This window comes from Pseudoalteromonas sp. SG43-7 (assembly GCF_014164295.1).
GTDB classification, from domain to species: Bacteria; Pseudomonadota; Gammaproteobacteria; order Enterobacterales; family Alteromonadaceae; genus Pseudoalteromonas; species Pseudoalteromonas rhizosphaerae.
Genome location: NZ_JACJEY010000027.1, coordinates 1 through 57,671, shown reverse-complemented (window position 1 = coordinate 57,671; position 57,671 = coordinate 1). Strand labels below are relative to the sequence as shown.

Annotated in this window: 56 protein-coding genes and 2 tRNA genes (1 of these 58 running past the window's edge); 32 read left to right on the top strand and 26 right to left on the bottom strand. The window is 40.1% G+C overall.

What is annotated here, in order from left to right:
* Positions 1-69, top strand: partial view of a GGDEF domain-containing protein gene (locus H5200_RS24065; protein ID WP_259398212.1) — the 3' portion only. The gene continues 825 nt to the left of window position 1, outside the view; 69 of the gene's 894 nt are visible here — the last part of the coding sequence; its start codon lies off the left edge, out of view; it ends in the stop codon at positions 67-69.
* Positions 70-268: 199 nt separating this feature from the next.
* Positions 269-853 (top strand): YqaA family protein, encoded by a 585-nt coding sequence (locus H5200_RS13540; protein ID WP_145237660.1) that lies wholly within the window; start codon positions 269-271, stop codon positions 851-853.
* Between the two features lie 29 nt (positions 854-882).
* Here the strand turns inward: H5200_RS13540 and H5200_RS13535 are convergent, their stop codons facing one another.
* Together H5200_RS13535 and H5200_RS13530 are read right to left on the bottom strand one after the other, a co-directional pair.
* Positions 883-2,859, bottom strand: a complete 1,977-nt coding sequence (locus H5200_RS13535; protein WP_182761662.1) for a phytase — start codon at positions 2,857-2,859, stop codon at positions 883-885.
* Positions 2,860-3,099: 240 nt separating this feature from the next.
* Positions 3,100-4,266, bottom strand: a complete 1,167-nt coding sequence (locus H5200_RS13530; protein WP_182761661.1) for a hypothetical protein — start codon at positions 4,264-4,266, stop codon at positions 3,100-3,102.
* 131 nt (positions 4,267-4,397) lie between these two features.
* On the opposite strand from H5200_RS13530, the gene H5200_RS13525 reads away from it, so the two are divergent.
* Positions 4,398-4,862 (top strand): MarR family winged helix-turn-helix transcriptional regulator, encoded by a 465-nt coding sequence (locus tag H5200_RS13525; protein ID WP_149980919.1) that lies wholly within the window; start codon positions 4,398-4,400, stop codon positions 4,860-4,862.
* 87 nt (positions 4,863-4,949) lie between these two features.
* Positions 4,950-5,687 carry an RIO1 family regulatory kinase/ATPase gene (locus H5200_RS13520; RefSeq protein ID WP_182761660.1) on the top strand — a complete coding sequence of 246 codons (738 nt, stop codon included), beginning with the start codon at positions 4,950-4,952 and terminating at the stop codon, positions 5,685-5,687.
* A 44-nt stretch (positions 5,688-5,731) separates the two neighbouring features.
* Here the strand turns inward: H5200_RS13520 and H5200_RS13515 are convergent, their stop codons facing one another.
* The 3 genes from H5200_RS13515 to H5200_RS13505 all read right to left on the bottom strand — a co-directional run bounded on the left by H5200_RS13515 (position 5,732) and on the right by H5200_RS13505 (position 8,955).
* Positions 5,732-7,144 carry a family 43 glycosylhydrolase gene (locus H5200_RS13515; protein ID WP_182761659.1) on the bottom strand — a complete coding sequence of 471 codons (1,413 nt, stop codon included), beginning with the start codon at positions 7,142-7,144 and terminating at the stop codon, positions 5,732-5,734.
* Positions 7,145-7,345: 201 nt separating this feature from the next.
* Positions 7,346-7,813 (bottom strand): hypothetical protein, encoded by a 468-nt coding sequence (locus H5200_RS13510; RefSeq protein ID WP_149980916.1) that lies wholly within the window; start codon positions 7,811-7,813, stop codon positions 7,346-7,348.
* Positions 7,813-8,955, bottom strand: coding sequence for a PepSY domain-containing protein (locus H5200_RS13505; protein WP_182731867.1), 1,143 nt, complete (start codon positions 8,953-8,955; stop codon positions 7,813-7,815). Before H5200_RS13505 ends, H5200_RS13510 begins: the two co-directional genes overlap by 1 nt.
* Before the next feature lie 101 nt (positions 8,956-9,056).
* Between H5200_RS13505 and H5200_RS13500 the strand changes: the two genes are divergently transcribed.
* Positions 9,057-11,219 carry a TonB-dependent siderophore receptor gene (locus H5200_RS13500; protein WP_182761658.1) on the top strand — a complete coding sequence of 721 codons (2,163 nt, stop codon included), beginning with the start codon at positions 9,057-9,059 and terminating at the stop codon, positions 11,217-11,219.
* Between the two features lie 63 nt (positions 11,220-11,282).
* Here H5200_RS13500 and H5200_RS13495 read toward each other — a convergent pair whose 3' ends face one another.
* The 4 genes from H5200_RS13495 to H5200_RS13480 all read right to left on the bottom strand — a co-directional run bounded on the left by H5200_RS13495 (position 11,283) and on the right by H5200_RS13480 (position 14,127).
* A complete protein-coding gene (locus H5200_RS13495) occupies positions 11,283-12,119 on the bottom strand; it encodes a mechanosensitive ion channel family protein (protein ID WP_149980913.1) in 837 nt (278 codons plus the stop codon).
* A gap of 35 nt (positions 12,120-12,154) precedes the next feature.
* On the bottom strand, positions 12,155-12,862 hold the full coding sequence (locus tag H5200_RS13490; RefSeq protein WP_149980912.1) for an LrgB family protein: 708 nt from the start codon (positions 12,860-12,862) through the stop codon (positions 12,155-12,157).
* Positions 12,855-13,238 carry a CidA/LrgA family protein gene (locus tag H5200_RS13485; protein ID WP_182761657.1) on the bottom strand — a complete coding sequence of 128 codons (384 nt, stop codon included), beginning with the start codon at positions 13,236-13,238 and terminating at the stop codon, positions 12,855-12,857. Before H5200_RS13485 ends, H5200_RS13490 begins: the two co-directional genes overlap by 8 nt.
* A gap of 97 nt (positions 13,239-13,335) precedes the next feature.
* Complete coding sequence (locus tag H5200_RS13480) at positions 13,336-14,127, bottom strand: crotonase/enoyl-CoA hydratase family protein (protein WP_182716997.1); 792 nt, start codon at positions 14,125-14,127, stop codon at positions 13,336-13,338.
* 303 nt (positions 14,128-14,430) lie between these two features.
* On the opposite strand from H5200_RS13480, the gene H5200_RS13475 reads away from it, so the two are divergent.
* The 5 genes from H5200_RS13475 to H5200_RS13455 all read left to right on the top strand — a co-directional run bounded on the left by H5200_RS13475 (position 14,431) and on the right by H5200_RS13455 (position 20,499).
* Positions 14,431-15,597 (top strand): efflux RND transporter periplasmic adaptor subunit, encoded by a 1,167-nt coding sequence (locus H5200_RS13475; RefSeq protein WP_182761656.1) that lies wholly within the window; start codon positions 14,431-14,433, stop codon positions 15,595-15,597.
* An 11-nt stretch (positions 15,598-15,608) separates the two neighbouring features.
* The gene (locus tag H5200_RS13470) at positions 15,609-18,725 is read left to right on the top strand and encodes an efflux RND transporter permease subunit (RefSeq protein ID WP_182761655.1); all 3,117 of its coding nucleotides are present in this window, start codon (positions 15,609-15,611) and stop codon (positions 18,723-18,725) included.
* A gap of 107 nt (positions 18,726-18,832) precedes the next feature.
* Positions 18,833-19,153, top strand: a complete 321-nt coding sequence (locus H5200_RS13465) for an HI1450 family dsDNA-mimic protein (protein WP_145237630.1) — start codon at positions 18,833-18,835, stop codon at positions 19,151-19,153.
* A 61-nt stretch (positions 19,154-19,214) separates the two neighbouring features.
* Complete coding sequence (locus H5200_RS13460) at positions 19,215-20,030, top strand: DUF481 domain-containing protein (protein ID WP_149980906.1); 816 nt, start codon at positions 19,215-19,217, stop codon at positions 20,028-20,030.
* Between the two features lie 16 nt (positions 20,031-20,046).
* The gene (locus H5200_RS13455) at positions 20,047-20,499 is read left to right on the top strand and encodes a hypothetical protein (RefSeq protein ID WP_182717000.1); all 453 of its coding nucleotides are present in this window, start codon (positions 20,047-20,049) and stop codon (positions 20,497-20,499) included.
* Positions 20,500-20,568: 69 nt separating this feature from the next.
* Here H5200_RS13455 and H5200_RS13450 read toward each other — a convergent pair whose 3' ends face one another.
* Together H5200_RS13450 and ygfZ are read right to left on the bottom strand one after the other, a co-directional pair.
* Positions 20,569-21,054, bottom strand: a complete 486-nt coding sequence (locus H5200_RS13450) for a peptidylprolyl isomerase (RefSeq protein ID WP_182717001.1) — start codon at positions 21,052-21,054, stop codon at positions 20,569-20,571.
* Positions 21,055-21,066: 12 nt separating this feature from the next.
* Complete coding sequence (gene ygfZ / locus H5200_RS13445; protein WP_182717002.1) at positions 21,067-21,978, bottom strand: tRNA-modifying protein YgfZ; 912 nt, start codon at positions 21,976-21,978, stop codon at positions 21,067-21,069.
* A gap of 130 nt (positions 21,979-22,108) precedes the next feature.
* Between ygfZ and H5200_RS13440 the strand changes: the two genes are divergently transcribed.
* Together H5200_RS13440 and H5200_RS13435 are read left to right on the top strand one after the other, a co-directional pair.
* Positions 22,109-22,360 (top strand): succinate dehydrogenase assembly factor 2, encoded by a 252-nt coding sequence (locus H5200_RS13440; protein ID WP_054205400.1) that lies wholly within the window; start codon positions 22,109-22,111, stop codon positions 22,358-22,360.
* 40 nt (positions 22,361-22,400) lie between these two features.
* Positions 22,401-22,772, top strand: coding sequence for a hypothetical protein (locus H5200_RS13435; protein ID WP_310736225.1), 372 nt, complete (start codon positions 22,401-22,403; stop codon positions 22,770-22,772).
* Here the strand turns inward: H5200_RS13435 and nadB are convergent.
* Positions 22,732-24,357: an L-aspartate oxidase gene (gene nadB, locus H5200_RS13430; protein WP_182717003.1), complete on the bottom strand. Its 1,626-nt coding sequence runs from the start codon at positions 24,355-24,357 to the stop codon at positions 22,732-22,734. The two genes, H5200_RS13435 and nadB, sit on opposite strands and share 41 nt — an antisense overlap.
* Before the next feature lie 263 nt (positions 24,358-24,620).
* Here nadB and rpoE point away from each other — a divergent pair, with 263 nt between their 5' ends.
* The 10 genes from rpoE to pdxJ all read left to right on the top strand — a co-directional run bounded on the left by rpoE (position 24,621) and on the right by pdxJ (position 33,173).
* On the top strand, positions 24,621-25,202 hold the full coding sequence (rpoE, locus tag H5200_RS13425) for an RNA polymerase sigma factor RpoE (protein WP_064666393.1): 582 nt from the start codon (positions 24,621-24,623) through the stop codon (positions 25,200-25,202).
* Position 25,203: 1 nt separating this feature from the next.
* The gene (locus H5200_RS13420) at positions 25,204-25,815 is read left to right on the top strand and encodes a sigma-E factor negative regulatory protein (protein WP_182761654.1); all 612 of its coding nucleotides are present in this window, start codon (positions 25,204-25,206) and stop codon (positions 25,813-25,815) included.
* Between the two features lie 4 nt (positions 25,816-25,819).
* On the top strand, positions 25,820-26,776 hold the full coding sequence (locus tag H5200_RS13415) for a MucB/RseB C-terminal domain-containing protein (RefSeq protein ID WP_149980900.1): 957 nt from the start codon (positions 25,820-25,822) through the stop codon (positions 26,774-26,776).
* Positions 26,777-26,788: 12 nt separating this feature from the next.
* Positions 26,789-27,238, top strand: a complete 450-nt coding sequence (locus H5200_RS13410; protein ID WP_149980899.1) for a SoxR reducing system RseC family protein — start codon at positions 26,789-26,791, stop codon at positions 27,236-27,238.
* Positions 27,239-27,307: 69 nt separating this feature from the next.
* Positions 27,308-29,095 carry a translation elongation factor 4 gene (lepA, locus tag H5200_RS13405; RefSeq protein ID WP_182717004.1) on the top strand — a complete coding sequence of 596 codons (1,788 nt, stop codon included), beginning with the start codon at positions 27,308-27,310 and terminating at the stop codon, positions 29,093-29,095.
* 39 nt (positions 29,096-29,134) lie between these two features.
* A complete protein-coding gene (gene lepB / locus H5200_RS13400) occupies positions 29,135-30,070 on the top strand; it encodes a signal peptidase I (RefSeq protein ID WP_182761653.1) in 936 nt (311 codons plus the stop codon).
* Between the two features lie 2 nt (positions 30,071-30,072).
* Entirely contained in the window at positions 30,073-30,750 is a 678-nt protein-coding gene (rnc, locus tag H5200_RS13395; RefSeq protein WP_145237595.1) for a ribonuclease III, read from the top strand.
* Complete coding sequence (gene era / locus H5200_RS13390; RefSeq protein ID WP_145237593.1) at positions 30,740-31,672, top strand: GTPase Era; 933 nt, start codon at positions 30,740-30,742, stop codon at positions 31,670-31,672. The genes rnc and era overlap by 11 nt, the downstream gene beginning before the upstream one ends.
* Before the next feature lie 17 nt (positions 31,673-31,689).
* The gene (gene recO, locus H5200_RS13385) at positions 31,690-32,379 is read left to right on the top strand and encodes a DNA repair protein RecO (RefSeq protein WP_145237591.1); all 690 of its coding nucleotides are present in this window, start codon (positions 31,690-31,692) and stop codon (positions 32,377-32,379) included.
* Between the two features lie 62 nt (positions 32,380-32,441).
* On the top strand, positions 32,442-33,173 hold the full coding sequence (gene pdxJ / locus H5200_RS13380) for a pyridoxine 5'-phosphate synthase (protein WP_182761652.1): 732 nt from the start codon (positions 32,442-32,444) through the stop codon (positions 33,171-33,173).
* Between the two features lie 69 nt (positions 33,174-33,242).
* On the opposite strand, the gene H5200_RS13375 is transcribed toward pdxJ, so the two are convergent.
* Entirely contained in the window at positions 33,243-33,434 is a 192-nt protein-coding gene (locus H5200_RS13375; RefSeq protein ID WP_149980895.1) for a hypothetical protein, read from the bottom strand.
* A 54-nt stretch (positions 33,435-33,488) separates the two neighbouring features.
* On the bottom strand, positions 33,489-33,662 hold the full coding sequence (locus tag H5200_RS13370) for a DUF1328 family protein (RefSeq protein WP_145237585.1): 174 nt from the start codon (positions 33,660-33,662) through the stop codon (positions 33,489-33,491).
* 517 nt (positions 33,663-34,179) lie between these two features.
* Here H5200_RS13370 and H5200_RS13365 point away from each other — a divergent pair.
* From H5200_RS13365 to H5200_RS13350, 4 genes are all read left to right on the top strand, one after another.
* Positions 34,180-34,425, top strand: coding sequence for an OadG family protein (locus H5200_RS13365; RefSeq protein ID WP_182761651.1), 246 nt, complete (start codon positions 34,180-34,182; stop codon positions 34,423-34,425).
* A gap of 10 nt (positions 34,426-34,435) precedes the next feature.
* Positions 34,436-36,220 (top strand): sodium-extruding oxaloacetate decarboxylase subunit alpha, encoded by a 1,785-nt coding sequence (gene oadA / locus H5200_RS13360; RefSeq protein ID WP_182761650.1) that lies wholly within the window; start codon positions 34,436-34,438, stop codon positions 36,218-36,220.
* A gap of 11 nt (positions 36,221-36,231) precedes the next feature.
* Complete coding sequence (locus H5200_RS13355) at positions 36,232-37,362, top strand: sodium ion-translocating decarboxylase subunit beta (RefSeq protein ID WP_145237582.1); 1,131 nt, start codon at positions 36,232-36,234, stop codon at positions 37,360-37,362.
* Between the two features lie 401 nt (positions 37,363-37,763).
* Positions 37,764-37,940, top strand: a complete 177-nt coding sequence (locus H5200_RS13350) for a hypothetical protein (protein WP_167542971.1) — start codon at positions 37,764-37,766, stop codon at positions 37,938-37,940.
* A 271-nt stretch (positions 37,941-38,211) separates the two neighbouring features.
* On the opposite strand, the gene H5200_RS13345 is transcribed toward H5200_RS13350, so the two are convergent.
* A complete protein-coding gene (locus H5200_RS13345; RefSeq protein ID WP_182717009.1) occupies positions 38,212-38,706 on the bottom strand; it encodes a tetratricopeptide repeat protein in 495 nt (164 codons plus the stop codon).
* Positions 38,707-38,914: 208 nt separating this feature from the next.
* Entirely contained in the window at positions 38,915-40,228 is a 1,314-nt protein-coding gene (locus H5200_RS13340) for a peptidoglycan DD-metalloendopeptidase family protein (protein ID WP_182761649.1), read from the bottom strand.
* 150 nt (positions 40,229-40,378) lie between these two features.
* Between H5200_RS13340 and tyrS the strand changes: the two genes are divergently transcribed.
* Entirely contained in the window at positions 40,379-41,578 is a 1,200-nt protein-coding gene (gene tyrS, locus H5200_RS13335; protein ID WP_145237578.1) for a tyrosine--tRNA ligase, read from the top strand.
* 63 nt (positions 41,579-41,641) lie between these two features.
* Here tyrS and H5200_RS13330 read toward each other — a convergent pair whose 3' ends face one another.
* From H5200_RS13330 to folE2, 4 genes are all read right to left on the bottom strand, one after another.
* The gene (locus H5200_RS13330; RefSeq protein ID WP_182761648.1) at positions 41,642-42,589 is read right to left on the bottom strand and encodes a cobalamin biosynthesis protein; all 948 of its coding nucleotides are present in this window, start codon (positions 42,587-42,589) and stop codon (positions 41,642-41,644) included.
* A 1-nt stretch (position 42,590) separates the two neighbouring features.
* The gene (mtnN, locus tag H5200_RS13325) at positions 42,591-43,298 is read right to left on the bottom strand and encodes a 5'-methylthioadenosine/S-adenosylhomocysteine nucleosidase (RefSeq protein ID WP_182761647.1); all 708 of its coding nucleotides are present in this window, start codon (positions 43,296-43,298) and stop codon (positions 42,591-42,593) included.
* Positions 43,299-43,400: 102 nt separating this feature from the next.
* Positions 43,401-43,994, bottom strand: a complete 594-nt coding sequence (locus H5200_RS13320) for a DUF2726 domain-containing protein (protein ID WP_145237569.1) — start codon at positions 43,992-43,994, stop codon at positions 43,401-43,403.
* 91 nt (positions 43,995-44,085) lie between these two features.
* Complete coding sequence (folE2, locus tag H5200_RS13315; protein ID WP_182761646.1) at positions 44,086-45,006, bottom strand: GTP cyclohydrolase FolE2; 921 nt, start codon at positions 45,004-45,006, stop codon at positions 44,086-44,088.
* A gap of 213 nt (positions 45,007-45,219) precedes the next feature.
* Here folE2 and arcB point away from each other — a divergent pair, with 213 nt between their 5' ends.
* Entirely contained in the window at positions 45,220-47,544 is a 2,325-nt protein-coding gene (gene arcB, locus H5200_RS13310; RefSeq protein WP_182717014.1) for an aerobic respiration two-component sensor histidine kinase ArcB, read from the top strand.
* Between the two features lie 27 nt (positions 47,545-47,571).
* On the opposite strand, the gene arcA is transcribed toward arcB, so the two are convergent.
* The 5 genes from arcA to trmB all read right to left on the bottom strand — a co-directional run bounded on the left by arcA (position 47,572) and on the right by trmB (position 52,476).
* Positions 47,572-48,288, bottom strand: a complete 717-nt coding sequence (gene arcA / locus H5200_RS13305) for a two-component system response regulator ArcA (RefSeq protein WP_016709833.1) — start codon at positions 48,286-48,288, stop codon at positions 47,572-47,574.
* 108 nt (positions 48,289-48,396) lie between these two features.
* Entirely contained in the window at positions 48,397-48,921 is a 525-nt protein-coding gene (locus H5200_RS13300; protein ID WP_149980884.1) for a YfiR family protein, read from the bottom strand.
* Positions 48,918-50,543, bottom strand: coding sequence for a sensor histidine kinase (locus H5200_RS13295; protein ID WP_182739405.1), 1,626 nt, complete (start codon positions 50,541-50,543; stop codon positions 48,918-48,920). Before H5200_RS13295 ends, H5200_RS13300 begins: the two co-directional genes overlap by 4 nt.
* 147 nt (positions 50,544-50,690) lie before the next feature.
* Positions 50,691-51,716, bottom strand: a complete 1,026-nt coding sequence (gene rsmC / locus H5200_RS13290; RefSeq protein ID WP_182761645.1) for a 16S rRNA (guanine(1207)-N(2))-methyltransferase RsmC — start codon at positions 51,714-51,716, stop codon at positions 50,691-50,693.
* A gap of 34 nt (positions 51,717-51,750) precedes the next feature.
* Positions 51,751-52,476 carry a tRNA (guanosine(46)-N7)-methyltransferase TrmB gene (gene trmB / locus H5200_RS13285; RefSeq protein WP_145237549.1) on the bottom strand — a complete coding sequence of 242 codons (726 nt, stop codon included), beginning with the start codon at positions 52,474-52,476 and terminating at the stop codon, positions 51,751-51,753.
* A 166-nt stretch (positions 52,477-52,642) separates the two neighbouring features.
* Between trmB and mutY the strand changes: the two genes are divergently transcribed.
* The gene (gene mutY / locus H5200_RS13280) at positions 52,643-53,710 is read left to right on the top strand and encodes an A/G-specific adenine glycosylase (RefSeq protein ID WP_220491211.1); all 1,068 of its coding nucleotides are present in this window, start codon (positions 52,643-52,645) and stop codon (positions 53,708-53,710) included.
* A 30-nt stretch (positions 53,711-53,740) separates the two neighbouring features.
* Complete coding sequence (locus tag H5200_RS13275; RefSeq protein WP_145237543.1) at positions 53,741-54,013, top strand: oxidative damage protection protein; 273 nt, start codon at positions 53,741-53,743, stop codon at positions 54,011-54,013.
* Positions 54,014-54,062: 49 nt separating this feature from the next.
* Here H5200_RS13275 and H5200_RS13270 read toward each other — a convergent pair whose 3' ends face one another.
* Positions 54,063-56,834: a hybrid sensor histidine kinase/response regulator gene (locus H5200_RS13270; protein WP_182761644.1), complete on the bottom strand. Its 2,772-nt coding sequence runs from the start codon at positions 56,832-56,834 to the stop codon at positions 54,063-54,065.
* Positions 56,835-57,423: 589 nt separating this feature from the next.
* Here H5200_RS13270 and H5200_RS13265 point away from each other — a divergent pair.
* A tRNA-Phe gene (locus tag H5200_RS13265) sits at positions 57,424-57,499 on the top strand.
* Positions 57,500-57,571: 72 nt separating this feature from the next.
* A tRNA-Thr gene (locus H5200_RS13260) sits at positions 57,572-57,647 on the top strand.
* Positions 57,648-57,671 lie beyond the last annotated feature (24 nt).

Genomic DNA, 57,671 nt, shown 5'->3' with positions numbered 1-57,671 from the left:
GTTAAACGTGCTGATCAAGCCTTGTACAAAGCGAAAAATAGTGGCCGTAGCCAATATTACATTGCTTAATCCCTAAGCGATTGATTACAGTAAAATTTACAATTTTAATTGGGGGTTTTTACACTATCAGTTAAATTTATTTGCCTGTTCCTGTTAATATTTATTAAAAAATGCTTATAAAACAATGCACTTATTTATTATGCAAGGCTGGTATTGAGCTTGCAATATGCTTATAAATATAACTTATAAGCACTACCAAGGTGATACTATGGCTGTTATGCAGCGCTTAAAGCAAAAAACACGACAATTTATTGATTCAAAGCATATGTTAACCAGCATAACGGCGGCTTCATTTTTAGAGTCAACAATAGTTCCTATTCCTCTTGAAGCAGTATTGGTGCCGTTGATGCAAGCGCGGCGTGAAAAGCTTTGGCTGATAGCCTTAATGGCGACTTTAGGCTGTATTATTGGGGCTTTGTTTGGTTACGCGCTTGGCTATTACTTGTTTGATGCGGTTGGCGATTGGGTGATCAATACCTTTTCAAATCCAGAGCAGTTTGAACACGTAGAACAACAAATGCAGCAGCAAGGTTTTTGGTTTGTAATAATGTTGGGGATAGTGCCAATCCCTTTTCAAATAGCTATGCTCGCAGCGGGTGCGACCAAATATTCATTAATAATGTTTTTAATTGCGACGACTATTGCCCGTTCAATTCGGTATTTTGGTCTGGCGCTGGTGGTGTATTATGCTGGCAATCAAGCGGAGCGAATTATTACAAAACATAAAACCAAAGCAATGCTTGGTTTGACTGTGTTGGTGTTAGTTATTTGGTGGTTAACAACGGTAATATAGCCGCCAAGTGACGGCTATATTTGTTTAGTTTACTTAACATCGCCATGGATAAGTGAATGTACTTGGCGCCAATCCACCAGTTTAAAATTTTGTGGTTGCTGTGGCATACGATTGTAGCCATCTTGCACTATTAATACGCCAAGAGGGTAGCCAGGCAGCGGTTTGGCTGTAACGGTTAAGCCATCGGTTTCTGACACGCCATCAATACCGTTATTTAAGTTTGCAAGAATATTAAACTTACTGACAAACTCAAGGGTAGGGTGTTTTTCACCTTTATTTATGCGATACACGACATAACTATTGTCACCTTGGCTAGATACCACTAATAAGCGCTCGTCTTTACCATGATAAATCTCCATACCTTCTACATCATCAACTAGCATTTCATTCACGGATTGCAATAAAATAGGCGCTTGCTGTGAATCAGGCTCTGCTTGGATAAACCAAATACCAGCGTCTTCCTCACCGGCAAAAAGTTCCCCATTTTTATCGTCACTACTACAGCCTTCTGGTTGGCTAGGTAGATTAAATTCGCGCACCAGTTTGCCCGAGACTTGTTGCTGTTGGCTGGTTATTTTATATTGCTGATATAACCCTGATTTATCATTCACAAATACATAGTCACCTGATTTCGATGAATACATGCATAAGCCATAAATCTCACTCAAATTGGTAGCCACGCTACCTAAGTGGTGTACGCTGTTTTGTATGTCGACAGTGAACAAACTAATGCTATTTTCACTACGGTTACTGGCTGCAATTAGAGTGTGAGTTGGGTTGTTGATATTACTACTTTGACGAACGTCAACATTGTTAACTCTACCTACGTCAAGGCTTTGAATTTGCTCTCCAGCTAAGTTATAGATCATCAGTCCGCGACGTTTATCGGTGCCAATGATCAAGCTTTTAGCGGCGTCGGTTGGATGCACCCAGATGGCTGGATCGTCTGCGGCATCACCAAATGCTGCAACTGGTGTCGTTTGCACGTTTGCATACACATGTGCTGTTTTTGCAGTGGTGGTGTTGGTTTTTGTCGTACTGGTGATTGGGTCTAAAATTAACTGGCTGCTGCGGTACGCGCCACTTTCATCGTCATACATAATGGCTTGAGCAGTAGTGGCGTTATTATCAATTACCACAGAACCAATACTGAGATCTCCAGAGACACGCCACTTTTGTTGTATACCTTGCTCTGGATTATATCGGTATAGGGTGTTATTGCTGCTGCTAGTAAACCAGAGGCTGCCATCAGTGCTGGTGGTTAATGCGCCAATACCGCTGGCCAGTTCACCAAAGGGAGCAACCATGGTAAGGGGTTGTTTACTCGCTGAAGATTCTGCATTGGCGTTCATTTGCCAAATGCCAAGTTCTTCTTCACTGATAAATAATTGCTGGCTTACATCATTAACCGCACAACCCGCAGCTTCATTTACACCGGCAAATTCTCGGACCGCCATGTTAGTGGTTTGCTCTGTGGCAAAGTTATAAATTAAGGTTTCGCGCATTAAGCCGCGAACATCAGCAACAAAAGCAGAAATACTCCCCGTATTGTGATTGTTAAATAGGCAGACCGCTTCAGGTTTTGCTTGCGGTGCAACAATCGGTGTGTGCTCCGTTAGTTGCCAGTTGCCGTTACTTTGAGTTAGGGTGAAAACGGCAACCAGATCACGTTCGTTATCAATACTGGTTACTAAAAAGCGATTATCGCCAATAGTACGCACTGACAGAGTTTCAAAGTTACCCGCTTTAAGTACTTCGCTATGTTGTTTATTTTGCTCTACAACAATTAAGCCTTGGCTTTCACTGGCTAGTAACCATACATCATCAAAAAGCCAAGCAGCTTGCGATCCTTGAATATTATTTTGTTGCCAAAATGGTGTGCTGTTAAGCTTTAGTGTAGTTTGGTTTGGTTGAGTGGAATTAACATCTTGGCTGCTGCAAGCGCCTAATGTTGCTGTGAGTGTTAATATGCTCAGTGCATAAGCAAGTGGTTTAAGTGTTGGCACAAGTAAAGTCCTAAGTTAGCTATGTATGCGATGCAAGCTAAATAACTTTTATGACAAAACCGTGACAAAAGAAAGACTTCTGCAGTGAGAGTAAAGCTATTTAGGTTTCCTTTTATTCAATGCTTTTTATTTTATCTATATGTTTTTATTTGTTTTTATTTTTAATTTTTAGTTTTTAAATGGCGCATTAGGGCATCGCTTTCATGCTGAGCTGATGTGACCCTAAGCATGATATAGCGGTTATTTTTCTGTGATGGCGGTGTGTATTTCTGTTTTCATTTGCGCTAATGCTTGTAGCACGGAACGTTGCCAAATAGCTTTAAATGCTTTACTAAATAAATATAAGAATAGCAAAGGCATAATAAATAATTTGATGATTAGTAACGACACTAAGTTTAAAAATTCAATAAATAAGCCCTCTAAAGAATTAGCCATATCGGTAATGCCAGTGGTAACGGTATCAACGACTTTGCTGATTAAATTGCCAGAATTACCTGCTAGTTGGTCGTTATAATCATGCAGCTGTTGTTGCAGCTGAGCTTTCTGTTGATATAACGCGGCGAACTGATTGTTGATAGATGCTTGTTGTTGCTTTAACTCGCGCTGTTTTTGCAGTAATGGTTTAGCCTCGGGAAGCTCTGTTAAGGTGAGTTTTTCGGCTAAACTGCGGGTCGTTTGAATGGCATCAATTTGCTTATTTAATTGCTCAAGCTGCTGTTGGTTATCTGTAATAATTGCTTTTAATTGCTGTTGCTGAACGGCAATAAGTTCGAGTTCATCGAGGGTTGTTTGCTTGTCACTATTAATTTTTGCGCTCAGTTGTGCTGATAATGTGGAGGTCGCATTAGCCTGTACGCTAAGTGTGTCAACGGTCTTTTCAACATATTGATTTTGATAATTAATTTCTTCATCTAGAAAGGCTTGGCTGGCAAGCCCAGTTGCAAGTACTACAAATGGAATTAAAAACCGCACTAAAATCAGGCTGGCTAGTAACTTTCCTTTAAGCTGTTTTAAATACCCAAAATAATCACAGACTAAATAACTAATGACGCCGGCGGTAAACAAGGCGCTAAAAAATACCCCTGATGAAATAGTAAATAAAATCCGCTGGATAAACAGTGAGCCTAATGATATGCGCATCGCATCGGCAATGTATTCGGCTAAATCGTTCACCGGATCAAGCAATTGCGCAGGCGCTATGCTTGCTATACCAATACCGACTTCAGCCGACTGTAATAAAGAAATAATGCCGTTAACACTGCGTGCAGAAGCATAAACTAATGATGACTGCACTAAGGTTTGGTCAAGAAAATCCATGATGTAGCTGTTAAATTGCTCTGACCAGCAAAGTAGTAGCAGTATAAGTATGGCAATATACTTGATAACATCTCGTTGTTTACTTTGCATGTATTCCTCAATAACATTAGTTAGCTTGTTCGACGCTACACTAATTAGGTGTCACTACGCAATTATGTTTGATTGAATTATTATAGCTATTAACGGTCAATGAGTGACCTTCACGCAGTTTTTGAGAATTTATGAAAGAATCCGCTTCACTTGTACAATGTTGTATTGATGATCTTGATCCCGTTCAAGATCTGGGTCGGTTAGTTGCTTATTTACGGTCAAATTTAGTAACTCATCTAGATGCTGGCCTTACGCCAATGGATTTAACTTCGGCGCAATATATTGTTGTGGTGCTATTAGCTCGAGGCAAAGTGCATACTTTGGCAGAGCTATGTGAGCATATGGTTTATGATCGTGGCGCGATGAGCCGTTTGTTGTCTCGTTTAGAAGAAAAAGGCTTAGTTGCAAAACAACAATCCGCAGAAGATCGCCGCTCTACGCTATTATGCCTTACTGAAAAAGGCCAACAGCTTTACCCTGAAATACTCCCTATTGTGAATAATATTTACCGCACAGCACTAATCGACTTTTCTGATGATGAAAAAAAACTGTTGGCAAAGCTGTTATTTAGAGCAATTCATAATTTGAAATCGTAAATCTAGCTAAGGGTTATATTGCTGTGAGTGCAGAGATTTGATAATATAGTTGCCTAGGCATTTATATTTAACAAATCGCAGGGTGTTATGATCGAAGCTACTTTATTAATGCAGTTACAGCAGCAATTTCCAGAACATCAGTTTGCAGCCGAAAATTTAAATGTTGTTCATACTGGACGTTTTGCAAATGCTATTGTCTATCGTTATACCGATCAGCAACTCGATTTAGTAATTAAAGATTTTCAACATAGCCCTTGGTGGGTGAGAAAAACCTTTGCGCCTTTGTCGGTGAATCAAGAGTATAAAGGGTTGGCTCGTTTAGCAGGCATAACTGGAGTGAGTGGGCGATTTTTACGATTATCGCCGATTGCTGTTGCCTATGACTATATTACAGGCACACCACTTAAACAGTTAGTACAACAAAAACAAGTGCTACCCGTTAGTTTTTTTAAAGATTTTGAACGACTGGTTGCATTAATGCATCGCCGAGGGGTTGTACATTTAGATTTGCGCAATTTGGGTAATGTGCTTTGTAGTGATGATGGTAAACCGTATATCATCGATTTTCAGTCGACGATACGATACGCTCGATTTCCTCGTTGGTTACAGCAATTTATGCGTGGTGCAGATATGTCGGGTGTTTATAAAGCATGGGCAAAGCTTGCTGATCAACCTCTGCCAGATGCCAAAGCTGATTATTTAAGTAATTTTAATCATGTTAGAAAGCGTTGGATTTTTAGAGGTTACCCGATCCAACGTGCATATATGTGGGGATGTGGAATAGCTACGCAAATTGCCGCTGCCATCATGGAGCGTTTTTTATAAAGCGCGTTATTACACGCTTTATAAATGTTACTAAGTTGGCTGATTTAAAATTTAGGCCAACCATTTGAGTCCCAATTTAGTGTGCTGATCAATAGTTTTGGCACACCGTTGTCACCTTTATCATAAGCATGGCGAACCATTACATCGGTATTAAGAATATCTTGGCCGCCAGGTCCGGCCCACTGGCTGTTACCAGCATCTAAAATACTGCCACCACCAGAGAGCATATTGTTGCCATTCTTGTCTAAGTAAGGACCACGAATATCCGTTGCACGCCCATATGCGATACGATAGGTGCTATCGGTTCCTGCGCAACATTTACCAACAGATACAAATAGGTAGTAGTATCCTTGGCGATAGATGATCGTTGGTGCTTCAATGCCACCTGAGCGGCTAGCAAGGGAATAGAGCTCACCAAATGGTTTCATCGTTATTGGGTTGATCCGCATTAACTTGATACCTGAATTCCACGAACCGAATGTTAACCATGGCGCACCATCTTTGGCGACGACTAAATCTGGGTCAATCGCATTGTAGTTATTGCTGTTGGTGGTGTTTATCACTAAACCATCATCACGCCAATTACCGGCAGAGACACTACTTGCTGAGGCTAAACCAATTGCCGAAACACGCGAGCCAAAGGTTGATATTGCATAATAAAGCGAGCTACGCCCATTGTAGCTTTTAAGTTCAGGCGCCCAAACATCAATGCCATCGTGTTCAGGCACATAGTTAGACCACCAATTTAAGCCATTAGGAAAAATCGCTGCCGCATCATTCCATGCTACGCCATCATTTGACCACTTTCCAGCGATGCCAGGCCCAGTTTGAAATATCCACCACGTACCATTTTCGTAACTGATGGTTGGATCGTGAGTGACTAAACTACCGGTTAATGGCCAATGATCCGTTGCGCCATTGGTAGTTGAAGGATCAAAGGGAGCGGATTCTACGTTGGCGAGTTTATTGAGCTGCCAAAGCTGTGCATCACTGCCATTGTATGCCCATTGGCTGATATTAGCCCCGTCATTGCCGTCAAAGTCATACAGGTCGAGTGCTTTTTGGCTATTGGCATTGATAAAGCTCACATAGCCGTTGCCTTCGTTATTAATTTGCCAATGCTGGGTTGCGCCAGCGCTATAGTCATATTGCACTACGTTTGCGCCATCATTAGTTGACCACTCAAAGACCTCCATTGCTTTACCGCTGTTAAGGTTTATTACAGAGTAGTTATTATTTTCAACCTGAGTAATGAGCCAGCGTTGGGTATCGTGATTGGTATTAGCCCATTGGCTAATATTCGCGCCATCAGCTGTTGATGCATTGGCAACTTCGACAAATTTGGCGCTATATTTTGATTTTATGGTATAGACGCCATTATCGATAGCGAATGCATTATTAAAAAATGGGCTGGCGGCTAAACTAAGCCAGCAAAGTAATTGTGTGGAAAATTTCATTTTATCTCCAAAGTACTGTGTGTGTATGATCCGATAGCTCAAGCAAATTTAGCATTCGATGAGCAGCTCAACGATTAAACTTTAAAAGGTTAATTATAATACTTTATTATATTATTACTTTTGTAAAGATAAATGGTGATTTAAGTTAAATAAAAGTTGGGTTTGGGTGGGCGTGGGAGCATGTTTTGCTCCCCATTGTTGTTAGTTAATAAACTGGCTTGGAATTTCCCAGCTTTGAACTAGCAATTCACCTTGCCACGTTTGGAGTGTGATCCATGCCTTATCTTTGCTGGTTATTAATTTTGGTGCAATAGCGTGCACATGTTGACCATGACGCGTGCCATGTAAAATACCTTCATCGGCTTTTGATAACTGACTAAGTGGTAAAGGAGTGGGGCCAATATTCATGTAACCTTGGCGTACATCTGCTATTTTTCCTTTATTAAACATTACCATAAAATCTTTAACGTATTCACCATGGTGGCTATAGGGGGGCGCCATATTAAGTGGCATGGGTGCAAGGGTAAACTCTCCCATTGTTTGCTCGCCCCATGAGTCAGGAAATATGAGAATCATTGATTGATATAAAAACCAAAATGGTAAAATTAAAATACTAGCATGTAGTAGATACTTATAGCGTTGCCACCAAGTACTTTTAAGTCGCGCCATTATTGTGCCTCCTGAATATAGTCAGTCGTTAGCAGCTGCGCCTTTGTTGTCTTAGCTAACTTACTACGCCACATCATAAAGCCTGTAATAGACATACCGCTTAAGATCACGCCAAAAATAAACCAAACTAGCTTGGTCCAGATCCCGCCAATTGTGCCGTAATGCAAAGGGTCTGCAATATGAGAAATAGTTTGTAGAGCGTTCATTGATCCGGGACTTTTAGTCTGTGCTAATTCGCCTGTCCAAGGATTTATCGTCGTTGAGAACGCATAGTCATCATAGAAAATAGTGTTGTTCGAGCCGCTGATACTGTACATGCCTCGGCTATGTTCTGGGAACATGATGTAATGAGGTTCAAAGTCAGTAAACTGCTGCTTAGTGAGCTGTAGAGCCTGACTTAGACTGATGGCCGGTACCGTTTTAGAGGTGGGCAAATCAGCTATGCTTACCAGCGGCGGATGCTCTTCAATATCAATTTCGTTATGCCACATAATTGCTTGAGTTAAATACCAAAACCCCGTTAAGCTCATAATGAGTAAAAACCACATAGACCAGACGCCAGCCAAGCTATGTAAATCTTTTAGTAAGGTTTTTTTACCTTGATTGAAGCGCAATTTAGGCTGAGTAAAAGCACGCCAGAAATTTTTATAAATAATCAGCCCGGTGGCTAATGCGCCAAACATGACTATTGCCATTGCAGATACAAGATAATAACCGACGCTATAACCAGCTTGCCATGGAAACAACAGCCAACCATGTAACGCGCGCATAAAACCAATAAAGGTGATGCCTTGATTAACTGCTTGTATTTGCCCTGTGTATTGATTTACGTAGGCAATTGCTTGGGGTTTATTGTGATCTGTAAATATAATAGCGTTTACTAAATACGGTTCATACACCAATACTGATGTGATATCAGCAGTTGGATGTTGTTGTTCTACTGCTGCTATTAATTCATCGATTGGTTTTGCAGGCAAATTGTTAGGATTACTTGCTCGAGCAGCAGGGTTGGTTAACCAGGTAAGCTCATGACTCACTACAGAGAGAGTGCCTGTAATACAAATAAAACAGAATAAAACCCATACAGGCAATGAGAACCAGCCATGTAATTGAAACCAAAATCGCTTGCTTACTTTAGCCATAGTGAAACCTATTGTTAATGATATTTGTTATCATTCATATTGCATTTCAATAATTGTACTATTAAACTACCTTCAATTTCAATTTGTCCTAAGGAATATTAATGCAGTTAAGTGGAATAAATACACCGTTAAGTATTTTATCTTTGACTCTTCTTTCACTGTTAAATCCTTCTAATGCTGTTGCCGAACAGCAAGCTGTGAGTGAAGGTCACGATTTAGAAGTTATTACGGTAAAAAGTCAACGAGGTTTGATTTCATACATGAGTGCATCTGGTGCAAAATCAGACGTGCCAATCATTGAAACTCCGTTATCTGTTTCTGTTTTAACGCAAGAGCGAATTGAAGACCTAGGCGCATTAACTATTCAAGATGCAATTGGTTATGTGTCTGGTTTATATAACGGTCCATACGGTGTTGATACCCGTGGCGATTGGTCGGTTATTCGTGGTGTGTCGCCCGTACAATACTTAGATGGCTTAAAATCGTTGTATGGTAGTTATAATAATGTTCGTACTAACCCTTATGGATTGTCGCAAATTGAAATACTAAAAGGGCCGAGCTCAGTGCTATATGGGCAAGGTTCAATTGGTGGAATTGTTAACTTAGTCAGTAAAAAACCAGAAGCTGAAACATCAGGGCAGCTTTGGGGGCAAGTTGGTAACTATTCGCGTAAACAAGTTGCGGGAGATATTACTGGTGCTTTAAATGATGATGCGTCATTACAAGGGCGAGTAATTGGTTTATGGCGAGAGAGTGATACGCAAACCGATTATGTGCCAGATAACAGTATTGTGTTTTCTCCATCATTAACCTGGTATGCCACTGATGATACAAAAATAACGCTATTAACTAATTGGCAAAAGAATGAATCAGGCACGAGTACCTCGTTCTTACCTCACTCAGGCACTATTTTAGAAAACGAAAACGGCAAAATTCCATCAAACCGTTTTGTTTCTGAGCCGGGTTTTGATCGTTATGATACTGAGCAAGCGTCAATCACTGCGATTTTAGAGCAAAATATTAATGCTGATTGGCAGTTTAAACTTGCTGCGCGTTACACCGATAGTCATGCTGATTATCATACGATTTATGGTTGGCCACCTAAATTTTTAGAAGATGGGCGCAGCGTCAAGCGAGTGTCTTATCTTAGCTCCGCTGATTCGCGGGCTATTGCCAGTGATGCCCAGTTTCATGGCAATATAATAACCGGTAATATTGAGCACACAATAGTGATGGGGCTTGATTATCAAAATGCTTATACCGATAACGACTCTGTTTCTGGACTCGCTGGCACGCTAGACTTATTTAACCCGAAATATGGCCAAGTCGCTAATTTACCAACGGTAGATGATATCGTTGATTATGACTCGTCAAAGGTTTATCAAACTGGCTTATATATTCAAGACAGTATGAAAATTGCTGATAAGTGGATAGTCTCAACAGCATTACGTCGCGATAAAGCAACAACAAACCCTGAAAACGGCAAAAGTGAGTCACAGTATGCGACCACCGGTCGTTTAGGCTTGATGTATTTATTTGACTCAGGGGTTTCACCGTATGCAAGTTATAGTGAATCATTTGAACCATTAATAGGTCAAGATGCTTACGGTAAAGCATTCGAACCAAAAACGGGTGAGCAAGTTGAAGCGGGTTTAAAATATCAACCAGCAGGTACAGAGCATCTACTTACGGCCGCCGTATATCATATTGTAGAGCAAAATCGCACCACCAGCTTACCAGCTGAACAGGTGGGTAATACAAATCTTATTGACCCTAATGGACAAGTTCAGCAAGGTGAGGTAACTGTTAAAGGTATTGAATTAGAAGCACAGCTAGCGTGGGATACAGTCGATGTTTACGCATCTTATGCATACACTGACGGCTATGTTAGTCAAAGTAATACTCTTGGTGAAGATGGTGCAAAGTTAAGTGCCTTGCCAGATCAGCAAGCATCTATTTGGAGTACTTGGCGACCTGAGTCATTGAACGGCTTTAAAATGGGTTTTGGAGCACGATACGTTGGTGAAACATCAGATGGAAGTGCCTATGTTGAAATGAATAATATAGTTTTAAATGATCCTATTAAAACGGATAACTATACTTTATTTGACGCTATGATTGGTTATGATTTTGATGACTATAGTTTTAGTTTACAAGCGCAAAATTTAACGGATAAAACAGTGATTACATCATGTTTAGCGCGTGGAGATTGCTTCTATGGTCAACGCAGAACTGTAACTGCGAATGTGCGCTATAAGTTTTAATGAAGTTAAGATGTAGTATAAATAAAGGGAGCAATTAGCTCCCTTGTTTGCAGTATTGCTAGCTTAGCTATCAATACTTTGTTGGTTAATTGTGACAATTCGTTGTGGGAATGGAATTTCAATATCCGCACCTTGAATCGCACTATATACGCCACCGTTTACGGCCAGCTTGGTTTCAATTATTTTCGTTGTCGGCACCCAGTAGCGGTAACTAATTGTTACTCCACTTTCAGCAAACCGTTCAATGCCAACTTGTGATAGCGGTTCACTTGCGACTAACTCATGGTCTTTCAATACGTCTTCTATAAGCTCTATAGCATGCTCAGCACTGGCGTTATAGGCAATATCAATTTCACCTTTGACCAATGAATAATTAAATGAGTTATGTAGTATTTCGCCAACGATATGTTTGTTAGGAATAGTAATCTCGACTTTTTCTTCGTTGATCAAAATGGTGTAGCCTAACTCAATGGTTTTTACTTGACCGCTGACATTTTTAACTTCAATCGTGTCACCAACAATAAAGGGGCGGGTGGCTATAATAGCCAAGCCTGCGCCATAATTTGATAACATCCCTTGCAATGCTAAACCAGCGCCAAGAGAAGCGGCACCAATTGCAGCAACAAAAGGTGTGACACTTATGCCAATTTTACCTAGCGCAATAATAATGAACATAACGATAAACAATACTTTCACTACATTACTGACAAAATTAGTGAGAGTAATATCAATATTGTTACGCGCCATTAAAGCGGCAATCATCTTAGATATTTTTTGTGCCACCCACAAACCAAAAATCAAGATCAACAATGCGCCAACTAATTGCATGCTGTACTTAACGAGGTACTCAGTGATCATGGTGTAGTATTTTTCAACTTGTTGGATTTCTGTACTGATCATCTATTATCCATAAATAAAGTGGTTAAACTATTTCATCATAGCAGAGCTTGACTCAAAAAAGGATAAAGTAATGGTACGATTAAAGCGGTAAGTAATGCGCTCAATGCCATTGCCACTGAAGCAAATGCACCAATACGCGGATGCTCAACAAGTGCGGCGGCGGTGCCTATTGCATGAAATGCAGTACCAATCGCAACGCCTTGTGCCTGATGGTTATAAATGCCCACCTGACGAAGAATAAGTAGCGCGAACAAAGCACCTAATAAGCCGATAAAAATCACCATCGCAGCTGCCAGCGAAGCGATGCCTCCGAGTGAATCAGTGACTAGCAGAGTAATGGGAGTAGTGACCGATAAAGCGGCAACAGATGCTGCTAATTGTGTAGGCACATTAAATGCAGCACTGAGTAAGGTTGCAACCACAGTGGCATTGATTATGCCCAGACTACAGCAGCCAACAATCAGCAAGAGATTTCTTCGTATATGCACAAATTGTTGATATAGCGGTAATGCAAGCGCAACAATGGCAGGCTCCAGTAAATAGCTTAATAGCTGGCTATGGCTAGCAAATTGCGAATAAGGCAGTGAAAAACTCACTAGTAATATGGCTATAAGCGTAATAGTGATAAAAACGGGATTAGTCAGCGCTTTTAATAAAGGATTGTTAATGGTTGTATTGAGCTTCCTTAACCCTAAAAACAGCGTGATAATTACAGGAATACTTAACCACCATAGATCAATCATGTTCAATCCTGCCTTTAAATATACTGATCACTGCTGCGATAAGCAGTAAGCTGGTCAATGGCACCAAAATGAAAACTGCACTGAGAAATTGCCATTGCAGGGCGATGATTTCAAGGTGTTCGATAAAACCAACCCCAGCAGGGATGAAAAAAAGCGGCATGACATTTAATAATGGCTTAGCACAGGGAGCTAAGTGATGCTCTTTCACTACGTTTGTTAAAAGTAACGTAAGCAGCATTAGCATCGCTAATAGGGGGGCTGGAAAGCTGCCTTGCAGCCAGTGCATGATTATTTTTGCTATAGCCAAACAACCCAAAATCAAACAGCTGCTGAGTAAATAAGGGAAGATTTTTTTTAGCACAGTTCGGGGATCCATTGATTATTTACTCACTACAGGTCGTATTATACTTCAGCATATTTGCTTGTTGAAAACTATGCGACTTATTGCTTAGCGTTGATATTAAGTGAATTTGTTACCAACGTTTACTATTTTGATACTCGATGTTGTCGGCGCCTTTGGCTTTTGCAATGGCCTTTTTTGTATTACTGTTAATAAGCAGACGAATTTGGCTAATGGTTTCTTTTGCTAAAATTTGTCTTCTTGGAGTGTTAAAACTTTGTTGGGTAACGCGTTTGATTGCCGCTAAAGTATCCGGTGAGCGAGCTAATAAGGTATTGATCATTGCTAAACAGCGTTGCTTTGGATCCGCATTTACTTCGGTTATTAACCCTAATTGCAGCGCTTTATCAGCACTAATAGGATCTGCATGACTGGCAAGCCACATGGCATCGTCACGTTTTAGTAAGCTAGGTAGTACAACATTTGCACCCATATCAGGGCATAGTCCCCAGCGCGCTTCCATAATGGCTAATTTAGCATCTGGGTGCACAATCCGATAATCAGCCCCAAGAGCTATTTGCAGGCCACCACCAAAGCAATTACCTTGGACAACTGCGAATACCGGCACACTTAGTGATTGCCAACCCAGCACAACTTGCTGCGCTAAATTACAGTTACCCGGTAACCATTTAAATAGCAACTTGGCAATATTTATGGGACTTTTCATAACGGCAGCAACATCCAGTCCAGCACAAAAATGCTCACCATCACCTTGAATAACGACAGCGCGGATAGTCGGGTCTTTTTTAATTTTTTTAATGATACTTGTCAGCTGTTTGAACATGACAAAATTCAACGCATTTTGTTTATCTTTTCGGGATAATGTAACGAAGGCGATAGCCTGCTGTGTTTCAAAATTAATCATGTCAACTCCTCTGACCTGTTTCAGTTTAGCTTACGAGCTAATTGAATTGATGTAAAGCGTGGCTTTCTTGTTTGAAAAGCAAGCTATTTTATAGCCTGTTATTGTGAACCTCTGATACAAATGATTACAAAGTGGTCTATATTTTTAATCGGGTGGCTTGTTATATGATCGACCCATAATAGCCTCTGAACGTAACTTGGCGTTTAAACACAATTTAAAATAAACATATAAAGGTAGTGCGCGCAGCTACTAAGGAGATAAACCATGCTAAAAAGGTTCACGCCTAGCATTTTAGGAACTTACATGTCATTAGCGATCAAAGGGGTTGTTGGTATAACATTAATCGCTTTTTTAGCTGGTTGCTCAGATGATAATGCTACCAAACAAGTCGCTCCGCCTCCTGCGGTTTCAGTATTTAATGTTGTTACCCAAGAGGTGGGGAATTATCGAGAGTTTGTTGCTCGCACGGAAGCTCATCAGGAAGTGAAAATTCGCGCTCGTGTTGAGGGTGAATTAATAGAACGTCATTTTGATGAAGGCTCATTTGTTGAAAAAGGACAGCTACTACTGAGAATCGATCCAAGTGAATATCAATCTTCTGTTGCTGAAATTGAAGCGGACTTAAAAAGTAAGCTTGCTGGCGAAGATGGCGCATCTCGCGATTTAAAACGCGGTAAAGAAGTTGCTGCACAAGGGTTTATCTCACAATCTGATTTAGATAAATTAACCACTAAGTATGAGCAAGCTGCTGCGGCTGTTATCTCAGCAAGGGCAAGCCTTGAAAAAGCAAAATTAAATTTAAGTTACACCGAAATTAAAGCGCCGTTTGCAGGGCGTATTGGTAAGGTTAATTACGATGTAGGCAATATTGTGAGTCCTTCCTCAAATGAACTAGCGGAATTGACCGATGTGGATCCAATTTATGTTAACTTCCAGGTCGAAGAAGGTGATTACATTAGTTATCGTCAAAAACATCAAGACAGTGCTAATAACCCTCAAAATGTACCAATCGATTTATCCCTGCGTTTGCCAAATAACTCGGACTTGGGGGCTAAAGGGCAGTTAGATTTTGCCGATACGAAAATTGATCGCAGTACTGGCACAGTTGAATTAAGAGCGACATTTGCCAATCCACAAAACATTATAATGCCAGGCTTGTTTGTCACCTTAATTGTTGAAAGTAAAGATAAGCAATTACAAGCACTTATTCCTCAAGCAGCAGTACAAGAAAATCAACAAGGTAAATTTGTACTCGTGGTGGGTGAAGATAACAAAGTTGCTACGCGCATTGTGCAACTAGGACGGCGCATTAATGCGATGTGGGTCGTTCAATCGGGCCTTGAAGAAGGTGAGCAAGTGATTGTTGAAGGTTTACAAAAAGTACGTCAAGGGGTCGAAGTTAAACCAGTTGAAAAAAAGGTCGATCACACCACTGGTACAATTTCTAGTCAATCAGACGCTGCAAACTAAAGGAAACGCACATGATAAGTAAAACGTTTATCGCGCGGCCTAAATTTGCCCTCGTTATTTCGATAGTGATTACGCTAGCGGGTTTGATTTCCATGGGTTTGCTGCCAGTTAATATGTATCCCGAGATTACTCCACCGCAAATACAGATCACCGCAGTTTACCCTGGCGCCAGTGCGCAAATAGTGGAAGAGTCTGTGGTCAGACCCATTGAAGAGCAAGTTAATGGTGTAAAAGATATGATGTATATCGAGTCCAGCTCCAGCAATAACGGCACTGCTACGATAACTGCATACTTTAAGGTGGGCACGGATACTGATATTGCTCAAGTCAATGTACAAAACCGTGTCGCGTTAGCTGAACCAGGATTACCCAGCGAAGTAACACGCCAAGGTGTATCGGTTAAGAAAAAATCCAGTTCAATGTTATTGGGTATTAACTTGTATTCTAGCCAAGCAAACATTGATGCTATTTTTTTAAGTAACTATGCAACAAATTACTTAACGGAACCGCTGGGACGAATTAAAGGCGTGGCATCGGCTGAGGTTATGGGTGAGAAAACCTATTCAATGCGATTGTGGTTACGTCCAGATAAAATGGCGGCGTTAGGGCTGACAGTAGGCGAAGTTAGAGCAGCATTACAAGAGCAGAATACCATAGTGGCAGCTGGTAAATTAGGTGCTGCACCGAGTTTACCAAGTCAGCAGTTTGAATATTCAATTCAAGCTAAAGGGCGTTTAAAAACTCCAGAAGAGTTTGGCCAAACAATTATTCGTGCTAATCAAGATGGTAACTTTGTACGTTTAACTGATATTGCCCGCATCGAACTTGGCTCAGCTGATTACAGTATTAACGCTAAGTTAAATCAGCAAGATACCGCTTTTATAGTTATTTACCAATTAACCGATGCCAATGCAACGCAAGTGGCAAGTGATGTTAAAGCCACCATGGCAGAGCTTGCTAAGCAATTACCAGATGGTGTTGAATACTCAATACCATACGATACGACAGAGTTTATCAATCGCTCAATCGAAGAAGTGATTGTTACATTATTTCAAGCTGTTGGCCTGGTTGTTTTAGTGGTGTTTTTGTTTTTACAAAATTGGCGCGCGACACTTATTCCAACTATTGCCATTCCAGTATCGTTGGTGGGCACGTTTGCTTTTATGATGGCTATGGGTTACTCAATTAACTTAATTACCTTATTTGGTTTAGTGCTGGCGATCGGTATTGTGGTAGATGATGCAATTATTGTAATTGAGAATGTTGAGCGGATCCTCAAAGAAGAAAAGTTGCCGATTAAGGAGGCGGTCACTAAAGCGATGGAGCAAGTAACCGGGCCTATTATTGCGACCTCGTTGGTGTTATTAGCCGTATTTGTGCCTGTAGGCTTTATGCCTGGTATTACCGGGGAGCTTTATAAGCAGTTTTCTGTAACGATTTCGTTTGCGGTATTAATTTCATCGGTTAACGCATTAACCCTAAGTCCAGCTTTATGTGCGCTATTGTTAACAGAAAAGTCAATGAAACCGATAAAATGGCTGGCGCCAGTCGAGCAAGGCATTGTTAAATCAACTTCCATCTATTCTAAAATCATCCACTTTGTTTTAAAACGCTCGGCACGAGTGGGTATTTTTGCCTTAGTTATTTTTGTGGTGGCAGGCTGGCTGGCTAAAAGCGTTCCAACAGGATTTGTGCCAGCCGAAGATCAAGGTTTTGTGTTTGTAGATGTGCAATTACCAGATGCGGCGGCTTCTGGTCGCACTGCTGATGTGATGCATAAAATAGGTGACATTATTAAACAAGAACCTGCAGCAACTGATTTTATTGCGGTATCCGGTTTTTCTTTGATTGGCGGGGCGGGCTCAAATAATGCTTTAGGTATTGTTATTTTAAAAGACTGGGAAGAACGCACTAGTGCTGAACTAGGCTTAAAGTCAGTGATTGGTCGTTTGATGGGAAAAATGTGGGCCATGCCAGATGCGCAGATAATGGTATTTAACCCGCCGCCAATTCCTGGTTTAGGTAATAGCGCTGGTTTTGAGTTTCGCCTACAAGACAGTGAAGGTCGGGATCCGACTGAATTGGCGCAAGTACTTAATGGTCTGGTATATGAAGCGAACCAACATCCAAGCTTGAGTAATGTGTACAGTACTTTTAGAGCAAATGTACCGCAGTACTTTTTAGAGATAGATCGCAATAAAGCAAAGGCTCAAGGGGTTGCATTAAGTGACATATTCTTAACGCTCCAAGCCCAGCTCGGCTCATTATATATTAACGATTTCAATCAGTTTAGTCGTACTTATAAAGTAATCATGCAAGCTGAGAGTGAGTTCCGTAAAAATCCTTCCGACTTACAGCATTATTTTGTGCGTAATAATGAAGGCGACATGGTGCCATTAACGACACTTGCTAAACTTGAACCAATTCTTGGGCCAACAACCCTTAAGCACTTTAATTTATATCGTAGTGCGAGTATCAGTGGTCAAGCAGCTGCGGGGTTCTCAAGTGGTGATGCAATAGCTGCCATGGAAGAGCTAGCTAAGCAGTTACCTAATGGCTATGTATTTGAATGGGCAGGGCAATCTAAACAAGAAATTGAAGCTGGCAATATGGCACCGTTGCTATTTGCTTTGGCCGTTATCTTTGTTTACTTGTTCTTGGTTGCACAATATGAAAGTTGGACGATCCCTTTTTCAGTTATAGCCGCAATTCCACTGGCGATGTTTGGCGCAATGTTAGCGTTATACGTACTGGGTATGGAAAATAATATTTATGCACAAGTGGGGTTAGTACTGCTTATAGGTATGTCGACCAAAACTGCAATCTTGATTGTAGAGTTTGCGATGGAAGAACGGCTTGCCGGCAAGAGTATTTTTGATGCGGCTCTTAGTGCAGCCAAAATGAGGTTTCGTGCGGTATTAATGACTGCTCTTTCATTTGTATTAGGTGTATTACCGTTAGTATTTGCAACTGGCGCGGGTGCTGGAAGCCGCGTATCGCTTGGTGTCACTGTGCTAGCCGGCATGTTAGCCGCGACTATATTGGGTACTTTGCTGGTGCCATTATTTTATAGTTTGGTGCAGTCAATGCGCGAAAAAGTAAAGGGCACAGCGACAACGCAAACGTAAAATAAGCCCTGTATAAAAAAAGTCAGGGAAACCTGGCTTTTTTTTGTCAAAAATTTGCTGAGGTTTGATACTATATCTGGCATTAGCATCATGAAAGGTTTATGGCAATGACAGGACCCCGTTTATACAGTGAAGAAGAAGTAACGCATCAAGCTTACGATATCTTTTTAGAGTTAGCCCCAGATAACCTTAGTGAGCAAGATGTTGATGATTTTAACCAGCATCGTGAAGAGCTTGGCTTTATTGAAGAAGGTGAGCCTGATGACCAATGGCAAGATTTTGTCGCATTAGAAATAGAGCCAGAATTATTTATTCAGGTGTTAGTGGGACTTGAATTCGATAATCAAGATATTTTATTTGCTAAAATTTTGATTAGCCGTGATAAAGACGCGCCGTTTTGTCATATATTATGGAAAGATAGCGAATAATCTCGATGCAGTATCTTAGTGAAAACAGCCTTGTTTTAAATATCAACACAGTGAGCGAACAGTGATTAGGTTACTGCTGTTGTTGGGCTGTCTGCTTAGCTTTAGAGTCTGGGCGGTTGATCCTTTTGAAGACTTTCATGAGTACGGTCAACTCTCAGATGAAGAGATCCATAAAATCCATCAAGGCGAACTATTATACGGCGATACTGAATTTGGATTTATTGTTAGTCGCGGTAATACTAATTCGACCAGTTTTAAGTTCAAAGGTAACTTATATCAAGATCTTGAAAATTGGCGTAATCAATTCAAGATAGATAGTTTATATAAACGTGATCGTAACGACACCACTGGCAATGATGAAGTCTCGGCAAACCGTATATTTTTCTCTGCGCAGGGCAACTATAAAGTAGGGGTAAAAAATGCCTCATTCTTTATGTATGGTGATTATGAAGAAGATGAATTCAGTGGTCTTGAGTTTAAAAGCACACTTGCGGCAGGTTATGGTAATCGTTTATATCAAGGGGTAAAAAACCAAGTTGATTTTGATATAGGGCCTGGTTTATACCGCTCGGTAGCACAAGATGATGCTGAGCTTGAAGATGAGCAAGACAAAACCAAAACCGGTTATTTATTACGTTTAGCACTGCAGTGGGAGCGTACGGTCTCGACTCGAACACGTTTCAATCAAGATTTAAGTATTGAACAGTCATTGTCAGGATTGAACTCACGATTAAAGTCAGAAACATCACTGATCAGCCAACTAATGGGCGCTGTATCATTAAAGTTTACTTATTTATATCGTTATAATTCTAAGCCGGAAGACGATAAGTTAAAGTTTGATTCAGAACTAAGTGCGACATTAGTTTATAGTTTTTAATATTTTAGAGAGTGTTATGTATCAGCATAAGCAATTTGCACTGTTCATTTTTGTTATTCTAAGTTGGATTGCCAGCTTTGTTGGTTTAGCTTGGTATTTAATTGGTGCCGATATGCCGTTAATGGTATTTGCAGCGATTTTAGTGCTGGTGGGGTTTTTGTTCCATGGTTTAACCATTAAAGTTGATGACAGCCAAATTAGCTGGGGGTTTGGTCCTGGTGTGTTTGGTGATAAGTTACAGTTAGTGGATATTATTGAAGCTAAAGCGGTAGAAAACTCTTTTCGTCATGGTATTGGCTTACGTATTACCCATGATGGTTGGGTATACACAGTGTCAGGATTTAGCGCGGTACAGCTAACTTTAAAAGATGGCAGCCAATATCGCTTGGGAACTAACGACCAAGATGGTTTACTGGCAGCGTTGGCGGGTAAGATAAGTGAGCCAATAGCAGAGCCTACACCCGTTTGATTAAATTATAGATATAAAAAAAGCGCAGTAGCGCTTTTTTTATTGTCGGTTTAGTCCACTAAGTCGATATTAGTGATCGTGACCACAGCCACCATCACCATGGACATGGCCATGCTCTAGCTCGTCTGCTGTTGCATCACGCACTTCAAGTATTTCTACATCAAAGTTTAAAGTGATGCCAGCGAGTGGATTATTACCATCAACAATTACATCGTCTTCTTGAATATCAATGATCATTACAGATTGATCGCCGTCATCTGTTGAGGCACGAAATTGCATACCAACTTCAATTTCCATGCCTTCAAACATCGACTTAGGTACTGCTTGCATCAGATCATCATGGCGTTCGCCATAACCTTGCTCTGGTGGCACAGTAACGCTGAGTGTGTCGCCCGCTTTTTTACCTTGCAGGGCATCTTCTAGGCCTTGAATTAAGTAACCGGTACCAACGATAAAGATCAGTGGCTCACCATCAAATGAGTTATCGATAGAGTTTTTGTCATTATCCATGACTGAATAATGCATTTTTACCACTTTATTTGTTGCAACGATCATAGTCACTCCTATTTATTCGTCTTCGAGAGAGTAGGGTAGAGGAAGGATTGATAGCTCTACCGTTGGGGCATGTTTTGCACGCAGTAACTGACTAGTTTCACTGTCGTTTGGCAACACAACAAGGCCAAATAAGGTTTTACTTTGTTGATTGTAGGCTTGGCTTATTAATTTGCCAGCACGACGCCAGTTTTCACCCATTTGGGTTTCAAGCTCTGGTTCAGCTAATTCTCCATCGCTGTGCCCTGATACGATATACATAGCGCGTTTATTTTTACCAAGGTATTTCATGCGGGCAACGGTTTCTTGGCCTGTGTAACAGCCTTTACGAAAGCTTACTCCACCGATAGCTTGCAGGTTAACCATTTGTGGTACGTATTCACCGAGTGCCGCTTCATTGAGCTCAGGCTCACCCGCTAAAATACTATGTTGGTGCCACAGCGCGTCGTTTTCAAGGGCGATAACCTCATCAGGCAGTGAAAATTCGTCATTAACCATCAGTAAAATGCGGTTTTTTGCTAATTTTAGTGCTTTACCATGACTAAAATCGCAAGCGCTATCTTGCTCATTAAAATGAATGTTCAACGCATTTAAGGTTGCAGCTAGATCATCACCGATTAAACCAATTAACTTGCTGGTAGCAGCGTGTATTTCAACTTTTGAAAACACCGCATACTTTTTTAATTCAGTTAAAGATTGAGCGGTTTCAACCGCTGATGCTGCTAAATAGTAACTATCTTGATAAGCAAAGAGCTTGGCTACACTCCATAATTTACCTTTGGCATTACAGTGCCCAGCCCATAAGAAGTTGGTTTGGTTGAGCTTATTAATATCTTGGGTAATTTGGCCATGAAGGTAGGCGAGTTTATCAACACCGCTAATGCGGATCAGCTGATGTGATAAAGGGCATGCGTGTACTGTTGACATAAAAACCTGCGTTACAAGAAATGTAGGCGCGTATAATACCGTAGTTAGCGCTGCTGGTATAGATGCATAAATAGCTGTTTATTCAGGTGCAATTTGTTAAACTGCTAAGCAACTTAGTACGAGGTAAAAAATGACTGAAATTCACAATAAAGCGCGTATCCGCTGGGCTTGTCGCCGCGGCATGTTAGAACTAGATGTGTTATTTATGCCATTTGTAGATGAGGCATTTGATTCGTTATCTGTACAGCAGCAAGCTGTTCTTCAACGTTTGCTAGAAGCGGATGATCCCGATCTATTTGCGTGGTTTATGGGCCATCAAGAATGTAAAGATCCTGAGCTTAAACAGATGGTACAACTGATTTTAGACCGAGTTCGTGTATAGGTTTAGGGTTACTAATAATGTTCCAGACCACAGACCTTTTGTGGTCTACTTTAGCTTGTTCGCAGTGTGTTATAGCTTATTTTTAACTAGCGTATTAGCGCAATTTATTTGTGTCGCCAGTAGTACTATTTTTGGCTATGTAAGTTGGCACTGGTATAAAAAATCCCATCCTCAGCAAGGCGTTTTTATATTAGATTCTACGCAATGTCGTTTTGAAAATAATACGCTAAAAATAAATGGCCATATCAGCAACAAAAGCCGTGTTTATCAAAGCAGTGTTTGGTTATATATTAATGGCTTTGCAAGCTCCCACTGGCTGATTATTAATGCCAGCGGGGTTGATGAACTGAGTTTTGTGCGCTTGAAACGTCTTACTTTGGCTGCTCGTCATGAGCAAGCGGAGTTAAAATAGTGGGCGTTGGATTATCATTTAACTGCGGGTAGTCAATGGTATAATGCAAGCCTCTGCTTTCTTTTCGCTCCATTGCACTGCGAATTATAAGCTCTGCTACTTGCACTAAATTACGCAGTTCAAGCAAGTTATTCGAAACGCGGAAGTTTGCATAATAATCACGAATTTCTTGCTGTAGTAATTCAACTCGGTGTAACGCACGTTCTAGGCGTTTAGTTGAACGCACAATGCCAACATAGTCCCACATAAATAGTCTTAGTTCATGCCAATTATGGGTGATCACCACTTCTTCATCTGAGTTAGTTACGCGGCTTTCATCCCACATCGGCAGCACTTTTAATGCTGGACTATGTTGTATTTTTGCTAAAATATCTTTTGCTGCGGCGTGAGCAAATACAATGCACTCTAGTAATGAATTACTGGCCATGCGATTAGCGCCATGTAGCCCCGTATAAGCGACTTCGCCTACCGCATATAAGTTATCTAGATCGGTCTTGCCGTTAAAGTCAGTCATTACTCCACCACAGGTATAATGTGCCGCAGGAACCACTGGAATTGGATCTTTAGTGATATCGAGCCCGACACTTAAGCATTTTGCATAAATGGTCGGGAAATGCTCAATAATAAAGTCTTTATCTTTATGGCTAATATCTAAATACACACAGTTAGCACCTAAGCGCTTCATCTCAAAATCGATAGCGCGGGCAACAATATCGCGTGGTGCGAGCTCTTCACGCTCGTCAAAGTCTTTCATGAATCGTGTGCCGTCAGGGCGCTTTAAATAAGCACCTTCACCGCGCATCGCTTCGGTGATCAGAAAGTTTTGTAGCTCTGGGTGATATAAACTGGTCGGGTGGAATTGGTTAAATTCCATATTGGCTACTCTACAACCTGCCCGCCAAGCCATGGCGATACCATCACCACTGGATACATCAGGGTTGGATGTGTAAAGGTATACTTTACTGGCACCACCGGTTGCTAAGGCTACAAACTTAGCTGAAATTGTTTCAACTTTCTTCGCCGCTCGGTTCCACATATATACGCCATGAATATGTTTACCGTTTTGGCCTAATTTTTTATCACCAATTAAATCTATCGCGTTGTATTGTTCTAATAAGGTAATTTCTGGGTGCGCTTGTACTTGGCTTATTAGCGTTGTTTGCACTGCTCGGCCGGTGGCATCTGCAGCGTGTAAAATTCGGCGATGGCTATGGCCGCCTTCACGGGTTAAATGAAAGCGCTCTTTGCCTTTGCTATCAAACTCCATATCAAAAGGCACGCCTTGCTCGATTAGCCATTGCAAGCAGTCATGGGCATTACTTGCGGTGTATTGCACGGCGGTTTTATCACATAAACCACCACCGGCATCTAAGGTATCTTGTACGTGAGATTCAATGCTGTCATTCTTTTTATCAAACACGGCAGCAATGCCGCCTTGTGCATAAAGTGTGGAACCTTCCGTCAATTCACCTTTGCTGATCACGGTAACTTTACAGTGATTAGCTAAAGATAATGCTAATGAGAGGCCAGCTGCGCCGCTGCCAATAATAGCGACATCCGTGATATGGTGTTTATTTTGGTTCATGTCCGTGGTCTTTGCGGTTACAATGCCCAGATACTAATGTATAAACAGTAATGAGCAAATAATAATATTATGATAGGCGTATATGTATCATATTTGGCGCGACACTATTAGTGATTTTCAACTTTCGCCAATATATTTATATGCTATTTTATAAAAAAATAATATTAAACAGAACTTTTCATTCATGCAGCAGTCAGAGTATTTGTAAACAATGGCAGGATATGAATGACAAGCAATAATCAGACAGAGGAGTACCGGCTCGAATGAGCGAGCAGGATTTGGATTTAGCGCTAGTAAAAAGGGTCCAGCAGGGCGATAAAAATGCCTTCAATCTTTTAGTAAAGAAGTATCAGAACAAAATAGCCGGTTTGATTTCACGTTATGTATCAAATCAAGGCGATATTGCTGATGTTGCTCAAGAAGCTTTTATTAAAGCATACCGCGCACTTCCAAACTTTAGAGGGGACAGTGCCTTTTATACTTGGTTATACCGTATCGCCGTTAATTGTGCTAAAAATTACTTAGTGGCTCAGGGCCGCAAACCGCCAGCAAATGATATAGATGCTGACGATGCAGAGTTTTATGATGGTGCTGATGCAATGCGTTCAAACGCATCCCCTGAGAACTTGTTATTAAGCGAAGAAGTTCGCGCAGTGATTTTTAACACCATTGATAGTTTGCCTGAAGATCTTAAAACCGCGATCACTCTACGAGAAATCGAAGGGATGAGCTATGAAGAAATAGCCGTGGTGATGGATTGCCCAGTCGGGACGGTGCGTTCGCGTATTTTCCGTGCCCGTGAAGCAATAGATAACAAATTAAACCCATTAATAGGCGAGTCTTAATATGACAAAAGCACACGTTAACAAGTTGGATAATCAGCATTTATCCGCATTACTTGACGGCGAACAATCATTAACTGATGAGGTTATTGCCCAGCAAGATGCGGCAACCTTAGGACGTTATGCGCTAATAGGTGACGTAATGCGTGCTGAGTCAGAAGATGCGTTCGTCTTTGATATAAGCGATAGTGTTGCGCAAGCGCTGGAAAGTGAGCCAGTTTATGCTGATTTCACACAACCAGCGGCACAGCCAACACCATTGGCTGCAACGGGCACCGATAATGTAGTGGCATTTAACTGGCGCAAACCAGTTGCACAACTTGCAATTGCAGCAAGTGTCGCCATGTTTGCAATTGTTGGTGTACAAACATTGCCACAAAGTGAAAACTCACCTAGCAATGAAATTCCGATGTTACAAACAACACCAGTAACAGGAATGGCATCACCAGTTAGCTATTCGTCAGAACCCGCTTTACAAAATGCAGAGCAAGGTTTGCGTGAGTTACAGCAACAGCGTATTGGCGCGTTAGTATTAGAACATCAACGCCAAGCACGAGTTGCATATTCATTAGAAAAAGCTCACACTGAGGCGCAAGCCAAAGAGGAAAAAAACTAATTAAATGAAAGTAATTACTTTTATTTTGTCGTTGGTATTAATGGCTCCAGCTTTTGCTGACGACGAAAACCCCGCAAAAGAGCTACTGCTCAAAATGGCTGACGCCGTTCATAATCGTAACTTTGACGCATCATTTGTGGTCGTGAAAGGAAAGTCAATGGAACCATATCGTTGGTTGCATGCAAAACAAGGTAATACAGAACTCGAACATTTGAGCTTACTCAATGGCGCAGGCCTTGAGATGGTTCGTATCGATGACCAAGTTACTTATTTTGAGCCACAGTCTGAGCCTTATTCAATAGATACTGATTCTATAGCAGGCCCAATCCCAGAAGTGTTGTTTAAAGATGTTGAGCGCTTAAGTCAGCATTACGATTTTGTACTCGGTGGTAAAGGCCGTATTGCAGGGCGTGCTGCGCAGCTTGTGCGCATCGAATCAAAAGACGAGTATAAGTTTAATTATTGGCTGTGGCTTGATGCAGAGTCATCACTATTACTAAAATCTGCTTATGTTAATCATGCCGGTGAGATGTTAGAACAACTACAGTTAACCCATATTAGTGTAACCGAAGAGCCCGCTGCGTTATTACTTGAAATGCTTAATCGTAAATTTCCAACGCCACTACCGGCAGCGGCAATTACCAAAAATGAAGCAAATACAGGAAGTAATAATTGGCAAATAGGTTGGTTACCTGAGGGGTTTAGTTTACTAAAATCAGACCGTCATAAGCTTGATTTGAACAATGAACTGACGGATTATTATTTATACTCAGATGGTTTTGTCGAAATTTCAGTGTTCGTACAAAGACCATTACCAGGTCGCAGACCAAGCGGTGCATTGTCATCCGGTGCCACGACAGTATATGTGCATAATAGCGGTAGTTTTGATGTGTCAGTGGTGGGGAATATTCCAGCAATGACTGCAAAAGCAATTGCTGAATCGGTTGCAAGACCCTTGTAATATAAGCTGATAATGATAGAACAAACTCTTACAGTGGTGTCGATTCAAGGCGCCACTGCGCATTTAGAAGCCCAACAAAAGCAAGCCTGTGAAGGGTGTAATGGCCGTTGTGGTTCACAAATTTTTAGTAAGCTATTTGGCACTGCTAAAAAAACCTTCCCCTATCGATTTGAAATTCCAGTTGTGGTTGGGCAAAAAGTAACCCTAGCACTGGATGATAGCCACATGGTAAAGCATGCTTTTGCAGTGTATATGTTGCCTTTGGTGTTAAGTCTGGTATTTGCGTTAGTGGCTGCTGAGGTTTTTTCTGTGCCTGAATGGTTGCAAATCATTGCCGCTATAGCTGGTGGTTTTACTGGCTTTGGCATCGCTAAAAGCCGAGTGAAAAGCCTAAAGCATGATGTTAAAGTAATAAAAATTCACCCTATTAGCCTTCCTTTAACTCAAATAGATGGTGATTGAAGCCAATTAAATGTAAAATTACGGCTTTATACACTCAGTCCATTAAAATAGAAGTTTAGAATCCAGTTTATGAAGCATATCCGTAATTTTTCGATCATCGCCCATATTGACCACGGTAAATCGACCCTTTCAGATCGTTTGATCCAAGTTTGTGGTGGTTTAACAGACCGCGAAATGCAAAAGCAAGTATTGGATTCAATGGATATTGAGCGCGAGCGTGGTATCACCATTAAAGCGCAAAGTGTAACTCTAAATTATAAAGCCAACGATGGTGAGACTTACCAACTTAACTTTATCGACACCCCTGGACACGTTGACTTTACTTATGAAGTATCGCGTTCACTAGCAGCGTGTGAAGGTGCATTATTAGTTGTTGATGCCGGTCAAGGTGTTGAAGCGCAAACTCTAGCGAATTGTTACACCGCCATCGAAATGAATTTAGAAGTAATTCCGGTATTAAATAAAATCGATTTACCACAAGCTGATCCACTTCGTGTAGCCGAAGAAATTGAAGATATTATTGGTATCGATGCCCTAGATGCCGTGCAATGTAGCGCTAAAACAGGTGTGGGTATTGCCGAAGTTCTTGAAATGATTGTTAAGGACGTACCGCCACCAGAGGGTGATAAAGACAAGCCGCTACAGGCGCTTATCATCGACTCATGGTTTGACCCGTATCAAGGTGTAGTATCGCTGGTGCGTATTAAGCACGGTGAATTAAGAACGGGCGACAAGATAAAAATTATGTCGAACGAGCATATACACACTGCAGATCAGGTTGGTGTTTTTACACCAAAGCAAACCAACACCGGTATTTTAAGAACTGGTGAAGTAGGTTTTGTTATTGCGGGTATTAAAGAAATACATGGTGCGCCAGTAGGTGACACTATTACCCATCAAAAAAATGCAGCACCTGAGCGCTTACCGGGCTTTCAAAAAATTAAACCACAAGTTTATGCCGGTATGTTTCCAATTGCCTCGGATGAGTATGAATCATTCCGTGATGCGCTTAATAAACTAAGCTTAAATGATGCGTCGTTATTCTTCGAACCAGAAAATTCAACAGCACTTGGCTTTGGCTTTCGCTGTGGCTTCTTGGGCATGTTGCACATGGAAATCATTCAAGAGCGTTTAGAGCGTGAATACGATATTGACTTAATTACCACCGCACCAACGGTAATTTACGAAGTTGTAACTAAGGAAGGTACGATTCAGATTGATAACCCATCTGATTTACCTGCTGTAAATGATATTTTAGAAATTCGTGAGCCCGTTGTTGAAGCTAATATTCTTGTACCACAAGAGTATTTAGGCAGTGTTATTACGCTTTGTATTGAAAAGCGTGGTATGCAAACCAAGATGAACTATCACGGTAAACAAGTCGCAGTTACTTATGAACTGCCAATGGCTGAAGTGGTGATGGACTTTTTCGATAAGTTAAAGTCAACCAGTCGTGGCTTTGCCTCGCTTGATTATAACTTTAAGCACTTTCAAACATCAGACATGGTACGTGTTGATATTTTGATCAATGGTGAGCGTGTTGATGCACTTGCGATTATTGTTCACAGAGACAGTGCGCAATCGCGTGGTCGTCAACTAGCTGATGCATTGAAAGAGCTTATTCCTCGTCAAATGTTTGATATTGCGATTCAAGCGGCAATAGGTGCACACGTTATTGCCCGTACCACTGTTAAACAGTTACGTAAAAACGTAATCGCGAAGTGTTATGGTGGCGACGTGAGTCGTAAGAAAAAGCTACTTCAAAAGCAAAAAGATGGTAAAAAACGTATGAAGCAACTAGGTAATGTTGAAGTGCCTCAAGAAGCATTTTTAGCTATTCTTAAAGTTGGTAAGTAAGTTTTTTAACCAAATTACGTAAGATAAAGGATTTAATGCATGGCAGGTTATTTTTCAATATTTTTAGTGTTGTTAACTTTAGGCTCAGGCTTAATTTGGTTAATTGACCATTTTATGTTTGCACCAAAAAGGCAGCAACGCTTAGCTCTTGCGCAAAGTTCTGCTGGCGGCGAGCTCGATGAAGAAACTGCAGCACTAATTGCGCCAGAACCGACGATTACTGAAACGGCAAAATCAATTTTTCCGATGATTGCGGCTATTACGATTTTTAGATCGTTTATATTCGAGCCGTTTCAAATACCATCAGGTTCAATGATGCCGACACTATTAGTTGGCGATTTTATCTTAGTACAGAAATATTCGTATGGCGTGAAAGACCCTGTTTGGCGTACTCAATTAGTTGATGTGGCAGAGCCTGAACGTGGTGATATTGTGGTATTTAAATACCCATTAGATGAAAGTATTGATTATATTAAACGTGCGATTGGTTTACCGGGTGATAAAATCGTTTACCGTGATAAGCGTTTATACATTCAGCCAAATTGCGAACAAGGACAAACACAACAAGGTGACTTATTGTGTAATGAATTTAATAAAATTGATATGGAGATCATTAATCGCGATGAATTTAAGCAAGGCTCTATGGATTTAGTTCGGTTAGATGAAAATTTGACTACGCTAAAACATAATATTTTAATTAACCCTGAAGCGCTGGAAATGAAAGGGCGTTACTATCAACAACCGGGTACACGTTCTGATGAATGGGTAGTGCCGGCTGATCATTATTTTATGATGGGTGATAACCGCGATAACAGCCAAGATAGTCGCGTATGGGGCTTTGTGCCAAAAGAAAACTTGGTGGGTAAAGCTGTCTTTATATGGATGAGTTTTGAATTTGAGAATGGCCCAGATGACATTTTACCAGCCTGGGTTCCAACTGGTGTTCGTTTTGAACGCCTAGGTAATATTCAGTAACAATGAAAAAAAATGTAACAGAGTTATATAGCAAAATAGGGTATACCTTTATTGATCAAGTATTGCTTGAGCAGGCGATGACCCATCGCAGCCATAAAGGACAACACAATGAACGCTTAGAGTTTTTGGGCGATTCCATTTTAAGCTTTGTCATTGCCAATGCTTTATATAGTAAGTTCCCCAAAGCGCGTGAAGGCGATCTTAGCCGCATGCGTTCAACGCTTGTGCGTGGACAAACCTTAGCTGAATTTGGTTTAGAGTTTGGCCTAGGTGATTACTTACGCTTAGGGCCGGGTGAACTTAAAAGTGGTGGTTTTAGACGTGAATCAACTTTAGCTGATGCGGTTGAAGCAATTATTGGTGCGGTATTTTTAGATGCTGGCATTGATGTTTGTGGAGACTTGATTTTGGCGTGGTACGAATCTCGCCTTGATGCCATTTCGCCAGGTTTAAACCAAAAAGATCCTAAAACATTACTACAAGAATACTTACAAGCCCGCAAATTACCTTTGCCAGGCTATACTGTAGTAGATACTAAAGGTCAGGCACACAATCAAACGTTCACGGTTGAATGTATTGTTGAAGGTATGGATAGCATCATCTCAGTTGGCAGTTCTCGTCGTAAAGCTGAACAAAAAGCCGCTGAAAAAGCGTTGAAGATACTTAAAAATGAATCTTGATACATTGATCCAACCGCACACGCGTGATTTAGATACTTTTTGTGGCATGGTCGCTATTGTTGGCCGCCCAAACGTTGGTAAATCTACCTTGCTTAATGAAATTATTGAGCAGAAAGTAAGTATTACCTCGCGTAAACCGCAAACCACACGCCACCGTATTATGGGTATTCATACTGTAGGTAAGCACCAAGCCGTTTATGTTGATACACCAGGCCTGCATGTTGAAGAAAAGCGTGCCATTAACCGTTTAATGAACCGTGCTGCTTCAAGTTCATTAGGTGATGTTGAGCTAGTTATTTTTGTTGTTGAAGGTACTCACTGGAATGCTGACGATGAAATGGTGCTTAACAAAGTAAAGCAAAATGGCAAACCAGTGTTACTTGTGATGAATAAAATTGATCAAGTAAAAGACCGTGACCTTGTGCTACCGCATATGAAGTGGTTAGGCGAAAAGTTTGATTTTGTTGGCATTATGCCAGTATCTGCGACTCAAGGTAAAAATATCAACCTGATCAAAGATGAAGTAACTAAGCGTTTACCACCGTGTGAATTTTACTTCCCTGAAGATTACGTAACAGATCGTTCAATGCGCTTTATGGCAGCCGAAGTGATCCGTGAAAAGTTGATGCGCTTTATGGGTGAGGAGCTTCCTTACTCAGTTACCGTTGAAATTGAGCAGTTTAAATGGCAAGAAAATGGCATTTGGCATATCAATGGCTTGATTTTAGTTGAGCGTGAAACGCAAAAACGTATGGTTATTGGTAATAAAGGCGAAAAGCTTAAAGTGATTGGCCGCGAAGCCCGTAAAGATCTCGAAGAAATGCTTGATAATAAAGTGTTTTTAGAACTTTGGGTGAAGGTTAAATCAGGTTGGGCTGACGACGAGAGAGCACTTCGCAGTTTAGGCTATGGTGAAGATTAATAGCCTAAGCGATATTTATGGATAGCGACTTCTACACGGCATATTTATTACACCGACGTCCTTTTAGTGACTCACAAGTAATGCTTGATATGTTAGTAGAAGGCGTTGGCCAGTTGCGCATGCTGGCGCGAATTAGCGGTCGCCAAGCAACAAAATACAAAGCTCAGTTACAACCCTTCCAAGCCTTACTGGTAAATTATACCGGTAAACACGACCTGAAATATATCCAACGATTTGAACTACATGGCACGCAATCCACACTAGTTGGGGATCAGCTTTATTGTGGGTTTTACCTCAATGAACTAACCAACCGCATTGTACCAATTAATGAACCGATTGATCATGCCTATCAATTGTATAAAACTCACCTACAACAGCTTAACCAGCACCCTAATTTACAAGCTGTATTACGTTCTTATGAATTTCAACTATTAGAATTATTAGGCTATGGCGTTGACTTTAGTTTTGATGCCGCAGGCGATCCAATTTCGGCAGAGCAAACGTATAGTTACTTTGCTGAATACGGCTTTGTTGCCCAAGAAAATCAAGGCAGTGGCTTTTCTGGCGCGCAGTTAAATGCAATTGCAGCTCATGACTTTAGTGCGCCGGATGTGTTATATATGGCAAAACAATTAAGTCGTCATTTAATGAAGCCTTTATTAGGCAAAAAACCATTAAAAAGTCGCGAGCTGTTTATATCCAAATAGTTTGGGTATTCACCAACAATCTTAATACGGTATTTTTAACCGTTATTTTTACAGGTAAAAAAATGAAAGATATTCTTTTGGGTATAAACGTTGATCATATTGCTACCTTACGCCAAGCTCGGGGTACAAATTACCCAGATCCAGCACATGCTGCGAGTGTTGCTGAGCATGCTGGCGCTGATGGGATCACTATTCATTTACGTGAAGACCGTCGTCACATTCAAGATCGTGACGTGTATGTGATGGCTAAAACAATCCAAACACGAATGAACCTTGAAATAGCGGTTACAGATGAAATGATTGATATAGCCTTAGATGTAAAGCCAGCTTATGTTTGCTTAGTACCAGAAAAACGCGAAGAGTTAACTACCGAAGGCGGTCTAGATGTTGTTGGTAATCTAGATAAGATTAAAGTCGCGACAGCAAAATTAACTGACGCCGGTATTAAAGTATCGTTATTTATCGATGCAGACAAAGCACAACTAGATGCAGCTAAAGCCTGTAATGCCCCTTATGTTGAAATTCATACTGGCGCTTATGCGGATGCGCAAACTGATGCTGAGATACAAAAACAACTTGAGCATATTCATCAAGGCGTAAAGTATGCAGCAAGTTTGGGTTTGATAGTAAACGCCGGCCACGGTCTTCATTATCATAACGTGAAACCGATTGCTGCTATGAAAGAAATTTACGAATTAAACATTGGTCACGCAATTATAGCGCGTGCAGCCATTGATGGATTAGATAAAGCAGTACGTGACATGAAGCGACTAATGCTAGAAGCGAGAGCTTAATTTTAACTTCTCTTAAAATGCAAAAAACGACTCAAAAGAGTCGTTTTTTATTATTTGTATCTAACTGGATTAACAGTTAGTTTCTTTAGCGTTAACGCCTTCTTTTACTTCTTCACAGGCGTCTTCTACTTTGTTTTGTACGTCGGTCACAGCTTCATCTATGCGCTCACCGGCCTCTTCTGCATGATTGTCTTCACAACCCATGATAAAAAAACTAGCGAATAAAGCGATCACAGCGGTTTTAATAGTTGTCGATTTCATAATGTAATTCCTTGTAAAAATAATAAATGTGTTGTTATTTAAAATAAATTGTTATCACTTAGGGACATTGCCGCGCAATGCACCTGAAACGAGTGAAATAACTAACAATACAATAAAGATAAAAAAGATAATCTTAGCAATTCCTGCTGCGGCACCTGCGATACCACCAAAACCTAACACTGCAGCAATAAGTGCAATAACTAGAAATGTAATTGTCCAGCGTAACATTGTCGTCTCCTTGGTTTGTTAATTTGTTCAGAGTAAATAATGCTAGTTACATGCCATGTATTTAAATCCTTTATTATCAATGCTATAGAGGTTTATTTCATTTCTCTTCATAAATTAGGTGGGAATTATTTACAGCTTTATCTGTAACTTATACTCGACGCTCTAAAAATCAATATTTTAGTCGTTTTTTGGTAAGACCAATTTCATTTTTGAGCCATTTGTATTTAATCAAGCGGTTGTTCAGTCGTTCAGTCGGTAGCTTTTCCAGCTGCGGATAAGCTTTTACTTATAAGTTATAGCTATATTCAGTATTTTTATCATCTATATCCTATGAAATTATAGCAAAATGTAGAGTGTTAACTTTGCTGAGCATATGTTAGTTTTGTATTAATTGGTTTTACCAATTTACAAAGTGTTGGACTTGGTCTTTTTCTTTGTTATGATTGTTGCATAATTATTTAAATAAAGTGATTTTTTACCTGGCGGGGCTGGGTGGAAATAATCAGGGGGGAGCAGGATGGATATAGGTCAGTTACTTGCTACAGCAGCAAACTTAATGATCACTGGGATGGTGGGCGTTTTCGTTTTTCTTTCGTTGTTGATTTCAGCAATTACCATTATGTCTAAATTAGCGGGTCGTTTTGAACAGTCGGTTGCAACGCCAACGCGTACACCGTCAATCAAAGCATCAGGTGTATCAAGTGAACACATCGCTGCGATAAGTGCAGCCATAGCTCAATACAAAAATAAACAAAAACTATAAGGAGTGACTTGTGGCTAAATTAAAATTAACAGAATTAGTACTTAGGGACGCGCATCAATCATTATTAGCAACACGTATGCGTTTGGATGACATGCTACCGATTGCACAAAAATTAGATGATGCAGGTTACTGGTCGATCGAATCATGGGGTGGGGCTACTTTTGATTCATGCATTCGTTATTTGGGTGAAGATCCTTGGGAGCGTATTCGTGCTCTTAAAAAAGCTATGCCAAATACTAAACAGCAAATGTTATTACGTGGTCAAAACCTTTTAGGCTATCGTCATTATGCCGATGATGTTGTTGAAAAATTTGTAGAGCGAGCGCACAAAAATGGTGTTGATGTGTTTCGTATTTTTGATGCGATGAACGATGTTCGTAATCTTGAAACGGCTATTAAAGCTGCGATTAAAGTTGGCGCACATGCACAAGGTACAATTTCGTACACAGTAAGCCCGGTCCATACACTTGATATGTGGTTAACGCTTGCCAAGCAGCTTGAAGAGTTAGGCTGTCATTCAATTTGTATTAAAGATATGGCTGGTTTGCTTAAACCATACGATGCAGAAGAGTTAATCAAAGCGTTAAAAGAAACAGTCTCTATCCCAATTGCAATGCAGTGTCATGCCACAACAGGTTTAAGTACTGCTACTTACCAAAAAGCGATTGATGCAGGTATTGATATGCTTGATACCGCAATTTCATCAATGAGTATGACTTACGGACACAGCGCAACTGAAACGATTGTATCGATTGTTGAAGGTACTGAACGTGATACTGAGCTGGATTTAAATCAACTCGAAGAGATTGCTGCTTATTTCCGTGATGTTCGTAAAAAATATGCCGCGTTTGAAGGCAGCTTAAAAGGTGTTGATGGCCGTATTTTATTAGCGCAAGTGCCTGGTGGCATGTTAACTAATATGGAAAACCAGCTTAAAGAGCAAGGTGCTGCGGATAAATTGAATGAAGTATTACTTGAGATCCCACGTGTACGTGAAGACTTAGGTTATTTACCGTTAGTTACACCAACATCACAAATTGTGGGTACACAAGCAGTATTAAATGTATTGACGGGCGAGCGTTATAAAACTATCACCAAAGAAACTGCCGGAGTGCTAAAAGGTGAGTATGGCGTAACTCCTGCGCCGATGAATAAAGAATTACAAGAGCGCGTACTTAATGGCGCAGAAGTCATTACTTGCCGCCCAGCTGATTTATTGCAACCAGAACTAGAAATACTCCAAGCTGAGTTATTAAAAGAAGCACAAGAGCAAGGTTTAAGCTTAGCGGATGAGCAGATTGACGACGTGTTAACGTATGCATTATTCCCACAAATTGGGTTGAAATTCATTAAAAATCGTAATAACCCAGATGCTTTCGAAGCTGTGCCAAGTGCTGAATCTGCTAATAAAGAACAACCAGTTAGCAATAAAAAAAGTAACAGCAACACAGTAAAAGCAGAGCAGTACAGCGTAAAAGTAGATGGTAAAGTTTATGATGTGGTGGTTGCACAAGGCGGTGAGCTTAAAGAAGTAACACTTAAAGATAGTGAGCATATTCCACAATCGGCGTCAGTTGCTTCCGGCGAAACACTTAACGCTCCACTTGCTGGTAACATCTTTAAAATCAAGGTGAAAGCGGGTCAAACGGTAAATGAAGGCGATGTAGTGATCATCATGGAAACGATGAAAATGGAAACTGAAATTCGTGCAACCCACACCGGTACTATTGCTGAAATTCTTGTTGCTGAAGGTGATTCAGTGGCAACGGGTGACGCTATGATAGCACTAGCTTAGGAGCTCAGAGGATGGAAGCATTATTAAACCTCTGGCAAGCAACAGGTATTGCTAATTTTACATTTCCTGCGCTTATTATGATCGCAGTAGGGTGTTTATTGTTGTATCTGGCAATTGCGCGCAACTTTGAGCCGTTATTATTATTACCAATTGGCTTTGGGGCAATATTAACAAATATCCCCGTAGCGGGCTTATCAGACCCCGGTGGTTTGCTGTATTACGTTTATCATATTGGGATTGATACCGGTGTATTCCCATTATTAATATTTATGGGTGTTGGTGCACTCACTGATTTTAGTGCCTTGATAGCTAATCCTCGTATGTTATTGCTAGGTGCTGCAGCTCAGTTTGGTATTTTTGCAACCTTGTTTGGCGCAATTTTACTAAACTATGTACCAGGTTTTGAGTTTTCTTTACAAGATGCGTCAGCAATTGCGATTATAGGTGGTGCAGATGGCCCGACGGCAATCTTCTTAGCCTCAAAACTTGCTCCTGATTTATTGGGTGCTATCGCCGTAGCTGCATACTCATATATGGCGTTGGTGCCAATTATTCAGCCGCCAATTATGCGGGCTTTAACCACACCAGAAGAACGTAAAATTCAAATGCCACAGTTACGCACCGTATCAAAAAAGGAAAAAATTATTTTTCCGTTAATGGTATTGAGTTTAACGATTTTGTTTTTACCTGCAGCAACGCCACTGGTAGGCATGTTCTGTTTAGGAAACTTGATGCGAGAGTCTGGTGTGGTTGACCGTTTAAGTAATAGTGCACAAAACGAGATCATAAATATCACCACTATTTTCCTTGGTTTAGCTGTAGGCTCTAAGCTTGCTGCAGATAAGTTTTTAACCGTAGAAACAATTGGTATTTTGGTACTCGGCGCCTTGGCTTTTGCAATTGGTACAGCTTCAGGTGTATTTATGGCAAAAGGTATGAACAAGTTCTCTAAATCACCAATCAATCCACTCATCGGCGCGGCTGGTGTATCAGCTGTGCCAATGGCTGCACGCGTAGTTAATAAAGTGGGTCTGGAGAATAATCCGCATAATTTCTTATTAATGCATGCAATGGGACCAAATGTTGCGGGAGTACTGGGTAGTGCTGTGGCTGCAGGTATCTTGTTAGCTCTGGTAGGTTAAACAAATCTTAAACCATACCCAGCGAGCTGAGTATGGTGAGGTAACTTTTACTTCCAACCGACTGGCGCAGTATTTACTGCGCTTTTTTTTTGCGCTTAGGGTCTGTTGACCTTTCATGGTTAAAATTTGTTCAAACTAGGGGCGATTTAATCACGGCGCGAGATTTGTAACCTAGTGGGCTAAGTAAAAATCGAGCAACAAAGAGTTAATCGCCCCTAGGCAGAACCCTTCGGGCAGCGCGTGTTTGGCATTTATGTCGAGTTATCTCCTATTTATGGGGAATAACCACACTACATAGGCTCTGCCTTGCCTAAAAACCAAACGCGCAGCTGCAAATTTAACCTCGAAAGATAAACAGACCCTAGGTATACTCGATAGATATTTTATTAAATAGGAATGGTATGAATATCTTCGTGATTTTAATTTCACTGTTTGTTGCATTAATCATTCTTGTGCCACTACTTGAAAAGTATCAGTCTAAAATGGGCCTAGATGGTGCGACTAAATACGCCAAATACATTTGGCCATTAGTGATGATTTCATTGGTTGTGCAATTGATTTATGTGTTGGTGAGGTAGAGCGTAGCTGCCAGTTTTAAGGTCTAGGAGCGGTAAGCTTTAAGTTGTAAGTGATAAGCTCGTGTTTAAATGGACTGTGTAGGTTGGGTTGAGCACCGCGAAACACAACGAAAAAATTGTAACGGTAGATATCAATCTTTGAATATTTATCTATGCTCGTTACTCTGCGATCCCACAACAGTCACGCAGCTTTGGGTTTCCCGTGAAGGCCACATGGTCTGAACGATGTTTAAACGCTTTGTATGGATAATAAACCCATCTTGTTAAGTTATTAGTGCCCCATTGGATCAAAGTAAGCCTCCCAGGTTAGAGCACAAGCTTGTTTTGATTTTGCTTTTTTCATGTAGAACATTGCATTTTCGTCAGTTGAACAATTCATAAGCGCTACACCTAAATTGTAAAATGCATGTTTGTTATTACTGCCTTGATCTATTGCTTTTTTAAAATATTCAGCCGCTTCTTGATGTTTGCCCATATCACATAGAACAGTTCCATAGTTTATGAGAGTTAGCTCATCATCAGTATGGTTATGTAAGACTTGCTCAAGAATGCTTTTTGCCTCATCAAAGTTTTGATGCCACTTGGAGTTATCTTTCCAAGTTTCATCTATTAATGATTTGGCTTTTTTGTTTATATCTTCAATGCTCATTCTGAAACGTAACAATCTATTTGTCCCATTTTGGTGGTTTTTTAGCACACCAAAACGGCGGTCACTAATGTTATCGGAGAAAATTGCGATATTAATAATCGCATGGCTAAATTTCAATCAATAAAATATTCAATTTTCGCTCATAGCCGTTTATCAGGTGACGTTTGCTTAACTTTCAAAACTATAAAAGTAGATATGAGGCAGCACATGCAAGTTCTATTGCAACATTAATTTGCGAATACAACCGGAGCGCATCACATCAAACAGTTCAACAAAAAGCCGTTGCTATTTACATAACAACGGCTTATATTTTTCGCTGACCGCTTTACTTAAGCGCTAACTGTAGCTCTCGGTTGCGCTCTAGCTGCGCTAAGAAGTTATCTGCGATTGGTTTAAACCTAGCAAGCTCGTCGCGAGGCAGTGGCTCTGACTTCGGTAACTTAACCGTTTTAGGGTTACGGTGAACGCCGTTAACTAAAAACTCGTAGTGTAAGTGTGCGCCTGTTACACGACCGGTGGAGCCGACAGTACCAATTTGTTGGCCTTGCTTAACTTTTTGACCAGTTTTAACTAGTTTCTTGTTAAGGTGTAGGTATTTAGTGACGTACTGTGTGCCGTGACTAATAAATATATAGTTACCATTATACTTACTGTATCCGGCTTTAATTACTTTACCATTACCCGAGGCAACTACTGGCGTTCCAGTACGAGCTGCGTAGTCAATCCCACGGTGTGCTCTTACTTGTCCTGTTACAGGGTGTAAGCGACGCGGATTAAAGCTTGAGCTTATATATTTAAAGTTAACCGGTGCACGTAAAAATGCTTTTTTCATACTACGCCCTTCAGGCGTGTAAAAAGTACCATCGCTGTGACGAATAGCCGCGTAACGTTGACCTTGGTTAATAAACTCAGCAGCAATAATTTTACCTGTGCCAATAAACTCGCCATCAACATAATGCGATTCATAGATTAAACCAAATTGATCGCCTTTACGGATATCATTGGCAAAATCCACATCCCAACCGAATATGTCAGCAAAGTTCATTATTTGCCGTTCACTTAAACCAGCAGCAATACCTGAGGTCCAAAAGCTGTTGGTCATTTCTCCGCCTGTTGATTTAGTTAATGTTTCAATTTCTTTACTATCAATAGACGTATCGTAGTTACCTTCTTCATTTAATGTAACGAATAGGGTATCTGTTTTTGAAATCACATAACGTAACTGTGCCAAAGAACCATCTTCGGCGGTAGCAAAGCTTAATGTTTCACCAGGGTGAATTTTACTAAGTTTACGTGTTTCTGCATTGGTATTAAGCAGTTTATGAACGGTTTGCGCTGAAAAGCCGGCGCGTTTGAAAATAAGTGCTAAATTGTCACCGTTCTTTACTTCAAAATCGACTAGATTGTATTCTGGGAATTTTGCTGCATCTTCTTGCGAATTTAATTCAGTTAATTTTTCGTTATCATCAACTTTAATTTGTAATTCGTAGCGCTTGCCAATTTCTAGCGCATCAGCGCTATTGTCTTTAGAGGCGGTGGCTTTTTCTGAAGGAATGAGTGTTAAAGCAGCAATAGCAGAAACCAAGCCTAGAATAAGCAATTTGTGTTTTTTTGGGAGAGTGTGCACAACGCGAACCATAACGTGCCTTTTCCTGCTGTCAAGATAATTAATCACTAATATTGCAGGATATACTTAATAAAGCGTTAATACCAGTGTTTTGTAGATTTAAACTGGCGCGGATTTACGCTAGAATCACCAGATTGACTGAATTTTTTGGAGTAATACATAGTGGACTTACAAACCGCTCTAGCAGAGATAAAACGCGGTGCTGAAGAAATATTAATTGAAGACGAGTTAGTCGAAAAGCTAAAGTCTGGTAAAAAGCTAAAGATCAAAGCTGGTTTTGATCCAACTGCACCTGACTTACACTTAGGTCACACTGTGCTAATTAATAAAATGAAAACCTTCCAAGACTTAGGTCATGAAGTGATTTTCTTAATTGGTGATTTCACCGGTATGATTGGTGACCCAACGGGTAAAAATGTAACTCGTAAGCCACTAACCCGTGAAGATGTATTGGCAAATGCTGAAACATATAAAGAACAAGTATTTAAAATTCTGGATCCGGCTAAAACCACGGTTGCTTTTAATTCAACTTGGATGGAGAATTTAGGCGCTGCAGGGATGATCAAGCTAGCAGCACGTCAAACTGTTGCTCGTATGCTAGAACGTGATGATTTTAAAAAGCGTTATGCTGGCGGACAATCAATTGCGATTCATGAGTTTTTGTATCCATTAGTGCAAGGTTGGGATTCAGTGGCACTTGAAGCTGATGTTGAGCTCGGTGGTACTGATCAACGCTTTAATCTATTAATGGGTCGTGAGCTACAAAAAGACGAAGGGCAAAAACCACAAACCGTATTAATGATGCCTTTACTTGAGGGCACCGACGGTGTGCAAAAAATGTCTAAGTCATTAGGTAACTACATTGGTATTACTGATGCCCCTAACGATATGTTTGGTAAAATCATGTCTATTAGTGATGAGCTGATGTGGCGTTATTATGATTTGCTAAGTAGCTTATCAATTGACGAAATTGCTGCGCTCAAAGAAAAGGTTGCACAAGGTACTAATCCGCGTGATATTAAAATCGATTTAGCAAAAGAAATGATTGCTCGTTTTCACAGCGATGCAGCAGCTGTTGGTGCGCATGAAGATTTTATTAAACGTTTTCAAAAAAATGCCTTACCGGATGATATCCCAGATATGACAGTAACGATTGATGAAGATACCGTATTTATTACTAATTTGCTTAAAGAAGCAGGCTTAGTTGCGAGTACATCAGAAGCTATGCGAATGATCAAACAAGGCGCAGTTAAAATCAATGGCGAAGAAAAGGTCACTGATACTAAGCTTGAAATTGCAAAAGGCAGCACAGCTATTTATCAAGTTGGCAAACGTAAGTTTGCAAATATTACCTGTGCTTAATAGGTAAAGAATGAAAATTCAGTTTTAAAAACCAGCTTCGGCTGGTTTTTTACTCTTTGTGATCTACAACATTGTTTTAATGATTTCGATGCCAAATATAACCAGTAACCAAAAGCCACGCGCTTGATTTAGCCGATTGATCAATACCGCAATATCATCAGCCTGTGGTAAACGCTCAGTACCAATACGCATTTTATCAAATCGAGTATTTTGGTATATGGCAGGGCCACCGAGTTGCACACCAACAGAGGCCGAACAACAACTTAATAACCAGCCACTATTTATTTGATAAAAATGTCGTCCATAATGCTTGATATAATGAATGCTCAATTTACTGGCTTTACTTGCTGCAATAGTCAGCGCCAATATCCGCGTAGGTAACCACTCAAGAATATATAATAGCCAACTAAGTGATTTTAAAAATGGGCTATTAGGCATAATATCTTTGCGCCAAGCTTGGTGGATCAAAGTCAGTAAGCGATAAGCCAGTGCAGCCATAGGGCCAAATAGTAGATAAAAGAAAATAACGCTAAAGTAATGACGAGCAACTCTTAAGATCAGCGTTTCCATAATGGCTTTGCAAAGACCAGGGCCTGATAATTTATCAACCTGGCGAGCAAGTAGTGGTTTTAATAACTCTCGGGCTGTAGACTTTTGATTTTGTTTAACGAGTCGTGCAATACGCAGCGCTTTACTTTCTACACTTCGCCACTCTAGGCTGAGGTATAAAATTAACCCAGCTAATAGTTCAGGGTAATATGCAAATTCAAGCAGTAAGATTACCAAGGTCATGATCACTAAAATGACTAAGGTGAAACATAACGAAGATGACAAATATTGGTAACTTGCAGGTTCACTCTTTCGAAAAACGCGTTTCCCAAGTGCTCTAAATACCGCAATTAAAAATGTATTTGGGTGATACCAGCTTACCAAAGGTAAAAAGCGCTCAGCAATGAGCGCTAATATAAATACAATAAAGTCCAAATGTTGCTGAACTAAATTGAGTAACACCTTATAGCGTTACCGTAGTCAGCTTTTCTAGTAATGCGATCACCATTTTTGATGAGTTTATTGAAGCGGTTTCTAGGTATTCTTCAAATGACTGTGGTGACTCTTTACCTGCAATATCAGACATTGAGCGGATCACTACAAACGGTGTTGCTAGTGAAAAGCATACTTGTGCAATGGCAGCGCCTTCCATTTCTACAGCTAACATAGTAGGGAAGTCCGCACGGGCTTTATCAATACGTACCGGATCACACATAAATGAATCGCCTGTACAGATTAAGCCGATCAAGGTCTTCACGTCACTGATGCTTTCAACACTTTGTTGTGCAGCCTCTATTAATTTAGGGTGAGCGGCAAAACCAGCAGGCATCTGTGGTACTTGGCCAATTTCATAACCAAAAGCGGTTACATCAACATCATGATGACGTACCTCAGATGAAATTACCACGTCGCCAACACTCAGAGATGGATCAAAACCACCGGCAGAGCCTGTGTTGATCACACAGTCTGGTTGAAAATTATCAATCAATAACGTTGTTGCAATACTAGAGGCGACTTTACCAATACCTGATTGCACTAAAGTCACAGTGTTACCGGCTAATTCACCTGTATAAAAAGTGAAACCTGCTTTAGTTAGAATTTGTGGATTTTGCATTGCTTCACGCAAAATTTTAACTTCTGGCTCCATCGCGCCAATAATACCGACATTCATAATTTTAAATTCCTCTAATTAGATGTTTAGATTATACGTGAAGTTAGCGATAAAAAACAAAAATGCGAGCTTAAAAGCTCGCATTTTATCGTTTAAGAAAACTTATATTTCAGCTAAAGCTGTGGAATGGGCTTTAGCTTGCGAAGGAGATAGTACCGCCGGCTTAGTAACACGGTTGCGTGTCGGGCGACTACTTTGTGCTGTCGGCTTGCCAAGCTTAAACATAATTGCTTCGCGTACTTCTGATGGCCGATAGCCAGATTTAACTTTCATACGGATATGTGGAATGCCAGCAGCTTCAAGTGCACCATTAACAAACCAGTCTCGTTGTGCTTTATGACCATCTTTATTGGCGTTGTTTACTAAGTCAACCGCTGCCACAATCGTCATCTTTTCTTTATCAATCAGCACATAATCCAGTTGTTTGTTTTTTGCTTTAGCGATTGCAGCACGTTTAGCTTTAGCAGATAAACCTTTTTTACAATCGATGATATCGATTAATTTTACACGGCTAACAATTTTATATTGATCGCCTACAGCACGTTCTAAAAGGTTTAAAAATGAGCTTTCAACTTGCGTAAATACACTGGTTTTACGCGTGAATGGGTAAGGGTTTCCGCCATCATCGGTAAACTTTGACGCAACAACAGATGCCCCTACGACTAATACTAAAATTGATAATAAAGCGAATTCCATACGGTAACTCCACAACAACAAATTGACACTGTAATATTGTTAGCAATTAACGTGCCCAGTTGTAGTGAAGTTACATTTTATAACAGTTAAGTTATGGCTGGTATCCGCCAGCAATTCCTTTTACTGCAATCGCCACGGCATCATGGGCATGCAGAGATTCATAATGGTTTATTTGTAACCAGTAATCGGCGTATTGTGCATCTTCTAACACGGCTTTGATTTTACGCGCAGCATCTTCACAAAACATCAGATTTTGACCATTTAAACGGGCAAATTCTTGCTCATCTTCACGCTTAACTGCCGCTTGTACTGGGGTTTTAAGTTCATCTTCAAGAGTATTGATCAAGCTTAAAATATCAAACTCACGGATGCTGCTATCTAGTTTGACTTTTACATTGGCGATAGAGCGTTGCGAGTGAGGAGTTGCAACAATGCCATCAGTACTGCCAAGCCAGTTGATCACTTCTTCATGGCTAAGGGGATGCTGCTGAAACTTTTCAACAAAGGCTTGTTGAATAAGTTGCCGAGCTAATGCCGCTGAGCATGGGCAAGTTGATGAGTAAGTTACATCAAGGCTTAACTCAAAACTAAGTACACCGCGGTCAATTTTTGCCACTATGGTTAACGGGTAGCTTTTCCAACCCGCTTTGCCGCTAAGGAGTGATTTTCTGCGCAACGGTAGTTCAAACTTAAATTCAATTTTAGCTTGATCCGATAACCCTTCATGGCTGGAAATAAAAGTATCTAGTGCTTGGGCAATCGTTGTGGGGTTTACCTGCTGCTCAGTTGATAAGGTATCGAGCGCTAAAAATAACCGCGACATATGAATACCTTTTGCGTCTTCTTTGTGAAGATTAACAAAAGCACGAGCTTTAGCGTTGACATTAATAGGCGCAAGATCACGAGATTCAAATAAAAAAGGCAGTTCAATATCATCCATACCAACCCAGTCTAATTTACCTGTTTGTAAGGCGGGAGCCGTATCTGCTATATCGGGCATGTTGCTTTGCATGAAAAATCTCGTTATTGGCAATTGTAAAGCGCGATATTTTACACGAAATAAATAAAAAATACGTGGTAGATGAAAATTTTCTGTTTTCGTCGCGGAACATGAAAATAGTTAATGCAAAAATGCTAACATATTAGCACTAGTGGTTTTTTTGTAGCTGTGTAGTCAGCTGATTTTTTATATACTTATATGTATAGTTAAGAGACAGATTTATATATGATCGATTCCTCTTTGAGTCCATGGGCTCGAACACTTTCCAGTTTAATTACTCGATTCGGTGAATTCAAAACCGCAACTATCTGTTATGCATTACTATTAGTCTTGGCATTAATATTGTCGTGTATGTTTTATTATGTTGCAGTGGGCGAGGTGATGCTCGTTGATGTGCTTGCCGTAATGTTTTTTACTGCAGTAGTGTCGCCCATTATTATCAGTGTGTTGATCAATTCAATTCGCCAGTTAGATGCTTCCTATGCGTATTTAGATAGTGCCACCAAGCAAGAAAAATTATTAAATCAAACTTTAAAAGATAATATCAATCGCTTAAATGTAGAGATAGATGAACGTAAAATGGCATTTCATGCCAAACACCGTGCAATCGAAGAACTCAGGCGAGAAATAGTTGAACGTAAAAAAACCCAGCAAGAGCTTGCTCAACAAGGCATGTTACTGCGCTCTATTGTTGATTCATCGCCTGATTTATTTTATTACCGTGATAACAATGGTGTTTTTGCCGGTTGTAATAAAATGTTTGAAGAGGTGATGGGTAAATCAAGTGACGAGTTAATAGGTAAAACTGCAGAGGAAATTTACCCAACGCAATTCTTACCGGAAGTATTACTAACTGATAACAAAGTCGAAAAAACTCACGCCGCATTAACGCTTGATGTTGAATACCCTGTAGGCAATGAAAACCGTTGGTTTGAAATGCGCAAGCTCCCATTTATTAATGATGACGGTGACTACATTGGTTTATTAGCGTTTGGCCGCGACATCACCAGCCGTAAAGAAGCAGCTCAAGCACTTGAAACCGCTTATAAAGACAAGGGGAAATTTATTGCCACCCTAAGTCATGAATTACGAACTCCGCTCAATGGTATTGTGGGTTTAACCCGGATGTTGCTAGACACCGACTTGGATAAGCAGCAACGTAGTTGGTGTAATACAGTATTTTCTAGTGCTGAAACATTAGGAAATATTTTTAATGATATTATAGATTTAGATAAAATAGACCGCGAGCAACTCGATATTGTTACCGACTCAATAAATGTTTCCGACTTTATTAATGATGTGGTTAACTTTGCTGGATTAATTGCTGAACAAAAAGGCCTAGAGTTTGAAATTAAGCGTAAAGGTATGTTGGATATTTATGCGCAACTAGATCCGACCCGATTACGCCAAGTGGTGTGGAATTTAATAAATAATGCGGTTAAATTTACCCAACAAGGTAAAGTTCAATTAGCGTGTGTTCGGGAAAACCGTGCGGATGGCGCGTGGTTAGTAATGAAAGTTACCGATACTGGACAGGGTATTCCACAAGAGCAATTACATCGTATTTTTGATATGTATTATAAAGCGCCAGATTTAAATGGCACTAATGCGATAGGATCAGGTATCGGTTTAGCTGTCACCAAGGCATTGGTTACTGCAATGAAAGGACAGTTACATGTGAGCAGTACCGAAGGGGAGGGCAGTTGTTTTGTGGTTGAAATACCGCTGGCCCTTTGTATTGCTCCGGCTGAACAAAGTTATGTTGGCCGTAGTTTGAATATCTTGCTAGTTGAAGATGTGCCGCTTAATGCTGAAATCGCCACTAACTTACTTGAGCAACGCGGCCATGAAGTTATCTGGGCTGAAACCGGTGAAGATGCATTGTCGTTTGTTGAAACTGAGGATGATCTGGATTTAGTACTACTAGATATGCAACTGCCAGATATTAATGGCGATGAAGTAGCAAGACAGATCCGTGCCGATAGCCATTTTGATAAGTTACCTATTGTAGCCCTTACGGCTAATGTGCGTAGCGCCGAAGAAGAGTTACAAGGCATCTCAATTCAAGGCGCATTAGCCAAACCTATCAATACCACGAAGCTTGATAAAATGCTGGCTGAACTATTTGATATTAAACATCTACAACAGTCTGATGAAACACGCCTGACGGTTAGCAAAGAAGCCAGTGAAAATATCAATGTAGAGTTACTTGATGTTGAAACCATTGAAGATTTTGTTAATTCGATGGGCATAGTAACATTTAAGCGCAGCAGCAGTTTATTTGAAAAGCTAAATCCACAGTATCAGCAAGAGTTAGCAACGTCATTAGCAGCTGGTGACCGTGAAGAGTATAAGTCCGTCGCACATAAGCTTAAAGGTGCTGCAGGTTCAGTTGGTTTAAATGATGTACAGTTACACGCTAAGATCATGGAACATGGTGCGATTGAAGAAAGTGATGAAGTATTAAATACTTGGCTAACAATATTGGCAGATAAAATAAATGAAGGGCAACATGCCCTTCATTTATTCTTACAGCAATTAGAACGTTAATGCTGTCATTACTTGGTAGAACGGATATTAACTATCGATTTTACCAATGAAACGATAACCTTCACCATGGATGGTGCTGATAAGCTCAGATGTGCTGTTATCACTTTCAAAATGCTTTCTGATACGACGGATCGTTACATCAACAGTACGGTCATTTGCACGTAACTCACGACCAGTCATATGCTTGATTAGCTGCTCACGACTAAAAATACGGCCTGGAGAGTCAAGCATTAAACGTAGTGCTCTGTATTCACCTTTAGGTAAACGTTTGGCATCACCATTTGGTGATGTTAAACAGCGGCTATTTTCGTCAAGTTCCCAGCCATTGAAAGTGATCACACCATTTGTTTCAAGGCTTGATTCTTCACCGCCAAGGGCAGTACGTGAAAGCAAGTTACGAGCACGAATAGTTAATTCACGAGGATTGAACGGCTTAGTAATATAGTCGTCCGCGCCAATTTCTAGGCCTAAAATACGGTCTACATCATTATCACGACCGGTTAGGAAAATAAGTCCAACGTTACGCTTTTGACGTAATTCACGCGCTAATATTAGCCCGTTTTTGCCTGGCAGGTTGATGTCCATAACTACAAGGTTCACATCATCATTATTTGTAAGCTTGTCATGCATGTCATCGCCATCAATGGCTTCAATAACTTTGTAACCTTCAGCTTCAAATAAACTAACGAGGTTTAGTCGAGTTACGTCTTCATCCTCTACAATCAGAATGACTGGCGTTTGCATTATTAATTAACCTTTTTCGGAATATTTTATTTACAATTAATTCGGTATTGTATTATAAAACCGAATACTAGTGATTATAGGAGTATATCCAATTGTTAACAAGTAAAATCAATTCGGATGAAATTTAGAAACAGCTAATAACCGAGATTGCACTTTAAAACTGCTGCGCAACAACTGCTGTTTATTGATATACAGTCGGATTTTATTCCCTTCTTGGACCAAAGAGACAACGCCCCCTTTTTCTAAAAAATTGATACTCTCACCAACTGTTAAGGTATTTAATGAAATGGTATCGATCCAAAGTGGAATTATATCATCTTCCATTGTTTCATCAATGTATGTGATATCACAAAAGCGAGAAAGTTCAGAAATTTGCTGTTTTTTATCAATTAACACTGTTTCAATCGGTATATCGTTAATTTTAAGATTCGAATTATCCTTTAATAACTCACCAATTCCATGTTCAACGTCATAAAAACAAAAAGTCACAGCCTGTTTATTGTTAACTTTGGGGAACTCGACGAATTTTGCAATCTGAAATAGAAATGCCGATTTGACTTGTTCAGGTGATTTAGCCTGTAAAAATGCTGGAAACAACAGCATCAGAGCCAGTAATAAACCCGTTAGTTTCATAATTTGCTTGCCTCAGTTAAGGGCAAGGTAATTATAAAGCGTGTGCCTTCTATATTTTGATCATCAAAATAAACATTGCCACCTAAGGCTTGTGTGACTAAGTTGTAAACTAGATGCATACCTAAACCACTGCCACCTTCGCCGCGTTTAGTGGTAACAAAGGGATCAAAAATGCGTTTTTTAACGCTTTTATCAACCCCGATACCATTATCATAATAGTTAATGCTCAGGCTACTTTCGTTGCGTTCCACTGTAATTTCGATTTCGTTATTTTGATTATCTTTAAAGCCGTGGATCACCGAGTTACTTAACAATTGCTGCAATATCTGCTGAAGCGGGCCTGCTTTACTTTCGATCATCAATTGTTCAGAACAATGAATAACGATTTTAGGAGCTTTGCTCTCTAATTCAGTACGCATTGAAAGCATCACGTTGGTGATAAGCTCATGCATATTGACCAGCGAATTAATCTCTCCATCTTGGTTCACCGCTACTTTTTTAAAGCTGGATACCAGTTCCGCAGCGCGATTTAAATTCCGATAGATAAGATCTAAGTTTTCTATACCATTGTCGATAAAACGTTTCAATTGACTTGAGGTTAAGGTTTTTTGCTCAAACCCTAGGCTTATTTCTGCCAGTTTATCGCGTAGCAGGGTAGAGCCAGTGATCCCTAAACCAATAGGTGTATTTACTTCATGTGCAACACCTGCAACCATTTGCCCTAAAGAGGCCATCTTTTCACTTTCAACAATCTGATTTTGGTATTGATGCATCCGTTCAAGGGTTGTTAGCAACTCTTGATTTGCTTCTCTGAGCGCGATTGTACGTTGGTTTACTTTTTCTTCTAAGCTTTGGTTTAATTGTTTAATTTCTTGCTTATCGTTTTTATGGCGCTCTATTTGATTTTGCGTGCGAGTCAGCATGATGTTTAAACTGTTCGAAAGCATGTTGATTTCGGTAATATTAGTTTTTGGGGCTCGGGCGTTGTAATTATGATTTTTCGAGACATCTTGCAGTAATCTGCTTAAGTGGTCTATAGGGTCGGCAATACGTTTTTGAATTCGTTTTGCTACAAAATAAACCAGTATTAAAACGAATAACGTTAAAAGAATATCAATAAGAATTTTTTGGTTGATATACTCGTTGAGGCGCTCTAGGCCGCCACGAATATACACATAACCCTTAATATCACCTTCGTACGTGATTGGCTTGATTAGTTCTACGTAGTCTTCAGTGATCCTAGGCTGTTGGAGTTGTTCAATACTATCAACCCGAAGCGGCACTGGTGGCGTTTTTCGTGCATTAAAGCTGGTAAAAAATACCGCTTTATTTGAAATTTCGTCAATTGCGTAAATATGTATATTTTTAACGAGTGGAATTTTTTCGAAAGATTTAAGACGTTGTTCTTCGGTTTTTCTATCATCAAATAGTACGGTTACTTGGGCATTAAAGGCGATAATTTCTGCAAGGATATTGAGCTTATTGATGATTAACTGTTTTTGCTCTTTGACATCAAGGTAGGTCGAAATAGAAATAGATAACGATAAACACAAAGCAGTAACAAGCATGACTGCACTGATCAGGGCTTTGCGAATACTTGTTGGCGATGTTGATAAAGGCATTATTGTAATGAAGGCCCAGTTATATAATTTTTATTGAGTTGCTGTAAGTCTAGCAAAGACCTATCAAAGTGACTAAAAAATATAATAACTTTATTGAAAAGCTGCCATTTATATTATTTGGCAGCGTTTGTGAGGCAATAGTTGTAATTAACTGCTATACACTGAAAATTTATTGGTTTTGTGTACTACTTGATAACTACCGAACTGAGTTTCTAGAATTGGCGGGTATTTCAAGAAGCAGTTTGCAACAATAGTTAACTTGCCTTGCTTAGTTAAGTGCTGTTTAGCACCACTTAAAAACTGTTCAGCAACAGTATAATCAGTGGCAATACCGGTATGAAATGGTGGATTTGAAATAATAAGCTCAAATTTTCCAGTTACATTTGCTAATCCATCACTTAGTAAAGCGCTACCGTTTACACCGTTAAGTGCCAATGTTTGCGTGGTTGCATAAGCTGCAAGAGCACTAACATCCGTACAGGTAAAACTCAAAGCTGGATTTTTCAAACCTAAGAAGGTCGCAATAAGACCCGCGCCACAGCCAAAATCCAGCACATTGCCAGATTTAATTTCAGGTGCATTCTCTAACAGTATTTTAGTACCGCCATCAAGTTCACCGTGATTAAATACGCCAGGTACGCTAATGGCATTAAAACTAACGCCAGCCACATCAACATTAAATTGTTTGTGGTAACGAGTAATAACAAACTCAGCTAAGGTTTTTATCTCGGTGAATAAATACAAAGCACAATGGCGGGCACTGTCGATTTTATTGCTGTATTCACAGTGGCTACTAAATTGCTTTTCGATCGATTTCACACCACTTTTATTTTCACCAACCACCAGTAACTCAGCGTCTGGGTTGATAACCGCGCGAATATTGTCCAACGTCATCAATGCTTCAGGTTTTGCTTTTGGGTAGTAATAAATAACGAGGTCAAAGTGTTGACCGGCTATCTCATGGCTAACACAAACATCAATAGTGTTGATATTTTTAGCAAATTCGCCATTAGCATGGTTGTAGCTAAAAGCGCTGATCTTGCTGTTTGGATTTAACTGGCGCAGTTGTGACAAAAAGCCATCTTGCACAAAATTAACTACTAAAATAGAGTCCGCCGTTAGGTTTGCACTATTGCGTAGTAAAAGTGAACTTGGATTAGTTAATGCGCTCATATATGGCTTTGCCTTTAAAGTTGTTTTGATTAATTTAGCTAATACGCTCGAACATTAAATCCCAAACGCCATGACCTAAACGATGGCCGCGTTGCTCAAATTTCGTCAAGGGACGTAAATCAGGACGTGGCACATAATCGTTAGTCTCTGATTGGTTTTTAAAATGCTCCGCTGCTTGCATTACTTCAAGCATATGTTCTGCGTAGTTTTCCCAATCAGTTGCCATATGGAAGACACCGCCAATTTTTAATTTGCTACGCAAGCTCTCTACAAATGCAGGTTGTACAATACGACGCTTATGGTGACGTTTTTTATGCCATGGATCAGGGAAGAATAGTTGCACCGTTGTAATGCTGCCCTCAGCAATACAATCAGCAAATACTTCAACAGCGTCATGCTCAAAAATACGTAAGTTTGTAATGCCTGCTTCATCAGCATCCATTAAACATGCGCCAACACCAGGGCGGTGTACTTCAATACCAATAAAGTTAAGGTGTGGTGCGCTCTTGGCCATTTCGACCAATGATTTACCCATACCAAAACCAATTTCTAAAACAACGTCGTTGTCATTGCCAAATACTTGGGCTAGATCAAGCATGCCTTGTTGATGTTCAAGCCCCATGGTTGGCCAGCATTTTTCAATTGCCGCAGCTTGTCCTTTGGTTAAACGACCTTCGCGCTTAACAAAACTGCGAATGGTACGAATATATTTACCTTCTTGCATCGCTTGCTCAAGGTTATCGTTACTTGAATCACTCATATATTTTGGCCTGATGAAAACAACATGTCTTAAAATGGTGGCGTATTATCCCTGACCACGGCGTTGATCACAAGGCCTTATCTTTTGTGTATGTTTATAACTTGATATTTTAACTCACTGCAATAGACTGAGCGCCATTAAGGGTCGGGTTTTAAAAGTAGTTATTTTGAAGTTAAACAACAGTGAAGCAAGCTGGTTTTCTCAGCAAGTAGTCGATTGGTATGAATTACATGGGCGTAAAACTTTACCTTGGCAATTAAATAAAACACCTTACAAGGTGTGGATATCTGAGGTGATGTTGCAACAAACTCAGGTAATCACAGTTATTCCTTACTTTGAAAAGTTTATGCAAAGTTTTCCAGATATTATCGCTTTAGCAAATGCAGATGAAGATCACGTGCTGCATCACTGGACAGGATTGGGCTATTACGCTCGAGCTCGCAATTTACATAAAACCGCAAAGATAATCCGAGATCAATACAAAGGCGAGTTTCCAACAACGTTAGACGAGGTTGTTGCTTTGCCTGGAATTGGGCGCTCGACTGCAGGAGCTGTTTTATCGCTTTCTCTTGGCCAACATCATCCTATATTAGATGGTAATGTAAAACGTGTGCTTGCCAGATTTTTTATGATTGAAGGTTGGTACGGAGTTAAAAAAGTTGAAAACCAATTATGGCAACTATCAGAGCAGTTAACTCCAGCAAAACAAGTGACTGAGTTTAACCAAGCAATGATGGATTTAGGAGCAAGCCTCTGCTCACGTAGCAAGTTTGATTGCCAACCTTGCCCGTTGCGCTCGCGTTGTGCAGCGTATAAGACTGAGCAGGTAAAACAGTTCCCTCATTCAAAACCTAAAAAAGCAGTGCCAAAGAAAGTGTGTCATCAATTAATTATTCAATGTAATGATCAAGTATTGATGGAAAAAAGGCCTAACTCAGGAATATGGGGCGGCTTATTTAGTTTTTTTGAGTTTGAGCAAAAATCTCAGTTAGATACTTTTTTAGCACAGCAAGGGCTTGCCGTTACAACTGTGCCAATTGAGCCTTTTACGCATATATTTTCGCACTTTGAATTAACTATTAATCCGCATGTACTCACTTTGCATAAAGTGTCTGATGTGGTGAATGAGCGACAACTAGTTTGGTACCCATTGGACCAGTCCATAGAGGTTGGTTTAGCCGCTCCAACTAAAAAGCTAGTTAAACAAATTGCTACAATAGTTTACACTAACTGATATCGTTTCTAAGAGCACAAGAGAGCAATCATGGCACGCACTGTATTTTGTCAAAAGTTACAAAAAGAAGCCGAAGGGCTTGGTTTCCAACTTTACCCTGGTGAGTTGGGTGAAAGGATTTTTAATAATATTTCTAAAGAAGCATTTGCACAGTGGCAGCACAAGCAAACAATGCTGATCAATGAAAAGCATTTAAATATGATGGATCCAGAGCATCGTACTTTTTTAGAAGAGCAAATGGTTGGCTTTTTGTTTGAAGATAAAGATGTAGAAATCGAAGGCTACCGTCCGCCAGAAAAATGATTTTCACATGCGAATAAAAAGGGCAATAAGCCCTTTTTTAACGCTTGAATTAAATCAGATCATCTTGCTCTTGAGCATTACTAACTTGCTCTTTTAAAAACTGCGCAACACGGGAGTACTCAATCTCTAAATTGTCACGCAGTTCAATTAGTTGATCACTGGTTAAGTCTTGTTCTTTACAGTTATCTTCAAAGTCAGCTGCCAGTTCAGCTACTTTTTCTGCGCCAATTGTTTTCGATATAGATCTAAGTTGATGGCAAGCTGCAATTATTATTTCTTTATCACCGGTCATTACCCCCGTATTAATGTCTTTAGCTAACGTATGGCTTTGCTCTAAGTACATTTTAAAGAACCGTAACTGCTTTGCGTCATCATTGTTTATGTATTTAGCGAGCATTTCAAAGTTAATTGGTGCTGACGGCTTATTAGGAGAAGCTGTAATCGACTCTTGTTTGCTTTCACTCCAACTATTAAGTGTTGCCTCTAGTGTATTTAATTCCACAGGTTTAGTAATGAAATCGTTAATACCGGCATTTAAACAGCGTTCTTTTTCACCCTTTAAGGCATTTGCCGTTACTGCAATAACATAAGGCTGAGCGTTGATGTCTTCAAGTTGCGCGGCTTCGTCGCGAATTTTTTCAACCATGTCATAACCTGACATTTTAGGCATATGTAAGTCAGTTAAAATTAATGGGTAACGACCGCTTTGCCACATTTTTAAACCTTGTTCGCCGTTTTCAGCAACCTCAACGCCAAACCCAAGTAAATGTAGTTGATCGGTAAGCACTTGTTGATTCAAAATATTGTCTTCAACAAGTAGCACGAGTTTGTTTTCTTCGCGTGCTTGTTCAATATTTAAATAATTATTAAGGGTTTTAACTGGTTTAACTTGTCTTGGTGTATGCAGCCCCGCAGCAACCAATAGCGACATCATAAAGTTTGACTTACATAATGGCGACGCATTAAGGTAAAAGATGTTTTTGTGATTTATTGCGGCTTCATCCAATTTACTAAGTACGATCACCTGTTGGTTATTATCTTCAAGGGTGTACAGTAAACGGCGTAGTAAGTAATTAATGCTATCCATTGAATCGATACCATCAAGCACCCAAATAACACCGGGGTTGTCTTGATACTGTTCAATTTCTTGCACCGCTTGCACTGTAATTGTTTTTGCTCCCATAAATGATAAATAACGAGAAAGCGTTTGTTGTCTGCTTTGATGCTCAGTGACGAGTATCACCGAATGATCTTTCAAGGCGCCTTTATGGGCATACTTTATGGTGTTTTCAGTACTGAATGGCAATTCCACCACAAAGTCACTACCAATACCTATATCGCTGGTAACACTAATCGAGCCTAACATTAACTCGGTTAAACTTTTACAAATAGATAAACCTAGGCCAGTGCCACCGTACTCACGGGTAATTGATCCTTCGGCTTGAATAAATGGATTAAATATTTCACGCAGCTGAGCTTGGCTCATACCTTTACCATTGTCGCTGACGCTAAAACGCAGAGTAAAATGGTCAGCAGTATTTTGTGCCACTTCTACAGCAATGCGTACCTGACCTAGGCGATTTTCATCGGTGCTTGTAAATTTAATCGCATTACTACATAAGTTATAAAGTACTTGGCGAACGCGAACAGTATCACCAATTAAATTAATTGGTACATCAGGGGCTATGGCAAGCTCTAAATCAAGCTGGTGTTTTTTTGCAACCGATGACAATACTCTGGCAACTTCTTCAATAGTATCCGAGACCGAAAAAGGAGTTGGATCGATATTTAGTTTGCCCGCTTCAATCTTTGAGAAATCTAAAATATCATCCAGAATACCCAGTAGTGAAAAGGCTGATTCACGAATAATTGTGCTTAGACGATGCTGAGCGCCATTAAGATCTGTTTGCCTTAGTAAATCAATGGTGCCAATAACGCCATTCATTGGAGTGCGTATCTCATGGCTCATAGTTGCTAAAAACGTGGTTTTGGCTTCGCTTGCTTGTTCAGCTCTATGGCTCGCTTTTTCAAGCGCTAAAGTGCGGTTTTGCACTTCAGTTTCCAGACTGCTTTGCAGCTTATGCAAATCTTTTTGGGCTATGTCATTACTATTGATGGCATCTTGTACTTGCTGTAATAATTGATTGATATTTTTAGCTACAACGCCAAGGCCAATATCTAATTGTTCGTCGATATGTGTATTGTAACTACCAGATTTAGTGATGCTCTCTAATTTATGCGCAAGAGTGTCACTACTTTTGCGGATCCGCGTATTAAGATAAACGTTAAAAAACAGCGCCAGTAAAAATAAACTTACTCCAGCAATTCCTGCAATAGCCAATGCAAGTCCGATGGAATAATTTGGCAGTAGAGGGGTTACAGCTATTTTTTGTTTAATGATCAATTCACCAACGGGTTGATCATTTAAATTTAATTGATAGTGAATAATACCTTGCTCAACTGAATATTGATCAAGTTTTAGCGGTGCAATTGCCGGTTTATTACTAGCAAAAACCAATTGTGTTTGTGCAGTAGGTGTATATCTATATAAGTAGTAATCAAATTGATTATTAAGCGCAGCACTTAAATTTAGTAGTTGTGTGGCATTATCTTGTCCTGTTCGAGTTAATGCATTTACTAAAGGTGTGTCTAATTGCTCAGCTAATGTCATTAAACTTAGTGAGCTTGGTGGTGCTTTTGAGTCTTCAGTGTGGCTAGGGTAAAAAGAATAAGCAACCACAGCGAGTGCTGTTACGGCTAAGTTTATTAGTATAAAAAGAGGTAATAGTCCTTTTACAGGAGAAGAAAATTTACTCAGCATTTATTATCCAACTTATCTATTATCAACCGCAATCTAAACAGTCGCTTGTGTACTGGAAATCAATCCTATCATTTACCAGAAATAATTCACTACGTTTTTAGGACTGTTGTGCACAAAGCAGTTAAAATACCTATTCAATACATAAATTAAAGAGTTATTGCTGTAAAAAACAGCGTACTTTACATTTATTAGTCGCTTTGTTGAAAAACTGTGCAAACAGTTATAAAGAATAAAAAAAAAGTTGACTTGAAAGGGCAAAACCAGTTTAATACGCCGCACACGCAGATAGCTCAGTCAGTAGAGCTAAGCTGAAGTTATATTAAAAATCCTTTGTGATTTTTATTAAAACTGAAATCGCCCAGATAGCTCAGTCAGTAGAGCTAATTGGGAATTGTATTTAAAATCCTTTGTGATTTTTTATTAATACTGAAATTGCCCAGATAGCTCAGTCAGTAGAGCTAAGTGGGAATTGCATTGAAAATCCTTTGTGATTTTTTATTAATACTGAAATTGCCCAGATAGCTCAGTCAGTAGAGCTAAGTGGGAATTGCATTGAAAATCCTTTGTGATTTTTATTAATACTGAAATTGCCCAGATAGCTCAGTCGGTAGAGCAGAGGATTGAAAATCCTCGTGTCGGTGGTTCGATTCCGCCTCTGGGCACCATTATTTAAATAATGGTGTTTAAATAAAATGATTAAAACACCATTATGCGTGCCTTAGCACACAGTTTAGTGTGCCGACTTAGCTCAGCTGGTAGAGCAACTGACTTGTAATCAGTAGGTCAACCGTTCGACTCGGTTAGTCGGCACCATTTATTTAAATTAAATGTTTTAAA

Coding starts and splice junctions, on each gene's coding strand:
- H5200_RS13540 (WP_145237660.1), top strand. CDS start 269: ATGGCTGTTATGCAGCGCTTAAAGCAAAAAACACGACAATTTATTGAT.
- H5200_RS13530 (WP_182761661.1), bottom strand. CDS start 4,266: ATGCAAAGTAAACAACGAGATGTTATCAAGTATATTGCCATACTTATA.
- H5200_RS13525 (WP_149980919.1), top strand. CDS start 4,398: ATGAAAGAATCCGCTTCACTTGTACAATGTTGTATTGATGATCTTGAT.
- H5200_RS13520 (WP_182761660.1), top strand. CDS start 4,950: ATGATCGAAGCTACTTTATTAATGCAGTTACAGCAGCAATTTCCAGAA.
- H5200_RS13515 (WP_182761659.1), bottom strand. CDS start 7,144: ATGAAATTTTCCACACAATTACTTTGCTGGCTTAGTTTAGCCGCCAGC.
- H5200_RS13510 (WP_149980916.1), bottom strand. CDS start 7,813: ATGGCGCGACTTAAAAGTACTTGGTGGCAACGCTATAAGTATCTACTA.
- H5200_RS13505 (WP_182731867.1), bottom strand. CDS start 8,955: ATGGCTAAAGTAAGCAAGCGATTTTGGTTTCAATTACATGGCTGGTTC.
- H5200_RS13500 (WP_182761658.1), top strand. CDS start 9,057: ATGCAGTTAAGTGGAATAAATACACCGTTAAGTATTTTATCTTTGACT.
- H5200_RS13495 (WP_149980913.1), bottom strand. CDS start 12,119: ATGATCAGTACAGAAATCCAACAAGTTGAAAAATACTACACCATGATC.
- H5200_RS13490 (WP_149980912.1), bottom strand. CDS start 12,862: ATGATTGATCTATGGTGGTTAAGTATTCCTGTAATTATCACGCTGTTT.
- H5200_RS13485 (WP_182761657.1), bottom strand. CDS start 13,238: ATGGATCCCCGAACTGTGCTAAAAAAAATCTTCCCTTATTTACTCAGC.
- H5200_RS13480 (WP_182716997.1), bottom strand. CDS start 14,127: ATGATTAATTTTGAAACACAGCAGGCTATCGCCTTCGTTACATTATCC.
- H5200_RS13475 (WP_182761656.1), top strand. CDS start 14,431: ATGTCATTAGCGATCAAAGGGGTTGTTGGTATAACATTAATCGCTTTT.
- H5200_RS13470 (WP_182761655.1), top strand. CDS start 15,609: ATGATAAGTAAAACGTTTATCGCGCGGCCTAAATTTGCCCTCGTTATT.
- H5200_RS13465 (WP_145237630.1), top strand. CDS start 18,833: ATGACAGGACCCCGTTTATACAGTGAAGAAGAAGTAACGCATCAAGCT.
- H5200_RS13455 (WP_182717000.1), top strand. CDS start 20,047: ATGTATCAGCATAAGCAATTTGCACTGTTCATTTTTGTTATTCTAAGT.
- H5200_RS13450 (WP_182717001.1), bottom strand. CDS start 21,054: ATGATCGTTGCAACAAATAAAGTGGTAAAAATGCATTATTCAGTCATG.
- ygfZ (WP_182717002.1), bottom strand. CDS start 21,978: ATGTCAACAGTACACGCATGCCCTTTATCACATCAGCTGATCCGCATT.
- H5200_RS13440 (WP_054205400.1), top strand. CDS start 22,109: ATGACTGAAATTCACAATAAAGCGCGTATCCGCTGGGCTTGTCGCCGC.
- nadB (WP_182717003.1), bottom strand. CDS start 24,357: ATGAACCAAAATAAACACCATATCACGGATGTCGCTATTATTGGCAGC.
- rpoE (WP_064666393.1), top strand. CDS start 24,621: ATGAGCGAGCAGGATTTGGATTTAGCGCTAGTAAAAAGGGTCCAGCAG.
- H5200_RS13420 (WP_182761654.1), top strand. CDS start 25,204: ATGACAAAAGCACACGTTAACAAGTTGGATAATCAGCATTTATCCGCA.
- H5200_RS13415 (WP_149980900.1), top strand. CDS start 25,820: ATGAAAGTAATTACTTTTATTTTGTCGTTGGTATTAATGGCTCCAGCT.
- H5200_RS13410 (WP_149980899.1), top strand. CDS start 26,789: ATGATAGAACAAACTCTTACAGTGGTGTCGATTCAAGGCGCCACTGCG.
- lepA (WP_182717004.1), top strand. CDS start 27,308: ATGAAGCATATCCGTAATTTTTCGATCATCGCCCATATTGACCACGGT.
- lepB (WP_182761653.1), top strand. CDS start 29,135: ATGGCAGGTTATTTTTCAATATTTTTAGTGTTGTTAACTTTAGGCTCA.
- rnc (WP_145237595.1), top strand. CDS start 30,073: ATGAAAAAAAATGTAACAGAGTTATATAGCAAAATAGGGTATACCTTT.
- era (WP_145237593.1), top strand. CDS start 30,740: ATGAATCTTGATACATTGATCCAACCGCACACGCGTGATTTAGATACT.
- recO (WP_145237591.1), top strand. CDS start 31,690: ATGGATAGCGACTTCTACACGGCATATTTATTACACCGACGTCCTTTT.
- pdxJ (WP_182761652.1), top strand. CDS start 32,442: ATGAAAGATATTCTTTTGGGTATAAACGTTGATCATATTGCTACCTTA.
- H5200_RS13375 (WP_149980895.1), bottom strand. CDS start 33,434: ATGAAATCGACAACTATTAAAACCGCTGTGATCGCTTTATTCGCTAGT.
- H5200_RS13370 (WP_145237585.1), bottom strand. CDS start 33,662: ATGTTACGCTGGACAATTACATTTCTAGTTATTGCACTTATTGCTGCA.
- H5200_RS13365 (WP_182761651.1), top strand. CDS start 34,180: ATGGATATAGGTCAGTTACTTGCTACAGCAGCAAACTTAATGATCACT.
- H5200_RS13355 (WP_145237582.1), top strand. CDS start 36,232: ATGGAAGCATTATTAAACCTCTGGCAAGCAACAGGTATTGCTAATTTT.
- H5200_RS13350 (WP_167542971.1), top strand. CDS start 37,764: ATGAATATCTTCGTGATTTTAATTTCACTGTTTGTTGCATTAATCATT.
- H5200_RS13340 (WP_182761649.1), bottom strand. CDS start 40,228: ATGGTTCGCGTTGTGCACACTCTCCCAAAAAAACACAAATTGCTTATT.
- mtnN (WP_182761647.1), bottom strand. CDS start 43,298: ATGAATGTCGGTATTATTGGCGCGATGGAGCCAGAAGTTAAAATTTTG.
- H5200_RS13320 (WP_145237569.1), bottom strand. CDS start 43,994: ATGGAATTCGCTTTATTATCAATTTTAGTATTAGTCGTAGGGGCATCT.
- folE2 (WP_182761646.1), bottom strand. CDS start 45,006: ATGCAAAGCAACATGCCCGATATAGCAGATACGGCTCCCGCCTTACAA.
- arcB (WP_182717014.1), top strand. CDS start 45,220: ATGATCGATTCCTCTTTGAGTCCATGGGCTCGAACACTTTCCAGTTTA.
- arcA (WP_016709833.1), bottom strand. CDS start 48,288: ATGCAAACGCCAGTCATTCTGATTGTAGAGGATGAAGACGTAACTCGA.
- H5200_RS13300 (WP_149980884.1), bottom strand. CDS start 48,921: ATGAAACTAACGGGTTTATTACTGGCTCTGATGCTGTTGTTTCCAGCA.
- H5200_RS13295 (WP_182739405.1), bottom strand. CDS start 50,543: ATGCCTTTATCAACATCGCCAACAAGTATTCGCAAAGCCCTGATCAGT.
- rsmC (WP_182761645.1), bottom strand. CDS start 51,716: ATGAGCGCATTAACTAATCCAAGTTCACTTTTACTACGCAATAGTGCA.
- trmB (WP_145237549.1), bottom strand. CDS start 52,476: ATGAGTGATTCAAGTAACGATAACCTTGAGCAAGCGATGCAAGAAGGT.
- H5200_RS13275 (WP_145237543.1), top strand. CDS start 53,741: ATGGCACGCACTGTATTTTGTCAAAAGTTACAAAAAGAAGCCGAAGGG.
- H5200_RS13270 (WP_182761644.1), bottom strand. CDS start 56,834: ATGCTGAGTAAATTTTCTTCTCCTGTAAAAGGACTATTACCTCTTTTT.